At 70.9% G+C, this 55,229-nt stretch carries 52 protein-coding genes, 2 tRNA genes and 1 pseudogene (2 of these 55 running past the window's edge); 20 read left to right on the top strand and 35 right to left on the bottom strand.

The genetic code is table 11. From position 1 onward, the window contains the following. Positions 1-913, bottom strand: the 5' portion of a protein-coding gene (locus KFLA_RS12475) for a saccharopine dehydrogenase family protein (protein ID WP_012920151.1). Its footprint begins 113 nt before the window's first position; 913 of the gene's 1,026 nt are visible here — the first part of the coding sequence; its start codon is at positions 911-913; its stop codon lies off the left edge, out of view. 99 nt (positions 914-1,012) lie between these two features. Here KFLA_RS12475 and KFLA_RS12470 point away from each other — a divergent pair, with 99 nt between their 5' ends. Further along, positions 1,013-1,978 carry a GlxA family transcriptional regulator gene (locus tag KFLA_RS12470; protein WP_041289293.1) on the top strand — a complete coding sequence of 322 codons (966 nt, stop codon included), beginning with the start codon at positions 1,013-1,015 and terminating at the stop codon, positions 1,976-1,978. A gap of 1 nt (position 1,979) precedes the next feature. On the opposite strand, the gene KFLA_RS12465 is transcribed toward KFLA_RS12470, so the two are convergent. The 4 genes from KFLA_RS12465 to KFLA_RS12450 form a co-directional block, all read right to left on the bottom strand. Beyond that, positions 1,980-2,675 (bottom strand): cysteine hydrolase family protein, encoded by a 696-nt coding sequence (locus KFLA_RS12465; protein WP_012920149.1) that lies wholly within the window; start codon positions 2,673-2,675, stop codon positions 1,980-1,982. A 43-nt stretch (positions 2,676-2,718) separates the two neighbouring features. Next, positions 2,719-3,132 (bottom strand): acyl-CoA thioesterase, encoded by a 414-nt coding sequence (locus tag KFLA_RS12460; RefSeq protein ID WP_012920148.1) that lies wholly within the window; start codon positions 3,130-3,132, stop codon positions 2,719-2,721. 72 nt (positions 3,133-3,204) lie between these two features. After that, complete coding sequence (locus tag KFLA_RS12455; protein ID WP_012920147.1) at positions 3,205-4,008, bottom strand: alpha/beta fold hydrolase; 804 nt, start codon at positions 4,006-4,008, stop codon at positions 3,205-3,207. A 27-nt stretch (positions 4,009-4,035) separates the two neighbouring features. Then, positions 4,036-4,773, bottom strand: a complete 738-nt coding sequence (locus KFLA_RS12450; protein WP_012920146.1) for an alpha/beta fold hydrolase — start codon at positions 4,771-4,773, stop codon at positions 4,036-4,038. A gap of 122 nt (positions 4,774-4,895) precedes the next feature. Here KFLA_RS12450 and KFLA_RS12445 point away from each other — a divergent pair, with 122 nt between their 5' ends. From KFLA_RS12445 to KFLA_RS12435, 3 genes are all read left to right on the top strand, one after another. Next, positions 4,896-5,549 (top strand): GntR family transcriptional regulator, encoded by a 654-nt coding sequence (locus KFLA_RS12445; protein ID WP_012920145.1) that lies wholly within the window; start codon positions 4,896-4,898, stop codon positions 5,547-5,549. Positions 5,550-5,551: 2 nt separating this feature from the next. Next, the gene (locus KFLA_RS12440) at positions 5,552-6,589 is read left to right on the top strand and encodes a 1-aminocyclopropane-1-carboxylate deaminase (protein WP_012920144.1); all 1,038 of its coding nucleotides are present in this window, start codon (positions 5,552-5,554) and stop codon (positions 6,587-6,589) included. Positions 6,590-6,818: 229 nt separating this feature from the next. Further along, entirely contained in the window at positions 6,819-7,061 is a 243-nt protein-coding gene (locus KFLA_RS12435; protein WP_041289292.1) for a hypothetical protein, read from the top strand. Between the two features lie 58 nt (positions 7,062-7,119). Here KFLA_RS12435 and KFLA_RS12430 read toward each other — a convergent pair. Beyond that, positions 7,120-7,196: transfer RNA gene (locus KFLA_RS12430), tRNA-Ile, on the bottom strand. Between the two features lie 214 nt (positions 7,197-7,410). Here KFLA_RS12430 and KFLA_RS12425 point away from each other — a divergent pair. From KFLA_RS12425 to KFLA_RS12415, 3 genes are all read left to right on the top strand, one after another. Further along, positions 7,411-8,316, top strand: coding sequence for a sigma-70 family RNA polymerase sigma factor (locus tag KFLA_RS12425; RefSeq protein WP_012920142.1), 906 nt, complete (start codon positions 7,411-7,413; stop codon positions 8,314-8,316). A 577-nt stretch (positions 8,317-8,893) separates the two neighbouring features. Further along, on the top strand, positions 8,894-9,322 hold the full coding sequence (locus KFLA_RS12420) for a hypothetical protein (protein WP_237706785.1): 429 nt from the start codon (positions 8,894-8,896) through the stop codon (positions 9,320-9,322). Positions 9,323-9,437: 115 nt separating this feature from the next. Further along, positions 9,438-9,510, top strand: a tRNA-Asn gene (locus KFLA_RS12415). A gap of 592 nt (positions 9,511-10,102) precedes the next feature. Here the strand turns inward: KFLA_RS12415 and KFLA_RS38795 are convergent. The 4 genes and pseudogenes from KFLA_RS38795 to KFLA_RS12405 form a co-directional block, all read right to left on the bottom strand. Then, a pseudogene (locus tag KFLA_RS38795) lies at positions 10,103-10,312 on the bottom strand (VOC family protein); the annotation flags it as partial. A gap of 334 nt (positions 10,313-10,646) precedes the next feature. Further along, positions 10,647-10,790 (bottom strand): hypothetical protein, encoded by a 144-nt coding sequence (locus KFLA_RS37420; RefSeq protein WP_012920139.1) that lies wholly within the window; start codon positions 10,788-10,790, stop codon positions 10,647-10,649. A 224-nt stretch (positions 10,791-11,014) separates the two neighbouring features. Continuing rightward, entirely contained in the window at positions 11,015-12,919 is a 1,905-nt protein-coding gene (dnaG, locus tag KFLA_RS12410) for a DNA primase (RefSeq protein WP_012920138.1), read from the bottom strand. Positions 12,920-12,965: 46 nt separating this feature from the next. Next, complete coding sequence (locus KFLA_RS12405) at positions 12,966-14,213, bottom strand: NAD(P)/FAD-dependent oxidoreductase (protein WP_012920137.1); 1,248 nt, start codon at positions 14,211-14,213, stop codon at positions 12,966-12,968. A gap of 16 nt (positions 14,214-14,229) precedes the next feature. On the opposite strand from KFLA_RS12405, the gene KFLA_RS12400 reads away from it, so the two are divergent. Beyond that, positions 14,230-14,898: a FadR/GntR family transcriptional regulator gene (locus tag KFLA_RS12400; RefSeq protein ID WP_012920136.1), complete on the top strand. Its 669-nt coding sequence runs from the start codon at positions 14,230-14,232 to the stop codon at positions 14,896-14,898. Positions 14,899-15,014: 116 nt separating this feature from the next. Here KFLA_RS12400 and KFLA_RS12395 read toward each other — a convergent pair whose 3' ends face one another. The 5 genes from KFLA_RS12395 to KFLA_RS12375 form a co-directional block, all read right to left on the bottom strand. Beyond that, a complete protein-coding gene (locus KFLA_RS12395; RefSeq protein WP_012920135.1) occupies positions 15,015-16,244 on the bottom strand; it encodes a deoxyguanosinetriphosphate triphosphohydrolase in 1,230 nt (409 codons plus the stop codon). Between the two features lie 43 nt (positions 16,245-16,287). After that, on the bottom strand, positions 16,288-17,628 hold the full coding sequence (locus KFLA_RS12390) for an FAD-binding oxidoreductase (protein WP_012920134.1): 1,341 nt from the start codon (positions 17,626-17,628) through the stop codon (positions 16,288-16,290). Positions 17,629-17,773: 145 nt separating this feature from the next. Beyond that, the gene (locus KFLA_RS12385; RefSeq protein ID WP_012920133.1) at positions 17,774-18,199 is read right to left on the bottom strand and encodes a Cif family virulence factor; all 426 of its coding nucleotides are present in this window, start codon (positions 18,197-18,199) and stop codon (positions 17,774-17,776) included. 84 nt (positions 18,200-18,283) lie between these two features. Beyond that, complete coding sequence (locus KFLA_RS12380) at positions 18,284-18,898, bottom strand: dihydrofolate reductase family protein (protein ID WP_012920132.1); 615 nt, start codon at positions 18,896-18,898, stop codon at positions 18,284-18,286. Positions 18,899-18,941: 43 nt separating this feature from the next. Continuing rightward, on the bottom strand, positions 18,942-19,577 hold the full coding sequence (locus KFLA_RS12375; RefSeq protein WP_012920131.1) for a TetR/AcrR family transcriptional regulator: 636 nt from the start codon (positions 19,575-19,577) through the stop codon (positions 18,942-18,944). 115 nt (positions 19,578-19,692) lie between these two features. Here KFLA_RS12375 and KFLA_RS12370 point away from each other — a divergent pair, with 115 nt between their 5' ends. Together KFLA_RS12370 and KFLA_RS12365 are read left to right on the top strand one after the other, a co-directional pair. After that, on the top strand, positions 19,693-20,268 hold the full coding sequence (locus tag KFLA_RS12370; protein ID WP_063822828.1) for a TIGR03086 family metal-binding protein: 576 nt from the start codon (positions 19,693-19,695) through the stop codon (positions 20,266-20,268). After that, complete coding sequence (locus KFLA_RS12365) at positions 20,268-21,113, top strand: alpha/beta hydrolase (RefSeq protein WP_012920129.1); 846 nt, start codon at positions 20,268-20,270, stop codon at positions 21,111-21,113. Before KFLA_RS12370 ends, KFLA_RS12365 begins: the two co-directional genes overlap by 1 nt. On the opposite strand, the gene KFLA_RS12360 is transcribed toward KFLA_RS12365, so the two are convergent. Next, positions 21,078-22,604 (bottom strand): helix-turn-helix domain-containing protein, encoded by a 1,527-nt coding sequence (locus KFLA_RS12360; RefSeq protein WP_012920128.1) that lies wholly within the window; start codon positions 22,602-22,604, stop codon positions 21,078-21,080. The two genes, KFLA_RS12365 and KFLA_RS12360, sit on opposite strands and share 36 nt — an antisense overlap. Before the next feature lie 155 nt (positions 22,605-22,759). On the opposite strand from KFLA_RS12360, the gene KFLA_RS12355 reads away from it, so the two are divergent. After that, on the top strand, positions 22,760-23,977 hold the full coding sequence (locus KFLA_RS12355) for a hypothetical protein (protein ID WP_012920127.1): 1,218 nt from the start codon (positions 22,760-22,762) through the stop codon (positions 23,975-23,977). 6 nt (positions 23,978-23,983) lie between these two features. Here the strand turns inward: KFLA_RS12355 and KFLA_RS12350 are convergent, their stop codons facing one another. Next, the gene (locus tag KFLA_RS12350) at positions 23,984-24,256 is read right to left on the bottom strand and encodes a YciI family protein (RefSeq protein ID WP_012920126.1); all 273 of its coding nucleotides are present in this window, start codon (positions 24,254-24,256) and stop codon (positions 23,984-23,986) included. Positions 24,257-24,675: 419 nt separating this feature from the next. Between KFLA_RS12350 and KFLA_RS12345 the strand changes: the two genes are divergently transcribed. Beyond that, complete coding sequence (locus tag KFLA_RS12345) at positions 24,676-25,731, top strand: NAD-dependent epimerase/dehydratase family protein (RefSeq protein ID WP_012920125.1); 1,056 nt, start codon at positions 24,676-24,678, stop codon at positions 25,729-25,731. Positions 25,732-25,794: 63 nt separating this feature from the next. On the opposite strand, the gene ppdK is transcribed toward KFLA_RS12345, so the two are convergent. The 6 genes from ppdK to KFLA_RS12315 form a co-directional block, all read right to left on the bottom strand. Next, complete coding sequence (gene ppdK / locus KFLA_RS12340) at positions 25,795-28,461, bottom strand: pyruvate, phosphate dikinase (protein ID WP_012920124.1); 2,667 nt, start codon at positions 28,459-28,461, stop codon at positions 25,795-25,797. A gap of 275 nt (positions 28,462-28,736) precedes the next feature. Then, positions 28,737-30,698, bottom strand: coding sequence for a vWA domain-containing protein (locus KFLA_RS12335; RefSeq protein WP_012920123.1), 1,962 nt, complete (start codon positions 30,696-30,698; stop codon positions 28,737-28,739). Between the two features lie 43 nt (positions 30,699-30,741). After that, positions 30,742-32,139 carry an ATP-binding protein gene (locus tag KFLA_RS12330; protein WP_012920122.1) on the bottom strand — a complete coding sequence of 466 codons (1,398 nt, stop codon included), beginning with the start codon at positions 32,137-32,139 and terminating at the stop codon, positions 30,742-30,744. Positions 32,140-32,263: 124 nt separating this feature from the next. Then, positions 32,264-32,974, bottom strand: coding sequence for a MerR family transcriptional regulator (locus KFLA_RS12325; RefSeq protein ID WP_012920121.1), 711 nt, complete (start codon positions 32,972-32,974; stop codon positions 32,264-32,266). After that, entirely contained in the window at positions 32,971-34,284 is a 1,314-nt protein-coding gene (locus KFLA_RS12320; RefSeq protein WP_012920120.1) for a serine hydrolase domain-containing protein, read from the bottom strand. Before KFLA_RS12320 ends, KFLA_RS12325 begins: the two co-directional genes overlap by 4 nt. 9 nt (positions 34,285-34,293) lie before the next feature. Beyond that, positions 34,294-35,007, bottom strand: a complete 714-nt coding sequence (locus tag KFLA_RS12315) for a Clp protease N-terminal domain-containing protein (protein ID WP_012920119.1) — start codon at positions 35,005-35,007, stop codon at positions 34,294-34,296. 83 nt (positions 35,008-35,090) lie between these two features. Between KFLA_RS12315 and mug the strand changes: the two genes are divergently transcribed. After that, entirely contained in the window at positions 35,091-35,636 is a 546-nt protein-coding gene (gene mug / locus KFLA_RS12310; protein WP_012920118.1) for a G/U mismatch-specific DNA glycosylase, read from the top strand. Here the strand turns inward: mug and KFLA_RS12305 are convergent. Further along, the gene (locus KFLA_RS12305) at positions 35,633-36,349 is read right to left on the bottom strand and encodes an alpha/beta hydrolase (protein WP_012920117.1); all 717 of its coding nucleotides are present in this window, start codon (positions 36,347-36,349) and stop codon (positions 35,633-35,635) included. The two genes, mug and KFLA_RS12305, sit on opposite strands and share 4 nt — an antisense overlap. Before the next feature lie 29 nt (positions 36,350-36,378). Beyond that, the gene (locus tag KFLA_RS12300; RefSeq protein ID WP_012920116.1) at positions 36,379-37,308 is read right to left on the bottom strand and encodes an alpha/beta hydrolase; all 930 of its coding nucleotides are present in this window, start codon (positions 37,306-37,308) and stop codon (positions 36,379-36,381) included. 128 nt (positions 37,309-37,436) lie between these two features. Here KFLA_RS12300 and KFLA_RS12295 point away from each other — a divergent pair, with 128 nt between their 5' ends. From KFLA_RS12295 to KFLA_RS12285, 3 genes are all read left to right on the top strand, one after another. Next, complete coding sequence (locus KFLA_RS12295) at positions 37,437-38,006, top strand: TetR/AcrR family transcriptional regulator (RefSeq protein ID WP_012920115.1); 570 nt, start codon at positions 37,437-37,439, stop codon at positions 38,004-38,006. 142 nt (positions 38,007-38,148) lie between these two features. Further along, complete coding sequence (locus KFLA_RS12290; RefSeq protein ID WP_012920114.1) at positions 38,149-39,144, top strand: small ribosomal subunit Rsm22 family protein; 996 nt, start codon at positions 38,149-38,151, stop codon at positions 39,142-39,144. Positions 39,145-39,225: 81 nt separating this feature from the next. Continuing rightward, positions 39,226-42,564 (top strand): hypothetical protein, encoded by a 3,339-nt coding sequence (locus tag KFLA_RS12285; protein WP_012920113.1) that lies wholly within the window; start codon positions 39,226-39,228, stop codon positions 42,562-42,564. Positions 42,565-42,701: 137 nt separating this feature from the next. Here the strand turns inward: KFLA_RS12285 and ligD are convergent, their stop codons facing one another. After that, positions 42,702-43,673, bottom strand: coding sequence for a non-homologous end-joining DNA ligase (ligD, locus tag KFLA_RS12280; RefSeq protein ID WP_012920112.1), 972 nt, complete (start codon positions 43,671-43,673; stop codon positions 42,702-42,704). Positions 43,674-43,901: 228 nt separating this feature from the next. Between ligD and KFLA_RS12275 the strand changes: the two genes are divergently transcribed. Continuing rightward, the gene (locus tag KFLA_RS12275) at positions 43,902-44,744 is read left to right on the top strand and encodes a DUF1028 domain-containing protein (RefSeq protein WP_012920111.1); all 843 of its coding nucleotides are present in this window, start codon (positions 43,902-43,904) and stop codon (positions 44,742-44,744) included. A 355-nt stretch (positions 44,745-45,099) separates the two neighbouring features. Here KFLA_RS12275 and dusB read toward each other — a convergent pair whose 3' ends face one another. From dusB to KFLA_RS12245, 6 genes are all read right to left on the bottom strand, one after another. Continuing rightward, on the bottom strand, positions 45,100-46,245 hold the full coding sequence (dusB, locus tag KFLA_RS12270; RefSeq protein ID WP_012920110.1) for a tRNA dihydrouridine synthase DusB: 1,146 nt from the start codon (positions 46,243-46,245) through the stop codon (positions 45,100-45,102). Positions 46,246-46,247: 2 nt separating this feature from the next. Next, entirely contained in the window at positions 46,248-46,925 is a 678-nt protein-coding gene (locus KFLA_RS12265; RefSeq protein ID WP_012920109.1) for a hypothetical protein, read from the bottom strand. Positions 46,926-46,927: 2 nt separating this feature from the next. Then, positions 46,928-48,313 carry a glycine--tRNA ligase gene (locus KFLA_RS12260; protein WP_012920108.1) on the bottom strand — a complete coding sequence of 462 codons (1,386 nt, stop codon included), beginning with the start codon at positions 48,311-48,313 and terminating at the stop codon, positions 46,928-46,930. Between the two features lie 90 nt (positions 48,314-48,403). Beyond that, positions 48,404-48,697 carry an antibiotic biosynthesis monooxygenase family protein gene (locus KFLA_RS12255; RefSeq protein WP_041289290.1) on the bottom strand — a complete coding sequence of 98 codons (294 nt, stop codon included), beginning with the start codon at positions 48,695-48,697 and terminating at the stop codon, positions 48,404-48,406. 52 nt (positions 48,698-48,749) lie between these two features. Next, entirely contained in the window at positions 48,750-49,430 is a 681-nt protein-coding gene (locus KFLA_RS12250; RefSeq protein ID WP_012920106.1) for a hypothetical protein, read from the bottom strand. Beyond that, the gene (locus KFLA_RS12245; protein ID WP_012920105.1) at positions 49,417-49,920 is read right to left on the bottom strand and encodes a hypothetical protein; all 504 of its coding nucleotides are present in this window, start codon (positions 49,918-49,920) and stop codon (positions 49,417-49,419) included. Before KFLA_RS12245 ends, KFLA_RS12250 begins: the two co-directional genes overlap by 14 nt. Positions 49,921-49,987: 67 nt before the next feature. Here KFLA_RS12245 and KFLA_RS12240 point away from each other — a divergent pair, with 67 nt between their 5' ends. Continuing rightward, positions 49,988-50,296: a DUF6703 family protein gene (locus tag KFLA_RS12240; protein WP_012920104.1), complete on the top strand. Its 309-nt coding sequence runs from the start codon at positions 49,988-49,990 to the stop codon at positions 50,294-50,296. Here KFLA_RS12240 and KFLA_RS12235 read toward each other — a convergent pair. After that, positions 50,293-50,865 (bottom strand): TetR/AcrR family transcriptional regulator, encoded by a 573-nt coding sequence (locus KFLA_RS12235; protein ID WP_012920103.1) that lies wholly within the window; start codon positions 50,863-50,865, stop codon positions 50,293-50,295. The two genes, KFLA_RS12240 and KFLA_RS12235, sit on opposite strands and share 4 nt — an antisense overlap. 97 nt (positions 50,866-50,962) lie before the next feature. Here KFLA_RS12235 and KFLA_RS12230 point away from each other — a divergent pair, with 97 nt between their 5' ends. After that, complete coding sequence (locus KFLA_RS12230; protein ID WP_012920102.1) at positions 50,963-52,186, top strand: FAD-dependent monooxygenase; 1,224 nt, start codon at positions 50,963-50,965, stop codon at positions 52,184-52,186. 159 nt (positions 52,187-52,345) lie between these two features. After that, positions 52,346-52,972, top strand: a complete 627-nt coding sequence (locus KFLA_RS12225) for a response regulator transcription factor (RefSeq protein ID WP_012920101.1) — start codon at positions 52,346-52,348, stop codon at positions 52,970-52,972. Here the strand turns inward: KFLA_RS12225 and KFLA_RS12220 are convergent. Continuing rightward, positions 52,951-54,666 carry an ABC transporter ATP-binding protein gene (locus KFLA_RS12220; protein WP_012920100.1) on the bottom strand — a complete coding sequence of 572 codons (1,716 nt, stop codon included), beginning with the start codon at positions 54,664-54,666 and terminating at the stop codon, positions 52,951-52,953. The two genes, KFLA_RS12225 and KFLA_RS12220, sit on opposite strands and share 22 nt — an antisense overlap. Beyond that, positions 54,663-55,229 carry the 3' portion of an ABC transporter ATP-binding protein gene (locus KFLA_RS12215; protein WP_012920099.1) on the bottom strand. Its footprint extends 1,086 nt past the window's final position, so the window shows 567 of its 1,653 coding nt (coding positions 1,087-1,653); its start codon lies off the right edge, out of view; the stop codon is at positions 54,663-54,665. The genes KFLA_RS12220 and KFLA_RS12215 overlap by 4 nt, the downstream gene beginning before the upstream one ends.

Raw genomic sequence — 55,229 nt, 5'->3', positions numbered from 1 at the left:
TTCGGCGTACGGCCTCGACGGCCAGGGGTGCCGTGACCGCGTAGATGTCCTGACCGCGGGCAACGGCTCGTCGCTCGTCGCCGTCCCTCCGCACGACGACGTCGACGACGAAGGTCTGGTCCGAACGCCCCGACTCGTCGACCGCCTCCGGCGCCGGAGTGTCCGTGTCGGCCAGGTCCCGCGCAGCCTCGACGGTCATGTACGTGCGGACTTCGGGGATCGGCAGGTGACTGGGAACGGTGACCACATCGGCCATGGTGAACTCCGCGATCACCACCCGGCGGCCCAGCGGCTCGGGAAAGGACCAGTCCTGCTCGGACGCCTTGTCCTCGTGGTACACCAGCCCGCCGCCCGTGAACCGCACCCGTCGACCCGCTCGACGCTCGTGGGACACCTGGCCCGCCAGCCGGGTGCCGGGCGTTGGTCGCCAACTGCTCAACCCGTACGCGACGTGCGCCTCGGCCGCGGCGGTCCAGTCCCCCATCGCGGCCGTGACCAGCAGATCGCCCAGCCCACCGAAGAAGGCCATCGCCGGCACCACCGACGTACCGGCCTCGCGAGCTGCGTCCGCGTAGTCGCCGAAGGTCGAGAGGTTCGCCTCGATCTCCGCAGCCACGTCGACGTACGGGATACCGGCTCGCAAGGCCGCCTCGACGACGGGCCCGGCCGTCACCGCGAACGGCCCGGCGCAGTTGATCACCGCCGCGGCACCACGCAAGGCGCGATCCAGCGAGCTCGGGTCGTCCACGGCAGCCGGCCGTACCTCGTGGTTGCCCTGGGCAAGTTCTTCCAGCCGCGCCGCGTTCCGCCCGGACAGGATCGGAACGAAACCCCGCTCGACCAGTTCCGCGACCACGAACCGCCCGGTGTGCCCCGTCGCCCCGTAGACCACGACTGCGTCCGCCGTACTCATGACTCTTCCCAACTCTCGACGTCCTGACGGTGCAACTCTCGCCGGACCCGAAGCGCGGGCGTGAGCGTCCGGAACGACGTCATGCGTACACTTTCGGACATGCACACCGTCGCGCTCGCGACTGCCGGTCGGCTGCTGCACTTCGAGCTGGCGGTGGCCTACGAGATCTTCAGCAACCCGCCGCTGGGCACCACCAACGGCTGGTACGACGTACTGCTCTGCGGCCCCGAGGCGATCCAGGTCGGCCCGTTCACGGTCGAGCCGGACCACGGCCTCGACCGGTTGGTCAGCGCGGACACCGTCATCGTGCCCGCATGCGTCGACGTGGACGACCCTCCCCCGCCGGAGCTGGTCGACGCCGTACGAGCTGCGCACGAGGCAGGTGCCCGAGTCGCGTCGCTGTGCACTGGCGCCTTCGCACTAGGCGCCGCTGGACTACTCGACGGCCGGCGCGCAACCACCCACTGGGCCCACACCGCCGAGCTGAGCGCCCGCCACCCCCGAGCTCTCGTCGACCCCGACGTCCTCTACACCGACAACGGCTCTGTTCTCACCGCCGCAGGCAAGGCCGCAGCCGTAGACCTGTGTCTGCACCTCATCCACCTTGACCACGGCGCGACTATCGCCAACACCGTCGCCCGCCGCCTGGTCATGCAGCCGCACCGTCCTGGCGGCCAGGCTCAGTTCGTCACCACCCCACTGCAAGCCGGCAGCGACCACCTGCTGGCCGGGCTGCTCGCCTGGACCCAGGAACGCCTGGACCAACCGCTCACCGTCACCGACCTGGCCCGCCAGGCCAACCTCAGCCCCCGCCACCTGACCCGCCAGTTCCGCGCCCTCACCGGCCAAACACCCCTGCAGTGGCTCCTGACCCAACGAGTACGCCGCGCCCAGCAGTTGCTGGAGTCCTCCACCGAGAACATCGACTCCATCGCCCGCTCCACCGGCATGGGCACCCCCACCACCCTCCGCCGCCGGTTCAAGAAGGTCGTCGGCGTCCCACCCGACACCTATCGCCGAAGCTTCCGTCCGGCCGTAGCAACCGTCGACACAGCAGCCGACTGAATCACTGAAGGCTCGTTGCCGAAGACGCCTGCAGCAGGCTGAGGACTTCGGCGGTGGGGCGGACGTCGCCGAAGGTGCGATAGACGGTGTGCAGCGTGGCGTTGAGGTCTTGGTCGCGGCGGGCGGCTGTGGCGTCGGCGACCATGAGGACGCGATAGCCGAGGGTGCTTGCGTCGCGAGCGGACGACTCGCAGCAGACGTTCGCCACGGTGCCGGTGATCAGGACGGTGTCGATCCCCCGGTCCTCCAGCAGGCCGGGCAAGTCGCAGCGTCCGGGGAAGAACGCGCTGGCGGCGGTCTTCTCCACCAGCAGGTCCTCGTCGTGGACCTCGAAGTCGCGCCAGACCCGATCGCGCAGTGGACCCGTGCCGCCGGACTCGCTGAACATCTTCGCGATGTCCGCGCCGAGGAACTCCTCAGTCACCGGCGATGGCTTGGTCCACCCGGGCAGCACCCACGCGACCGTCCCGCCGAGCCCGCGCAGCGTGTCCGCGAGCACGCTGATGTTGGGCAGGATCCCGCGCTCGTGCTCACCGTGCTCGACGAAGAAGGACACCATGTCGACGACCACCAGCGCCGTCCGGCTCGGCACCAAGCGCTGGTAGGCGTGCCGTCTCCCTCGCCGGGATTCCTGCCGCGCGTACTCACGGTCCTCGATCATCCAGTTGTGCAGCCTGGGAACCACCGTCGACGTCATGGCCGAACGGTCCCATCCGCCACCGACAATCGGCGTACTGGGCTCAGAAACCGAAGAGGCTCGGGTCGTCCGCCAGTTCTTTGAGGTGCTGCTGCGGGGCGGCGACCAGCTTCCGCGCCTGCAGATCCAGCAGACCTGCGACCGACTCCAGCTCCGCCGCGACCGTGCCGTCGGTCTTGCGGATCGTCTGCCGTACCCGAAAGGTCTTGCCCTCGGCCCAGTCGAACACACAGGTCACCTCGACCTCGTCGCCCGCGAGCAGCTCCCGCTGGTAGCGGATGGTGGTCTCCAGGACCACCGGCCCCACGCCTCGGCGGATCAGGTCCGCCTGCCGGATGCCCGCCGCCTCGAGCATCGACCACCGGGCATGCTCGGCGTAGTTCAGGTACACGGCCTGGTTGAGATGGCCCTGGGTGTCGGTCTCGTAGCCACGGACCGTCACAGACACAGCAAACACGGCTTCTCCTCGGAGCGCTGGTTTCCGGTCCCAGAGCCGGCGTGGGTGCTCCGGGACCGCGCGGCGGGTGGATCAACGGGTGGCGCGAGCCGCCCTGTGGATGAGCGTAGCGACGTCGTCCGGCTCGGAGACGGCGACCGCGTGCGAAGCGTCGAGCTCGACCGTGCGCGACTTGGCCCGCTCGGCCATGAAGCGCATCGACGCGGCGGGAATGGCGAGGTCCTCGGTCGAGATCAAAGCCCAGGACGGGATGGTTTTCCACGCTGCCCTCGTCGCTTCGTCCTCCAGCGCGGACTGGGCGATCGGGCGCTGGGTGGCGGCCATCAGCTCGGTCGTCCGCCGCGGAACATCCGCCGCGAAGACCCGGCGGAACTCCTCCTGCTTGATGTACAGGTCGGATCCGGTGGAGCCGTCGGCGGCCGGGAAGGGCACCGGGTCGAGCGCCGGCCCGAGCTCGCCGCCGGGGTACTTGGCGGCCAGTTCGCTGGTGCTCTCACCGACGTCGAGCTGGAAGCTGGCGATGTAGACCAGCGCCTTCACGTCACTGTCCCCGTCGGCGGCCTGGCTCATCACCGACCCGCCGTACGAGTGGCCTGCGAGCACGATGGGGCCCTGGACGCTGTCGAGCACGCTGCGCAGGTACTGCGCGTCGCTGTGCAGGCCGCGGAGCGGGTTCGCCGGGGCGATGACCGGGTAACCCTTGCGCTTGAGTTCGGCGATCACGCCGTTCCAGCTGGACGAGTCCGCGAACGCACCGTGGATCAGGACGACCGTGGGCTTCGCGGAGGGGGCGTTCGACGCCGTCGCGGCGACGCCGGTCGACAACAGACCGGCGATCACCACACCGGCGGCGATGGCGGTGCGCTTGAGTTTCATGGGGATGTCCTTCCGGGGTCAGCGCGATCAGTGGGTGGTGGCGCGGGCGGCGGCGTCGATCAGCTCGGCGACGGCGGCCGGGTGGGACACGGCGACAGCGTGCGAGGCGTCGAGCTCGACGGTGGTGGACTCGGCGCGCTTGGCCATGAACCGCATCGACTCGGCGGGGATGGCGAGGTCCTGGGTGGAGATCAGGGCCCAGGACGGAATCGACTTCCAGGCGGCCTTGGTCGCCGTGTCCTCCAGCGCCTTGGCGGTGATCGGCCGCTGCGTGGCCGCCATCAGGCCGGTCGTCTGCTCGTCCACGTCCGCGGCGAAGACGCGGCGGAACTCCTCCTGCTTGATGTACAGGTCGGATCCGGTGGAGCCGTCGGCGGCCGGGAAGGGCACCGGGTCGAGCGCCGGCCCGAGCTCGCCGCCGGGGTACTTGGCGGCCAGTTCGCTGGTGCTCTCACCGACGTCGAGCTGGAAGCTGGCGATGTAGACCAGCGCCTTGACGTCGTGATTCCCGTCAACGGCCTCGCTCAGCACGGACCCGCCGTACGAGTGGCCGGCGACGACGACCGGACCGGTCAGGTGGTCGAGCACGCTGCGCAGGTGGGCGGCGTCCTCGGACAGACCGCGCAGCGGGTTGGCGACGGCAACGACCGGGTAGCCGCGGCCGGTCAGCTCGGCGATCACGCCGTTCCAGCTCGCGGACTCGGCGAAGGCGCCGTGCACCAGGACGACGGTGGGCTTGGCGGAGTCGTGGGAGGTGGTGGTCATCGGGCTTTCCCTTCAGTTGGAGCGGCTGACTGCCGCTGAATGGAATATGCAATATATCGCTGACACTTGTCAACGCCGACTGCCGACTTGAACATTCCCCGAAGGTGTGAGCAATATATTGCATGCCCATCCCTCAGAACGCGCCGTCGATCGATCGGCGTCTGCTCCGCGACGACGTGTATCACCGCCTCCGCGACGCGATCGTCGACGGCACCTTCGCGCCCGGCGAGCAGCTGCGCGACGCCGACCTCGCCACCTGGCTCGGCGTCAGCCGTACGCCGATCCGGGAGGCGCTGCTGCGCCTGTCGGAGGCCGGGCTGGTCGTCGCTCAGCCGGGCCGGTCCACGACGGTGAGTTCGCTGGACCTGCGCGAGATCCGCGAGGCCCGGGACGTCGTCGCGGCGATGCACGAGCTCGCCGTCCGCGACGCGGTCGAGAGCCTCACCCAGGACGACCTCGAGGCGATGCGCGCAGCCAACGACCGGTTCCGGGTGGCGATCGAGCAGAACGACATCGAGGCGGCGTTGCGCGCCGACGACGAACTGCACGGCATCCCGGTGACCGTGGCCGCGAACCGAGCACTGGCCGCGGTGCTGGACCAGTTCACCCCCGTCGTACGCCGGGCCGAGCGGCTGCGCTTCTCCTCACTCGGCGGCCGCGCGTCGCTCGCCCGGCACGACGACCTGATCCGGCTGTGCGCCGCCGGCGACGTGGACCGGGCGGCGGCCGTCGCGTTCGACACCTGGCGCACCCTGCCGACGCTGGAAGAGGAGTGACCATGGCGTTGTCCGACTTCCCCCGCCATCGACTCACCTTCGGCCCCAGCCCGGTTCACCCGCTCCCTCGCCTGAGCACCCATCTCGGCGGGGCATCGATCTGGGCCAAGCGCGAGGACTGCAACTCCGGGCTCGCGTACGGCGGCAACAAGACCCGCAAGCTCGAGTACATCGTTCCGGACGCGCTCGCCCAGGGTGCCGACACGCTGGTCTCGATCGGCGGGTACCAGTCCAACCACACCCGCCAGGTCGCCGCGGTCGCCGCATCCCTCGGTCTGAACGCCGTGCTGGTGCAGGAGAACTGGGTCGACTGGCCGGACTGCGTCAACGACCGGGTCGGCAACATCCTGCTGAGCCGGATCATGGGCGCCGAGGTCCGGCTCGACCCAGCCGGTTTCGGCATCGGCTTCAAGGACTCGTGGGCCCGGGCGATCGAGGACGTGAAAGAGCGCGGCGGTACGCCGTACGCGATCCCGGCCGGCGCCTCCGACCACCGGCTCGGCGGACTCGGCTTCGCCAACTGGGCCTACGAGGTGGAGCAGCAGGAACGCGAGCTGGGCGTCTTCTTCGACACCATCGTGGTCTGCGCGGTCACCGGCTCCACGCAGGCCGGCATGATCGCCGGCTTCGCCGCGCTCGAGCACGCCGGCGGCCGCCCGCGCCGGGTGATCGGCATCGACGCCAGCGCCAAGCTCGACGAGACCCGTGACCAGGTCGCCCGGATCGCGCGCGCCACCGCCGAGCTCATCGGCGTACCCCGTCCCCTGCGCGACGACGAGATCACCGTCCTGCCCGGCTGGGCCGGCGACCTGTACGGCGTACCGGTGCAGTCGACGCTCGACGCGATCCGGCTCACCGGCCAACTCGAAGGCGTCATCATCGACCCCGTCTACGAGGGCAAGTCGATGGCCGCCCTGATCGACCTCGTCACCACCGGCGACATCCCGCGCGACGCCACCGTTCTCTACGCGCACCTAGGCGGTCAGCCGGCGCTCAACGCGTACAGCAGCCTCTTCACCCACACCCACCGTCTCCCCTGACGCCCGGCCGGTCGCAACTTTCGCCGAACCGCACTCATCGAGAGTGGTAGTCGGCGCTGCCGGCAACAACCGTCAGGAGCCTGACATGTACGCATCACCAACACGCACCAGACAACGCGCTGTGATCGGCGGCCTCCTGGCCTCGCTGACAGCTGCAGCCCTTCTGGTAGCGGGCAGCCCACCCGCATCCGCACACTCCGTCGAACCAGCCGTCCTCAGCAAGGTACTCGTGTCCTGCCTGGACGGCGGCCCCGGAATCGTCGCCAAGCTGCGCAACCCCAACAAAACAGCCATGGACTACATGGTCGCCTTCTCAGGCGGCGACTACGCCGAGTCGTACGTCGTCTCCCCTGCCGCCCACTCCTCCGTACCCGTCCAGTTCGGCGGCATGTCCAACGGCACCTACACCCTGATCGTCTGGAACGCCGCAGGCGACGTCATCGCCGAAACCCCGGTCGACGTGAACTGCTGAACCAGGCTTCCGCATAGTCGTTCGCGATCCACTCGATGAGGGCGATCGTGGCATCTGATGGTGGGGCGGGTGGGGCTCGAACCCACGACCCAAGGATTATGAGTCCTCTGCTCTGACCGGCTGAGCTACCGCCCCCGGCGCCTGCGGCGGCGCTCGGGAGATCGTATCTGGTCCGGGCGGTGGTTGTCGGCGACGGAGGATAGCGCGGCGGGGCGGGCCGGCCGCCGTGGTTATCCACAGACGGAGAGTTACTTTTCAGTCACTTGGTGTAGTTGTCCACTGATTGCGAATCCTCCCGTTCTGACGGTCTGAAACGCGGCACCATCCCTTTGAGAGAGAGGGGAGACGCATGGCCGAGATGGACTGCGATGCCGCCGACGTGACCGGGCTGGTCGCCTACCTGCGCGACCTCGGGCGGCACGATCTGCTGAGTCCGGACGAGGTGTACGAGTTGTCGTCGTGGATCGAGGCCGGGGTGCTGGCGGGCGAGCGACTGGCGCGGGCGGCACCGTCGGAGGCGGTCGCGCCGGAGGAGCAGGTCGAGCGGGCCGACCTCGCGGCGCTGGCCGAGTTGGGTGAGGCTGCGCGGCGGCGAATGATCGAGGGCAACTTGCGGCTCGTGGTTTCGCTCGCGAAGCGGTACACGGGCAAGGGGTTGTCGCTGCTGGATCTGATCCAGGAGGGCAACATCGGGTTGATGCGCGCTGTCGAGCGGTTCGACTACAAGCTCGGGCACCGGTTCTCGACGTACGCGATCTGGTGGATCCGTCAGGCGCTCGGGCGGGCGATCTCGGACCGGTCCCGGCTGGTGCGGATGCCGGCTCAGGCGTACGTCGATGCCGGGCGGGTCGCGGTGGTGCAACGGGAGCTCATCCAGCGGTTGGAGCGGGAGCCAACCATCGAGGAGCTCGCCCGAGCCACCTCCCTCACCGTCGCGCGGGTCGAGCGCGCGCTGGCGTGGAAGCTCCGCCCGGAACCACTCGACGGACACGACAGCGATCAGGTGATCGACGACGAGACGCTGCTGCAGCGGGCTGCCTTGCGCCGCGATCTGCACTGCCAGCTGGAGTTCCTGGACGACCTGAAGCAGGACGTACTGCGGTTGCGCTACGGCCTTCACAACACGCCGCAGTCCAGCTTGGAGGAGACGGCCGAGTACTTGAGCTTGCCGCCGGCCCGGGTGCGGTCGCTTGAGCTGGAGGCGCTCCGGCATCTGCGCAAAGCACCAGGCTTGCGGGAGTACGCGTCGCCATAGTCGGAGGCATGGTGAATGCCGCCTGGTCGACGTGGATCCAGTTACTCCCTTCTGCGTGTCCGATGGTCTGCTTGCCCCGGTGGCAGTGGCGGGTGCGCTCGGTCGTGACCTCGTTGTGGTAGTTGGTGCGCCGGCCAGGCGCCGGGGGTCACCTGCAGGGTGCTTGCCTGCAGGTGACCCCGCGCCGTCGCCGGAGGCGAACCTGGGGAGGATTGCGCGGCGGCGAATCTGCTGAAGGCTGAGACGAGGAGCACCTCGCGGCGTACCCGGATGTCGTCCCGCTTTCGGCACCCCCGGCACCCCGAACCCACTTCGCCACCACCGCCTCACCGGAACCGCACCGGGACACCCCTGATCCCGTGCGTCGCCCCAGCTCCACCGCGCCGATCCTCGAGGCCTCACAGCACCACCGCGCCAAGCCCGTCGCGTCATCCCAGGGGTGAGGCGGTGGGGGTTGGGGGTGGCTGGGACGATAGGAGGTGTGGTGAGACTTCGGCGTGGTGGGTGGCCCTCTGAGTTGGTCGAGGGGGTTCGGGTTGCTGCGGGTGGGCGGGACGACATCCTGGCGGCGGTTGAGTTGAGTGACGGGACGTGGGTCGCGGGGACGCGGGCGGCGGTCTATCTGCCGGACGGGGACAAGTTGCGGCGGGTGGGGTGGGAGGCGATCGAGCGGGCTGCTTGGGACTCGGAGGCTTCCGTGCTGCACGTGTTCGAGACGACTGCGTTCGGGACTCCGCTGCGGGCGACGGATCTGGCGGTGGACGACCCGGGGCGGTTCGGGCAGTTGCTGCGGGAGCGGATCGACGCGAGTGTACTGGTGCAGCGTCATGTGCCGCTGGTCGGGAAGAAGGGTGTCCGGATCGTCGGGCGGCGGAATCCAGCCGAGGCGGACGCTCCGGTCGCCTGGAACTTCGTTCTGGACAAGGGATTGGAGCCGGACCGGCCGGGGCTGATCGAGCAGGCGGAGGCGGCGCTGCGCAGCGTTCGGGAGGAGTTCGGCATCTGACCTGGAAGCGATCTCCGGCGGCCGGTTCGGGGCGGCGAATCCCGTTTTTGTAGTTCGGCCGGGGACTGCTAACCTAATCCGGTCCTCGGGGATCGGGGACAGGAAACACCACTGATCCCGCGTAGCTCAATTGGCAGAGCAGCCGGCTGTTAACCGGCAGGTTACTGGTTCGAGTCCAGTCGCGGGAGCAACAACCGACAAGCCGGTTCCGACCTCGGAGCCGGTTTTTCTGTGCCTACGACGTCGGTCAGGTCACTGCACGTCGCGGCGTGGAGCTTCGGCGTGATCGACCAGCTGGAAGTTGCCGAGAAACGCCCGTCGCTCTCCCGGTCGCCGGCGAGCGCGGCAACGCTCAGGACGTCTTGATACCGGGCGACAGCGTGCGCTGGCTGCGGGCCGAGGCCGGTCTGGCCGTCGATGAGTACTCGGGCGGAGTGAACACGAAGGCAAGGCGCACTGTTGCTGTGCCCACCGGCCCTGGACTTGCGGCCGCATGCGTACAGCCGGCATGCACTGGAGAGGTGTCACCCGCATCAGGGGTGATCGGACAGTTGAGTTGGTCGACGCGAGGACGTCGTGCTGCCGAACGACGACACCGACCCGCACGTGCCGGCCGGCACCCTCGACGTCTCACCCACCGCCCGGTCTGGGCCGCTCGTGCGAGCCCACTAATGCTGAGGCCGTGCTCCTTGACGCGGATGAGCGCCGAGCCTCGTCCGAGCAGCGCGCAAACGAAGCTGACAGGGCTGAGCTGCTCCTCTTGGGCCGTCCGGGGACTGGTCAGGAGATGCAGAATTCGTTGCCTTCGGGGTCTTGCAGGACGATGGCGCCCGACTGGCCGTCGTAGTGCTCGTCGCGGAGGTGGGTTGCGCCGGCGGCGAGGAGTTTGAGGGCGGTTGCGCGGATGAGGTGAGCGCGGGCGGCCAGGTTCCACGGGGGTTCGCCGGCTACGCGGATGTCGATGTGCGGCGGTTCTGGCGGTTTTGGGTTCGGGGACGCGGAGGAAGCCGATGGCGGGGCCCTTGCCGCTGGGGTCGACGATCGAGGCGCCGTCGGGGTCGTCGTAGCCGGGCTCGGGAACGTAGTCGAGGGCTAGGGCCCAGAAGGCGGCCAACCGGTGGGGTCGGCGGCGTCGCAACCCAAGGTCCAGTGTTTGGCCATGGGGAGCACGGTAGTGGGAACGCGGACGGGCCGCGTCCGGGACGCATAGCGAGTGTTGTCCGCGGACGCGGTCCAGGGACCGCTGGCCGGGAGTGCAGTTGCGCCACCCCGGTCAGGGGTGTCAGTCGGTGAGGAACCGCCGGTGCAGGCGGCGTACGGGGGGCTAGCTCTTGTTGTTCTTGCGGCGCTCGATCGCGCGCTGGATGCGGTGCTGTGGTTGCCCGGTCAGCTTGGCGATCAGGGGGACGCGGAACTTGTACGCCGCGACGGCGCCCACGAGCAGCACCAAGAGGATGAACCAGCCCATCGAACTTCTCCTTCGGTCGGACCTGGATACCATCATCCCTCGCCGGCGGGTGGAATCACTGGGTCATGGCCCTGACTGAGCCCTGGTTTCCGGCAAGCAGGCGGAGCCGGTGCCCCCGGAGGACCCGGTGCCCGGGGGAACCCGGCGACCGGCGACCCGGCACCCGGCACCCGGCACCCGGCACCCGGACCCCAACGACCCGGCGACCCGGCGACCCGCAAGAACTACAGCGCGCCGGAGATCGCCTGCTCGCGCAGTTCGGTCCGGTACTGCTCGAGCGCGATCAACTCGCCGAACATGCGGTTGTAGTCGTCGGCCTTGTCGATCGGGTTCGTGCGCTGCAGCTTCGACTTCAGGTCGGCGATCCGGCGCAGGCAGGTCAGTTCCTGCAGCCGGGCCAGGTGGGCCCGGGCGAACCGCTCGTCGGGCTCACGGCCGATGCGCAGGGGTTCGACGGCCAGCGCGCTGACCACCGCGGCGGCCGGATCGTTGCCCATGGCATCGCGCACCGCGACCACCCAGGCCTCCCCCGGCGCGGCCTGCGCCGGGCCGCCGACCTTGGCCATCGCGGACCGGACGGCGGCCAGCCAGGGATGGGTGAAGTCGTGGTCGTCGAGCTCGTCGAAGGCGACGCCGACCAGGGCCGGGTACTGCATCGCGAGCTTCAGCACGTCCCACTCCATCAGGAACCGGGGATCGCGCGGGGACGGCAGGTTCACCTTCGGCGGCGGCGGAGCCTCGGTCTGTACGACGACCGGCCCGCGATCGGCCGGAGCCGACTTGGTCGGTGCCGGGCGGGACGCGGCGCGGTGCACCTCGTTGCGGACCTGGTCGACCTCCATGCCCAGCAGGCCGGCCAGTTCGCGGGTGAACGCGTCCACCTTCGACCGGTCGCGGATGCTCACCACCAGGGTCGCGGCGTCACGGAGCGCGTCGATGCGGGTGTCAGCCCGGTCGAGGTCGTACTTCGCTAGCCGGTTGGTCAGCACGAACCGGTACAGCGGCACTCGCCGGCCGATCAGCTCGCGCACCGCCGCGTCGCCCTTCTGCAGCCGCAGGTCGCACGGGTCCAGCCCGTCCGGCTCGACCGCGACGTACGTCTGCGACGCGAACGCCTGGTCGCCCTCGAACGCCTTGACCGCCGCCCGCTGGCCGGCCTCGTCGCCGTCGAAGGTGAAGATCACCTCGCCGCGGAACTGGTCGTGGTCCAGCAGCAGCTGCCGCAGCACCCGCGCGTGGTCCTCACCGAACGACGTGCCGCAGGTCGCGACCGCGGTCTGTACGCCGGCCAGGTGGCAGGCCATCACGTCGGTGTAGCCCTCGACCACGACGGCCTGCTTGCCCTTGGCGATCTCCCGGCGGGCCAGGTCCACGCCGTACAGGACCTTGGACTTCTTGTAGATCACCGTCTCGGGGGTGTTGAGGTACTTCGCCTCGATCTTGTCGTCGTCGAACAGCCGCCGGGCGCCGAAGCCGATCACGTCCGAGGCGGCGTCCCGAATCGGCCACATCAGCCGGCCGCGGAACCGGTCGTACAGGCCGCGCTGGTTGTCGCCGACCAGTCCGGAGGCGACCATCTCGGCGTTGCTGAAGCCGCGGCCGCGCAGGTGCGTGACCAACTGGTCGCCACCGCGCGGCGAGAACCCGACGCCGAAGTGCGCGGCGGCGTCGCGGTCGAAGCCCCGCTTGTCCAGGAACTGCCGGCCCAGCGTCGCCTCGGGGGCGCCGAAGAGCAGTTCGGAGTAGAACTCGGCGGCGACCCGGTGCGCCTCGACGAGCCGCGGCCGCTGGTTGCTCTGCGACTTCGGCATCGGCGCGCCGGACTCGTCGTACCGCAGCTGGATGCCGGTCTTCGCGGCCAGCGTCTCGACCGCCTCGTGAAAGCTGATCTGGTCGATCTTCTGGATGAAGTCGATGACGTCGCCGCCCTCTTGGCAGCCGAAGCAGTAGAAGAACCCCCGGGCCGGGGTCACGTTGAACGACGGCGACTTCTCGTCGTGGAACGGGCACAGGCCCTTCAGCGACCCGCCGCCGGCGTTCTTCAAGGTCACGTACGAGCCGACGACCTCGTCGATCCGCGCGCGCTCGCGCACGAGCGCGATGTCCTCTTCCTTGATCCTGCCTGCCACCCCGCGAGTCTACGGTCATCCCGAAGTGGCGCGCTGCCCCGGTCAGCTACCCCTGGACGTCGGCGAGCCCCACCGTGGGATCGGTCAGCCGGGCCGGGTCGACCGGCCGTCCGGAACGGATCAGCTCCTGGATGCCGTCGATCGCGCCCCAGGTGTTCACGTGCATCCCGGCGAGCACGTGCCGCGCCTCGTCCAGCCAGAACGCGAGGTACGCCCCGGACGCCGGATCGCCGCGCAGCACCACCTGGTACGCCGTACCGCGCGGCACGTCGCCGGCGTACTCCATGCCCACGTCGTACTGGTCGGTGAAGAAGAACGGCAACGCGTCGTGCGCCACGTCTTGGCCGAGCATCGCCTTCGCGGCGACGGCGCCACTCTGCTTCGCGTTCGACCAGTGCTCGACGCGGACCGGACGGCCCAGCAGCGGGTGCTGCCACCGGGCCACGTCACCCGCGGCGTACACCCCGGCCACGTTCGTCCGAAGGTCCGGACCGGTGACGATGCCGGCACCGTTCTCCCGCGTCGCGACCTCGATCCCGGCCGCCTCGGCGAGCTCGGTGTTCGGCTGGACGCCGACGCCGACGACCACCAGGTCGGCCGGTACGACCTCGCCCGCCGACGTCCGTACGCCGGTGACCCGGTCGCTGCCCTCGAAACCCTCGACGCCGGTCCCGAACCTCAGCCGTACGCCGTGCTGCCGGTGGAGCTCGGCGAACAACGCACCGACCTGCTCCCCCAGCACCGACGCGAGCGCCGTCGGCTGCGGCTCGATCACCGTCACCTCGCAGCCGCGCTCCTTCGCGGCGGCCGCAGACTCCAGGCCGATCCAGCCGGCGCCGACGACCACCACCCGCGGCTTCGCGGCGTACGCGGCGGTGAGTGCCTGGGAATCGCCGGCGGTTCGCAGGTAGTGCACGCCGGCGAGGTCCCCACCCGGTACGTCGAGTCGGCGGACGCGGGATCCGGTGGCGATCAGCAGTTCGTCGTACCCGGTGGTCCGGCCGTCGTCGGTGGTCACGGTCTTGGCCGCGGTGTCGAGGGCGATGACAGTCGTCCCGAGGCGCAGCTCGATCGAGCGGTCGTCGTACCACTGCTGGTCGTGCAGCTGGGCCGACTCCGGCTGGTCCTTGCCGAGCAGAACGCCCTTGGACAGCGGCGGCCGCTCGTACGGCAGTTCGCTCTCGGCGCCGATCAGCACCACCTGGCCGGGGTAGCCCTCCGACCTGAGGGTCTCGGCAGCCGAGGCCCCGGCCAGACTCGCTCCGACGATTACGATCCGCTGTGCATCGGTCATGGAATGAGGTTAAGCCTTGAATCACCGAGGTCGAGGGGCGCGGGCGCTGGAGCAGCGGGTCGTGGACGTCATCCATGCCCGCGGGCTGCGGCCGGGCATGGCGCTGCCGACCGAGCCGCAACTGGTGGAGCTGCTCGGCGCCAGCCGGAACAGCGTGCGCGAGGCCGTCCGGGCGTTGCAGGCGCTGGGCATCGTGGAGATCCGGCACGGGTACGGGACGTTCGTCGGGGACGCGTCGTTGAGCGGGTTGTCCACGTCGCTCGCGTTCCGGGTCCGGGCAGGGGTCGGAGCGATCCAGGATCTGGTGGAGGTCCGTGAACTGCTCGAGACCGGGCTGATCGGCACGGTCGCGACCGACGGGTTGAGCACGGCTCGGCTGGCGGAGCTGGACGAGCTGGTGGCGATGATGGCAGTGGACAGCGAGGCGGACCGGGCTTTCCACGCGCTGCTGTACGCCGACTGCGGCAACGAGCTGGTCCTGCGGCTGATCGAGCTGTTCTGGGACACCTACCACGAGGTCGAGCACGTTCTCGGCGAGCCGGCGGAGCGGACCGAAGCCACCGTCGGCAACCATCGCCGGATCCTCGACGCCGTCCGGGCCAAGGACCCGGCCGCGGCGCGCGCGGCGATGCAGAAGCACTTCGCCGAGGTCCGCACCCGGATCGCCCAGGCGACGGAGACGTAGGCCGGCCGCCCGACGACTTCCACCGCGCCGTTCGCTCCGGACGACGCGCGGCCGCCGCCCGAAAGGAACCCACCGCGAGATGGGTCCCTGCGTGGGGGACGCGCAGAAAGCAGGGGTCAGCCGGTGAGGTGCCGGTGCCAGGCCTGGGCCGAGGGATCGGTGAGTGAGGCGACCTGGTCGATGACGACGCGCAGCCGGGTCGCGTCGTCCGGGGCCGCGCGGAAGTCGGCGGCGAACGGGGCGTCCAGATTGTCCGGAGCGGTCTTGCACAGCGCCTCGACGAGCTCGGTGAGCAGCTCGCGCTGGATCGCGCGGCGGTGCTGAAGCTCGGGCGAGTTGAGCACGTGGAACATGCCGACACCCTTGAGCAGCGCGATCTCGGCCCGGACCGCGTCGGGAATCACCAGGTCGGCGTCGTACCGGACCAGGTGGGCACCGCGGCCGAAGCGGGCCCGGGTGGCCTGCTCGGCCGCGGTGCAGAACCGGCCGATCAGCTGGCTGGTCAGGTCCTTCAGGCCACCGAGCGCGCGCCGGCTGTCGTCGAACGGCGCGCGCGGCCAGTACGGCAACGCGGTCAGCCGGTCCCAGCCCTCGTCGAGCTCCGCGTCCGTGGCGTCGGGCAGGTACGCGTCGCGCACGGTCTGCCAGTACCGCGCCCGCTCGGCGCCGACCCGGTCCAGGTCGATGCTGTGGGCAACGATTCCGTCCTCGACGTCGTGCACCGAGTAGGCGACGTCGTCGGCGAAGTCCATCACCTGGGCCTCCAGGCAGCGCTCGTCGCCGAGACCCTGCCGGAGCCACTCGAACACCTCGAGGTCGTCGTCGTACACGCCGAACTTGCGAACGCCGGCGCGACGCGGCCACGGGTACTTCGTGGCCGCGTCCAGGGTCGCGCGACTCAGGTTCAGGCCGGCGCTGCGGCCGTCGGGGGTGAAGGTCTTCGACTCCAGCCGGGTGAGCAGCCGCAGGGTCTGCGCGTTGCCCTCGAAGCCGCCGATGTCCGCGGCGAGCTGGTCGAGCGCGCGCTCACCGTTGTGGCCGAACGGCGGGTGGCCGAGGTCGTGGGCCAGGCAGGCGGCGTCGACGATGTCGGGATCGCAGCCGAGCGCACCGGCCAGCTCGCGGCCGATCTGGGCGACCTCGAGGCTGTGGGTCAGCCGGTTGCGCACGAAGTCGTCGCTGCCCGCCGTCGCGACCTGCGTCTTGGCGGCCAGCCGCCGCAGCCCCGCGCTGTGCAGCACCCGCGCGCGGTCGCGCGCGAACGCCGTCCGCCCCGGCCGCTTGACCGGCTCCGCCACCCAGCGCTCGGCGTCGTGCTCGTCGTAGCCCTCCGACTGCTTCCTCATCACCCCCTACGCTACTGGCCGGCACCGACACTTCCCGCCGGCGCTACTGCGGCCGGACGTTGTGGTTGGCGGCGAACAGGTTGGCCGGGTCGTACTGCCGCTTCACCGTCGCGAGCCGCCGGTAGGTCTGCGCCGGGTAGATCGCGGCGACGTCGTCCTCGGTGGCGGTGGCGTGGAAGTTCGCGTAGATGCCGCTGACGTACGGCGCGAGCCGGCCCCAGATCGCGTCCAGCCCCGGGCGTGCGGCCTCGACGACCGGCTGCGGGCCGGCCGTGATCGTCACGAACATCAGCTCCGCCTGCCGGTGCGGGAAGGCGGTCGCGTCGTCGGCGACCCGGGACACCGCTCCCCCGACGCTGCGCACGGAGATGAACGGCGACCGCTCCGACCGCGCGGTCTCGGCGAGGGCGTCCAGCGCTCCGGGCACCGACGACGGGTCGACGAACGCGCTCCGGGTGCTGACCTGGAAGCCGGGCGGCGGCGTCATGCCCTCCTCGAGCGTGTCCGCGTACGGCCGCAGCACGACGTCGTCGTCGATCACCGTGCCGAGCCGGCGGATCGGGTCGATCGCCCGGGCCGCGGCCTCGGGGTCGTCGCCGTCGAACGCGAGGTGGATCTCGACCGGCGCCTCGGGCCCGCCGGCGAAGGGGTTGGCGAGCAGGGCGATCGAGGTGAGTTCCTCGGGCGCTGTGCGCAGGTGGTCCGCCCAGCCGCGCAGTACGCCGGGCAGTTCCGCCGCCGGGAAGGTGATCTTGCCGAAGAAGACGTCGGTGGTCGGGTGGGCCCGGAACTCGAAGGTGGTGACGACGCCGAAGTTGCCGCCGCCACCGCGAATCGCCCAGAACAGCTCCGGGTTGTGCTCGGCGCTGGCCTGCACGACCTCGCCCGCGGCGGTGACCACCTCGACGGAGACCAGGTTGTCCAGCGCCAGCCCGTACTTCCTGACCTTCCAGCCGATGCCGCCGGTGAGCGTGAGCCCGCCGACGCCGACGCTCCTGGTGTCGCCGGACGAGATCGCCAGGCCGTGCGGGGCCAGCGCGGCCGCCACCTGACCCCAGGTGGCGCCGCCGCCGATCCGGACCAGGTGACGTTCCTTGTCGGTGACCTCGACCTCGGCGAGCTCGCCGAGGTCGATCACGACCCCGCCGTCGTTGGTGCCGAAGCCGGGAAAGCCGTGGCCGCCGCCGCGCACGGACAGCGCCAGCCCCGCCGCCGCGGCGAAGCGAACGCCGGCCCGCACGTCATCGGCACTCTTCGGCCGCAGCACGACGGCCGGGCTGCCCGCGACGAGCACCGAGCGGCTGACCGCTGCGTACTGCGTTGCGCCCGGCTCGATGATGTCGCCGCCGAAGTCGCGGCGAAGGGTGTCCAGCGCTGAACTCATGGTGTTCCTTCCGAGGAGGTTCTGTTCCGCGCCGGCCGGCCCCGTCGTACGGCGGGGCCGGCCGGACGAACACTTGACTCCTGCGGCCGACCCGATGTGACAAGCCACCGAAGTGACCTGCACCACACGAGTCGGCCGGACACCCCTAGGCCCACCCTCCTTGAACCATGGTCTGGAACTTCCACTCGCCGTCGATCCGGATCAGCAGATCGCCGTAGCGGATCGGCGTGACGTGACCCTCGTACGTCATCGTGCCGTCGCTGATCACGAAGACCAGGCTGTCGGACAGGAAGTGCGGAGTGCGCGTCGTGCTCAGCTGAACGTCACCCGCGCCACCCATCACCTGCGCCATCTGGGCGACGTACGACTCCCGCCCGAGCTGCTCGGCCTTGCCGTTGCCCTTCCCGTCGTCGGTCACCTCGTTGAGCGGGAAGACCGCGACGTCGGCCATGCCCTCGTAGTCCTGCGCCGCGGCCAGCGCGTCGAACCGCTCGAACCACTGCAGCACGCTCGCCACGTCCGCCTCGCTCGGCACGAATCCGGCCGTCGGCACCTGCTGTGTCTCGGTCAAGACATCTCCTCCCGGGTAAACTCCGTACAGTGTACCCAGTTCAACGGCGCACGTCGCCGGTTTGTTCCCGGAGCGGGAAAGAGGTCAGCCGGAGACGCAGTAGCGCAGCCAGACGACGCCGCGCTCGAAGACCTCGACATTGGCCGGCGCCAGGTCGAGCCGGCCGGTGAAATCGCCGTGCCAGCGGGGGCCGGAGCCGACGACGACCGGATGGATCAGCAGGCTGAGCTCGTCGACGAGACCGAGCTCGAGCAGTACGCCGAGCAGCGTGCCGCCGGTGTCGACGCGCACCACTCGAGCGTCCCGCCTCTTGCCCAGCCACTGCAGGGTCTCGGCGAGGTCGACGCGGTCGTACCCGGTGACCAGCTCAGGCGTTGTGCTGTCCGGCGGCCGGGCCGGGGTTTGATCGGCGTACAGGGCGAGGACGTCGGACCAGTGGCCGAGGTTGCGCAGGCCCTCCCACTCGCGCACCCGTGCCCGGCTGTCGACGACCGCGAGCAACGGACCAGCTTCCCGCGGACCCGGCTGCGGCGCCGAGCGGACCGCGGCCTCCTGGGCGAGGATCGTGTCCGCGCCGACCAGCGTCACGTCCTCCTGCCACAACGTCGCCATCGCGTAGAACCGGGCCAGGTCCACGTCGAAGCCGGCGGTCGCTCCGTCCACCGAGACCGCCAGATGACCCACCACATGTGGCCGCATACCTCGCACAGTAGGGGCCGCCACCGACAGATTTCGGCGGAAGTCACCAGGGCAGCGGGGTGCCGGCCGGGGCGGCCGACTGCAGGCGGGCACGGATCGCCGTTCGGGCCTGGCCGTAGATCGTGTCGTGGTCGTCGCGCAGCAGCGAGGCGAGGTTGGCCGAGTCGTAGAAGGCGTTCAGCTCGAACGCGAGGTGCGCCGGATCGGCGTCCAACTCCCCCAGCTCGACCGCCTCGGCGACAACCTGCTCGACCAGAGCCATCCACTCGCCGTTGACCTCGGCCAGGTAGTCGCGCACGCCGCCGGGCCGCGCGCCGAACTCGTGGGAGGTCTTGGCGAAGAAGCAGCCGCCAGGGAAGACCCGCCGGCGCGAGTAGTCGAGCCAGCTCTCGCTGAGCGCCCAGACCCGACCGACGCCCGGCGGTACGGCGTACGCGGGCTCGACGACGGCTCGGGCGTAGATCGCGCGGGCAGCACGAACGGTGGCCAGCTGCAGCTCCTCCTTGGAGCCGAAGTGCGCGAACAGGCCGCTCTTGCTGATCTGGAGCTCCTTGGCGAGGCGGCCGATCGACAACCCTTCGAGGCCGTCGACCGAGGCGATGTCCACCGCGGCGCGCAGCACGGCGCGACGCGTCTGGTCACCGCGGACCAGCCGGCCGTCCACCCGGGTCGTCCCCATCGCCACCTCCTCGGACCGAAATCCTAAGGCCGTTGACGGCTGCCCCCGGCCGAACTAATAATACGATCGTTCGTATAGTTTCGTCGAGTGAAGGAGACCGGTGAACGATCCTCGGGTGTTGGACGAAGCGGCCGCGGCCGTGTGCCTGGCTGTGGTGGGGCAGGTCCGGCCGGACCAGCTCGACCTGCCGACGCCGTGCACGCAGTGGTCCCTGGGCGAACTGCTGGCCCATCAAGTCGCGGAGAACCGCGGCTTCGCGGCCAACGTGATCAATCCGCCCGGCGCGGTCAACCCTGAGATCTGGCAGCCGGGCCGGCCGGAGACCGCGCTGGAGGATTTCGCGGAGTCGGTGAACCTGGTGACCGGGGCGTTCCGGATCGCCGACCTGGAAGCACCGGTCGAGGTCCGCGAGTTCGGGGTGTTCCCGGCCCGGGTCGCGATTGCGATGCACTTCGTCGACTACCTGGCGCACAGCTGGGACATCGCGCGGGCGATCGGCCTGGCGGACCCGATGCCGCCACGGCTGGCCGAGGCAGCCATCCAGTACGCCGCGCTGATCCCGGCCGACCGCCCGGACGGAAGCGCGTTCGCGCCCGTCGTGGCGATCGCCGAGGACACCTCGGCCAACGACAAGTTCCTCGGCCTGACCGGCCGGGACCCAGGATGGACAAGCGGAGAGGTGAACAGCTGATGGTTCGCGTGGTGGGGGCTGGACTGCAGGCGCTGGCGGCGGTGTCGCCGGAGGCCGCGGGGCGGGCGGCGTTCGAGTTGTGGCGGCGCCCGTTACGGCGGGGCAAGGTGCGTCCGAGCGAGCTGGCGGTGCACGAGGCCGCACGGGTCGAGGTGGTCGACGGCGTGGTGACCTACGCGTGGGGTGACGGCGAGCGGCCGGTGCTGCTGGTGCACGGCTGGCGGTCGCGCGCCTCGCGGTTCGTGGTCTTCATCGAGCGGCTCCTGGAGCTGGGCTACAGCCCGGTCTCGTACGACGCCCCCGGCCACGGCGACAGCCCCGGACCGGCCGGCACGATCCTCGACCACGAGCGCGTGATCCGGTCGCTGGCGACCCGGTACGGCGGGTTCGACGGCGTCGTCGCGCACTCGCTCGGCGTTCCGTTCGTGCTGTACGCGCTGCGCGGTGGCGTCGCGGCCGAACGGGTGGTGACGATCAGCGGGTTCGCCGACTTCGACTACCTGGCCGACGCGTTCTGCCGCGCGCTGGGCCTCGGCCCCCGGGCGAACCAGGCGCTGCGACGCTCGATCGAGCGCAGGCTGTTCGCCGGGGACCGCGACATCTGGACCAGGTTCTCGGTCGGCCCGGGCTCGGTCGACCTGCTCTCGATCCACAACGACGAGGACGACGTGGTGACCCCGGACCAGGCGCCGCGGCTGCTGACGGCGTACGGGCCGCGGGCGACGTTCCGGCAGACGACCGGCCTCGGCCACCGCCGGATCATGACCGATCCGGACGTGGTCGCCGAGGCCGTTGCCTTCCTGCGGGGTTCAGATGTCGCGGAACGTCTCGATCTGGGCGCCTAGCGAGTTCAGCCGGGTGGCCAGGTCCTCGTAGCCGCGGTTGATCACGTAGACCGAGCGCAGCACCGACGTGCCCTTCGCGGCCATCATCGCGATCAGCGTGACGACCGCCGGGCGCAGCGCCGGCGGGCACATGATCTCGGCACCGGAGAAGTGCGTCGGCCCTTCGACCATCACCCGGTGCGGGTCGAGCAGCTTGACCCGGCCGCCGAGCTTGTTCAGGTCGGTCAGGTAGATCGCGCGGTTCTCGTAGACCCAGTCGTGGATCAGCGTCTGCCCGGTCGCGGTCGCCGCGATCACCGCGAAGAACGGCAGGTTGTCGATGTTCAGGCCCGGGAACGGCATCGGGTGGATCTTGTCGATCGGCGCGTGCAGCGTCGACGGCCGGGTGGTCAGGTCGACCAGCCGGGTCCGGCCGTTCTCGGCCAGGTACTCCTGCGAGCGGCTGTAGTCCAGCCCCATCTCCTCCAGCAGCGCCAGCTCGATCTCCAGGAACTCCACCGGCGCGCGCCGGATGGTGATCTCCGAGCCGGTCACGATCGCGGCGGTGAGCAGGCTCATCGCCTCGATCGGATCCTCCGACGGCGCGTAGTCGACGTCCACGTCGATCTCCGCCTTGCCGTGCACGGTCAGCGTGGTGCTGCCGACGCCGTCGATCCGTACGCCGAGCAGGTCCAGGTAGAAGCACAGGTCCTGGACCATGTAGTTCGAGCTGGCGTTGCGGATCACGGTGACGCCGTCGTGCCTCGCGGCGGCCATGATCGCGTTCTCGGTCACCGTGTCGCCGCGCTCGGTCAGCACGATCGGCTTGCCCGGCGTGACCGCCCGGTTCACCATCGCGTGGTACTCGCCACCGGTCGCCTTGATGTCCAGGCCGAACGGCCGCAGCGCCGACATGTGCGGCTCGACGGTCCGGGTGCCCAGGTCGCAGCCCCCGGCGTACGGGAGCTGAAAGGTGTCCTCGCGGTGCAGCAGCGGGCCGAGGAACATGATGATGCTGCGGGTACGCCGAGCCGCCTCGGCGTCCATCGCGGACAGGTCCAGGTGCTCCGGCGGCACGATCTCCAGGTCGCCGGCGTCGTTCAGCCAGGTGGTCTTCACGCCGATCGAGTTCAGCACCTCGAGCAGCCGGTTGACCTCCTCGATCCGGGCCACCTTGCGCAGCGTGGTGCGGCCCTTGTTCAGCAGGCTGGCGCACAGCAGCGCGACGCCGGCGTTCTTGCTGGACTTGACGTCGATCGACCCGGACAACTGCCGGCCGCCGGCCACCCGAAGGTGGACCGGACCGCCACCGAGAGAGACAATTTCGGAGTCGAGGGCCTCGCCGATGCGGGCGAGCATCTCGAGAGTGAGGTTCTGATGACCCTTTTCGATCCGGTTGACGGCACTCTGGCTGGTGCCGAGCACGTCGGCGAGCTGGGTCTGCGTCCAGCCGCGGTGCTTGCGGGCGTCACGGATCAGGTTTCCGATCCGGCTCAGGTAGTCATCGGTCATGGGCCGGACCATATCTCACATGTGAGATATCGCTGCGCCGACCCGCCGCTGCGAGCGTAGCCGAGGTCACCTCGCACCGACCGGCCACCGCTGCCGCACCCCGCGCCCCCTACAGTAGGCGCCACCCCGCCGCCGCCCTCGGAGAGGACCACCAGATGCCCGACGACGTCAGCACCGCCGGTGTGACCGAGTTCGAGGCCGAGTCCTGGCCGCTGGAGGCGGCCGCCGAGAGCCTGGCCCAGGTGATCGACGGCTTCCAGAACGGCGACACCCGGCCGCTGGTGATCGGCGACGGCGACCAGCCGGTGCTGGTCGTGCTGGCGATCGCGGACCTGGCCGACTTCCGGGCCCGGATCGCGGAGCTGCTCGGCAACCCGGTCGACGCCGGCTGGCTGCGCTACTACCTGCGCTCGAACTTCGACATGAGCTCGGAGACGCTGATCGAGCTGCTCGGCGTCGACGCCGACCACGGGCTCAGCTCGCTCGCCAGCCAGGTGAACGTCGAGCAGGCGGCGGTGCTGCTGCCGGACCACCTGCGACGGACCGAGGCCGGCGGCAACCCGCTGATGCTGATCGGCGACGGCATGCTCGCGACTGCCGCGCTGATCGCGTTCCCGGCGTTCTCGGTGCTGCTGGCGATGGAGAGCGAGGGCAAGGTCGAGGACGACTCCTGCGTGCACGACGACGAGGAGAAGCCGACCACCCCGCTGGAGGTGCTGGCCGAGCGGATCGGCCCGATCGCGACCCAGATCGTCGCCCAGATCAACGCCGGCCGCGAGCCCGGGCTGCCGCGCTACGACCTGCACTTCGAGGACGACCTGGTCGAGCACCTCAAGGACCTGGAGCAGCGCGCCGAGAAGGCGCCGAACGGTGGCGCACACGGCGAGCTGAGCGATCTGCTGCACTCGTTCGACCAGATGCGCAGCGGGCTGCTGGCCGAGCAGGAGGAGGAGCCCGCCGAGGCGCCGTACATCGAGGTGGACGACCTGGCGGCCGCGCTGCCGGAGGTGCGGGACAGCTTCCGCTCGGGCGCCGACGACCCGTACCTGATCGGCGTCGACGGGCACCCGCTGGCGGGACTGATCTCCTACGACCTGTACGAGATGCTGCAGCAGGTGTCGGTCGACCTGGACGGGACCGAGGACGCGCCGGTGCTGCCGCTGCCCAAGCCGCACTGGGAGAACGGCCCGGAGCTGGTCGCCTTCGAGGCCGCGATCGAGGTCTGCGGCGCCGTGCTGGACGACATCAAGGCCGGCCAGGGGTCACTGCTGTTCATCGAGGACGACGGCGGCGAGCCGGAGCTGGTGCTCGGGCCACTCAGCTGGTTCTGGGCGTACGTCGACCACCTCGATCTCGAGGCCGCCGAGGCCTGAGCCGGCTCAGCCCAGCGGGAACAGCGGCTGCCACTCCTTGAGACTGGCGATCTCGTAGACGTCAGCCGGCGTGTACGGGTCGGCGGCGAGGATCTCGCGCAGTTCGGCCTCGTCGGCGACGTCGTAGATCAGCAGCGCGCCGGTCTGGTCACCGAACGGGCCGGCGGTGACGAGCTTGCCCGACTCCTTCAGCGAGGTCAGGTACTCCCGGTGCGCCGGGCGCACCTGCAGGCGGCGGTCGGTGTCGGTGAAGGTCAGCTGCACAGCGAACAAGGCCATGCCGGAACCCTATAAGAAAAAGGGATTTGGTGCGGGAAGGGAGTCACGAGCCGCCACAGCGGCTGGTTCGAGTCAGACCCGAAAGTCGACGTGTGATGCCCTTCCCGCCCGGCCATCTTGGACTGCCGGACGAGGCCGGCGCAAGGCTTCGGCCCGGCCAATTGCTGCAGTCAGTAGAGCAAGGTAACGCTTCGTGACCGCGCCGCCGTTCGCCTCGATCTGGCCGCCGACGCAGCTGTACGGACGGTCACACGCCCGCGGTGTCAAGGCCCGCGGGGACGGAGTACGACGACAGCAGGTCGGCCGTCCCCGGTCGTACAGCTCGCCGAAGGTCAACTCCTGCCGGCTCATGGCTGCAGGCCGACGGCCGCGCCGGGCGCTCGCCGCATTTCGGCGCGCCGATCGGGGTACCGCAGAGCATGCGGATCGTGATCACGGGTGCCAGCGGAAACCTCGGAACGGCTTTGCTGCGTCGGCTGGCTCCCGACGGGCACGAGCTCGTCGGTCTGAGCCGCCGTCCGCCGGAGGATCCCGGCGACGTCCAGTGGCAGGCGGTGGATCTCACCGACGACAGCGCCACGGTCGTGCTGCGCCAGGTCTTCGAGGGCGCCGACGCGGTGGTGCACCTGGCGTGGGCGTTCCAGCCGTCGCACGACCTGGACTACCTGGAGAGCGTCGGGGTCGGGGGCACCGAGAAGGTGCTGCGCGCGGCGGCGGTGGCCGGCGTACCGCACGTGCTGCATCTGTCGTCGATCGGCGCCTACTCCGCCAAGCGCGGCGACGAGCCGGTGGACGAGAGCTGGCCGACCGACGGCGTGCCCAGTTCGCCGTACAGCCGGCACAAGGCGGCGACCGAGCGGCTGCTCGACGAGTTCGAGCACGGTGGCGACGGCCCGACCGTCACGCGGTTGCGGCCGGGCATCGTCGGTCAGCGAACAGCCGGCAGCGCGCTGCTCCGGTACGCCGTGCCCGCGCTCGTCCCGGCGAAGGCGATCGGGCTGGTGCCGCTCGTCCTGCTCGACCGGGCGCTCGCCGTTCCGGTCGTTCACGCCGACGACGTCGCCGACGCGATCGCGCGTTGCCTCGAACGCCGGGCCGGCGGCGCGTTCAACGTGTGCGCGCCGACCCCGGTCACCACCACGTTGATCGCGCGGGCGCTGTCCGCGCGAGCGGTGCACGTGCCGGCGGCCGCGGTCCGCGCCACAGTGGCCGCCAGTTGGCACGCCCGGATCCAGCAGCTGGACCCGGGCTGGATCGACCTCGCGTACGCCGTACCGCTGATGGACTGCTCACGGGCCGAACGCGAGCTGGACTGGCAGCCGCGCTCCGACGGCCCGGAGGTGCTGCGCGAACTGATCGACGGCCTCAAGGATGCCGCCGCCGGCCGGACCCCGGTGCTGCGTCCCCGCACGGTCGTCAACCGCCTCCAGGATCTGCTGCACCGCGGCCCGGTCGGCGAACGCCGCGAGACCTGAAACCGGCGCTCAGGCCGGACTTGAGCCCCAGCCGATCGACCTGGGGCTCGGGCGCCGGTCTGCTCAGTCGAGGGACGCTCGGCCGGCTTCCAGCCGGGCCACCGGGATCCGGAACGGCGAGCAGGAGACGTAGTCCAGGCCGACCTCGTGGAAGAAGTGAATGCTGTCGGGGTCGCCACCGTGCTCGCCGCAGATGCCGAGCTTGAGGTCGGGCCGCGTCGACCGGCCACGCTCGGCGCCGGTGCGGACCAGGGCGCCGACGCCCTCGCGGTCGATCGACTCGAACGGCGAGACCGCGAACACGCCCTTCTCCAGGTACCGGGAGAAGAACGAGCCCTCGACGTCGTCGCGGCTGAAGCCCCAGGTGGTCTGGGTCAGGTCGTTGGTGCCGAAGGAGAAGAAGTCGGCGGCCTCGGCGATCTGGTCCGCGATCACCGCGGCCCGCGGCAGCTCGATCATCGTGCCGATCGGGATCGCCCGGTCGACGCCTTCGGCCGCCGCGACCTCGGCCAGCACACCCTCGACCTCGTCGCGGGCCAGCTGCAGCTCCTGGATCGCGCCGACCAGCGGAATCATGATCTCCGGCCGCGGGTCCTTGCCCTGCTTGCGCAGTTCGGCCGCGGCCGACGCGATCGCCCGGACCTGCATCGCGAACAGGCCGGGAATCATCAGCCCGAGCCGTACCCCGCGCAGGCCGAGCATCGGGTTCTGCTCGTGCAGCCGTTCGACCGCGGCCAGCAGCTTGACCTCACGCCCCGGCTCCTCGCCGCGTTCCTTGGCCAGCGCGACCTTGACCGCGAGCTCCTCCATCGACGGCAGGAACTCGTGCAGCGGTGGGTCGATCAGCCGGATCGTCACCGGCAGGCCGTCCATCGCGGCCAGCAGCTCCAGGAAGTCTTCGCGCTGCAGCGGCTCGAGCTCGGCCAGCGCGGCGTCGCGCTCCGCGTCGTCCTCGGCCAGGATCAGCCGCTCCACCGATTCGCGCCGTTCGCCGAGGAACATGTGCTCGGTCCGGCACAGACCGATGCCCTCGGCACCGAACCGGCGGGCCCGCGCGGCGTCCTCGGCGGTGTCGGCGTTCGTCCGTACGCCGAGCCGCCGGATCTCGTCCGCGTGGCCGATCAGCCGGTGCACCGCGGCCACCAGCTCGTCGCCCTCGTCCGGCGCCAGCGAGCCCTCGAAGTAGCGCACGACCGGTGACGGTACGACCGGGACCTCGCCGCGGAACACCTCGCCGGTGGTGCCGTCGATCGAGATCACCTCACCGGCGCCGATCGTCGTACCGTGCACGGTGATCGTCTCGGCGGCGACGTCGACGTCGAGCTCCTCGGCGCCGCACACGCAGGTCTTGCCCATGCCGCGGGCGACCACGGCCGCGTGCGAGGTCTTGCCGCCGCGGCTGGTCAGGATGCCCTGGGCGGCGATCATGCCGTGCAGGTCGTCGGGATTGGTCTCCCGCCGGACCAGGATCACCTTCTCGCCGCGCTCGGCGGCCGCGACCGCAGCGGCCGAGGTGAACACGACCTGGCCGGACGCCGCGCCCGGCGACGCGCCGATCGCCTTGCTGATCAGCTGCTTGTCCGCGTCGCTGTCGAACCGCGGGAACATCAGCTGGGCCAGCTGCGCGCCCTTCACCCGCCGCAGCGCCTCGTCGAGATCGATCACGCCCTCGTCGACCAGGCTGGTGGCGATCCGGAACGCCGCGGCCGCGGTCCGCTTGCCGACCCGGGTCTGCAGCATCCACAGCTTGCCGCGCTCGACGGTGAACTCGATGTCGCACAGGTCGCGGTAGTGGCCTTCCAGGGTGGCCATGATCCGCATCAGCTCGTCGTACGACGTCTTGTCGATCTGCTCCAGGTCGGCCAGTGGCACGGTGTTGCGGATGCCCGCGACCACGTCCTCGCCCTGGGCGTTCTGCAGGTAGTCGCCGTAGACGCCGGGCTGACCGGTGGAGGGGTCGCGGGTGAAGGCGACGCCGGTGCCGGAGTCCATCCCGAGGTTGCCGAAGACCATCGAGCAGATGGTGACCGCGGTGCCCAGATCGGTGGCGATCCGTTCCTGGCGGCGGTAGAGAATGGCGCGGTCGGAGTTCCAGGAGCCGAACACGGCTTCGATCGCGAGGTCCAGCTGCTCGCGCGGGTCCTGCGGGAACTCGCGTCCGGTGTGCTGCTCGACCGCGGCCTTGAAGGTGCCGACCAGGGTCTGCAGGTCCTCGGCGTCCAGGTCGAGGTCGCTGCTCGCACCCTTGGCTCGCTTGGCGGCCTCGATCGCGTCCTCGAAGACGTCACCGTCCATGCCGAGCACGGTCTTGCCGAACATCTGGATCAGCCGCCGGTAGGCGTCCCAGGCGAAGCGCGGGTTGCCCGACTGGTGGGCCAGACCGTTCACGGAGTCGTCGTTCAGGCCGACGTTCAGCACCGTCTCCATCATGCCGGGCATCGACACCGCGGCACCGGACCGGACCGAGACCAGCAGCGGGTCGTCGGCCTGGCCGAGCTTCTTGCCCATCTTCTGCTGCAGCACGTCGATGTGGTGGTCGATGTCCTCCGTCAGCTGCGGCGGCACCGAGCCGGTGGCCAGGAACACCTTGCAGGCCTCGGCGGAGATGGTGAATCCGGGCGGCACGGGCAGACCGAGGTTGGTCATCTCGGCGAGGTTCGCCCCCTTGCCACCCAGCAGAACCAACATGTCCTTGTTGCCTTCGGCGAAGTCGTAGACGAGTTTCGGCACGGTGACTCCCTCGTGGTCGGGGCGGCGCTGGGTCGCGGCACGGTGGCCGCCGGCCCGTCGACTCCGGTGGCGCTGGGCGTCTTGTCAGCGTAAGGCCGAAAACCAGTCCAGTTGAACACTGGTCTCACGGAAATCGCGTGACGCTGGCCACAGCAACCCGACCGGAAACCCCTTACCGCGTTGACAACGCAGGACAGTCGCGCCCGCTGCCATCGAAACGCGGAAACAGGGTGTCACCCACCTTCAGATGGGTAACACCCTGCGTTTCGGGGTTGTCAGTGCCTGCGTCGCGTCCGCAGGTAGTCGCCGACCACCGCGGCGCCGAGGCGGTCGGCGTCGGGGGCCAGCACCCGGCCGCCGCTGCGCCGGGCCAGCAGGTCGACGAACGCCTCCAGCCGCGGGTCGTCGCCGAGCCGGAAGACGGTCAGCGAGGCCCCGAGCTTGGCCAGCCGGTCCACCTCGAAGATCGTCTTGCGCAGCGTGGCCGGCTCCGGCGGGTAGGAGAACTCGGCGGTGCCGTCCGGCTCCAGGTGGGCCGTCGGTTCGCCGTCGGTCACCATCAGCACGACCGGCTGGGCGTCGGGGTGCCGGCGCAGGTGCCGCCCTGCGAGCAGCAGCGCGTGGTGCGCGTTGGTGCCCTGCTCCCACGTGCCTTCCAGGCCGATCAGCTGCGGCAGCTCGACCACCCCGGCGTACCGGCCGAAGGTGATCAGCTGGAGCGCGTCGTTGCGGTAGCGGGTCGAGATGAGCTGGTGCAGCGCGAGCGCCGTCCGCTTCATCGGCAGCCAGCGGTTCTCCTGGACCATCGACCAGGAGGTGTCCACCAGCAGCGCGACCGCGGCCCGCGCCCGGTGCTCGGTCTCCGCGATCTCCACGTCGGTCACGTCGAGCCGGACCCGTCCCCCGACGTTCGCGGTCCGCAGTACGGCGTTGCGCACTGTGCGCGGCACATCCCACGCCTGGGTGTCGCCGAACTGCCACGGCCGGGTCGAACCGCTCAGCTCACCGGCCGCGCCGGCCGAGGCCGAGTCCCGCTCCCCCGACTGCCCCCGCGCTGCGCGCAGTACGTCGGACAGCGCGGTCTGGCCGAGCTGCCGCAAGGCCTTCGGGGACAGCCGCAACGATCCGTCCGGCGCGCGCTCCAGCAGTCCCTGGTTGCGCAACTCCCGCTCCAGCTCGCTCAGCCGGCGCGCATCGACGGTCGCCTCGTCGCCGAGCTGGCGGGTCAGCGCGTCCAGGTCGATGTCCTCCAGCCGCGCGCCCGGGTACGCCTGGGAGAGCTGCTCGGCCAAGGCGTCCAGCTCGGCCAGGTCGGACATCGCCCGAGCCCCCTCGGCCAGGCCGAGCGGGTCGTCGCCGCTCATCCGCTCACCGGAGGACCAGTCCTCCCCCGGCCGCAGCGCCTGCAGTTGCGCGTCCAGCTGGGACAACTGCTGCGCGAGCTGCGGACTGCCGAACGCCTGCTGGGACAGCTGAGCGAGCTCTGCCCGCTGCTCCGGGGTCATCGAGTTCAGCATGCGTTGCGCTGCCGCCGCGCGCCGGGCCAGCGCGTCGATCAGCTCGTCCACGGTCCGCGGGCTCTCCGGGAAGAACTCGCCGTGCTTGGCCATGAACTGCTCGAACAGCTGGTCGGTGTCCGGCCGACCCTGCGCATGGGCGGCGAGCAGGGCGTTCAGGTCGGCGAGCATTTCGTTGACCCGCTCGACGTCCTCGGGCGTCGTGTTCTGCAGCGCTTCCTTCATGCCCTCGAAGCGCGACCCGAGCAGCTCCTTGCCCAGCAGCTCGCGGATCTCGTCGTACTTGCGGCGAGCCTCCGCCGACTGCCAGTCGTACTCCGCCAGCTCACGCACCGCGGCCGCCGTGCCCGAGGGCAGCGCGTCGAGCTGCGCCTCGCGGAACCGGGCGTCGTCGGACGGGTTCGGGAACAGGTCGCGCCGCTCGGCCTCCAGCGCCTCGTCGAGTAGCCGCTGGACGTCGCGCAACGTGCCTTCGAGGTTGTGCCGGCGCTGGATCTCGCGACGCCGCTGCCACAACCGGCGGGTCAGGTCGTCGAGCCCCTGGGTGTTCCGGGTGCCGCGCCGGAGCAGCTCCTCCAGCGCGGACCGTGGCGACGAGCCGGCCATCACGTCCTGGCCGATCTCGTCCAGCGCGTCGCGCAGGTCCACCGGCGGGGCCAGCGGGTCCGGCCCTTCGTGCCAGGGACCGTACGACCAGCCTTCCGGGATCGCGGCCGTCATCGCACTCCTCCTTGCCCGTCTGCCTTCCGGCTCCGCGGCGCCATCAGGCTCCGTAGACGGTCGTGTCGTCGTCGGCGTCCTTGGCCAGTCGTTTCGACAGGTAGAGCGCCTCCAGCGCGAGCTCGACCGCGGCCGCGATCCGGCCCGGCGAGTCGTCCGCCTCGACGCCCGCCCGCGCGGCCACGTCGTGCAGCACCGGCAGCTCGGGCAGCGCCGACAGCACGTCCCGGCCGGGGATCCGCTCGCCGGTGGTGACGAGATGCCCGTCGGCCACCGCGTTCGCCAGCGGGGTCAGGTCCAGGCCGGCGAACCGCTCGCGGGCGGTGTCGGCGACCGACCGGCGCAGCAGGTACTCCAGCAGCTCGGTCTCGCGGCCCTCCTCGCCGGGCTCGAACTCCAGCTTGCCGCGCAGCACGGCCGGCACCGCTTCCAGGTCGACCGGACGGGCGACCGCGGGCTGCTCGCCGGTGATCGCACTGCGCCGCAGGGCCGCCGCCGCGACCGTCTCCGCCGCCGCGACCGCGAACCGGGCGGAGACGCCCGAGCGCTGGTCGATCGCGGTGGACTCGCGCAGGTGCCGGACGAACCGGGCCAGCACCTCGAGCAGCGGCTCGCCGACCTCGGCGGTCAGCTCGGCCTCCTGCCGGACCACGTCCACCTCGGCGTCCACGTCGAGCGGGTAGTGGGTCCGCACCTCGGCGCCGAACCGGTCCTTGAGCGGCGTGATGATCCGGCCGCGGTTGGTGTAGTCCTCGGGGTTGGCCGTTGCCACCAGCAACACGTCGAGCGGCAGCCGGAGCGTGTAGCCGCGGACCTGGATGTCGCGCTCCTCCATCACGTTCAGCAGCGCCACCTGGATCCGCTCGGCCAGGTCGGGCAGCTCGTTGATCGCGACGATGCCGCGGTGCGCGCGCGGGACCAGACCGAAGTGGATCGTCTCCGGGTCGCCGAGGCTGCGGCCCTCGGCCACCTTGACCGGGTCCACGTCGCCGATCAGGTCACCGACCGAGGTGTCCGGCGTGGCCAGCTTCTCGGCGTACCGGAGGCTGCGGTGCAGCCAGGCGACCGGCAGGTCGTCGCCGAGCTCGGCGGCGCGCCGCTGCGAGGCCGGCGTGATCGGGTCGAGCGGGTGCTCGGGCAGCTCGGCGCCCTCGATCACCGGGGTCCACTCGTCGAGCAGCCCGAGCAGAGTGCGCAGCAGGCGGGTCTTGCCCTGGCCACGCTCGCCGAGCAGCACGACGTCGTGCCCGGCGAGCAGGGCACGCTCCAGCTGGGGGATCACGGTGCGGGAGAACCCGACGATGCCGGGCCAGGGGTCGTCGCCGGCCCGGAGCTTGGTCAGCAGGTTCTCGCGGATCTCGGCCTTGATGGTGCGGGGAAGGTAACCGGCGGCGCGAAGCTCGCCGGCCTTCCGGGGAAGGTCAGCAGGTGCACTAGTCACTTTGACGACGTTAGCTCGCCGCACCCAAACCACCCCGGTGACGTCTCAGTCGTGAGCGGGGACCGTGGACAGGAAGCCGGGACCGAGCCCAGCTGATGTCTTGTTCAAGATCCCGTCTGGGTGTTCAGGATCCGTCCGAAGGATGGATGAGGTAGTTGTGCAGGAGGGCGGCGCCGTGCAGCATCGCGCGGGTACGGCGGTCGTGCGCGGCGCGGCGTTCGGCGACGGCGGCACGCAGAGCCTCGGTGCTGCCGGTCCGGCGAAGGCCCTCCAGGACCGGGCGGATCTGGTCGAAGCTGTAGCGGCCTTGGCGGAGCATGAAGATGATCCGGGCGTCGCGGATCTGCGCGGGCTGGTAGCGCCGGTAGTTCGTCCCTCGCTCGCGGGTGGGAGTGAGCAGGCCGGCCGACTCCCAGACCCGCAACGCCGACGTCCTGATCCCGAGCTGCCGAGCGAGCTCACCGACCCGCAACGGCGGCCCTGCCACGGGCTGACCGTCCAGGAACTGCTCGGCTGCGGCACCCAGCGCTTCGCTCGCGGTGTCGGTCGCCCGGCGCTGCTCGTGCAACGCCGCGTGGGTCTCGTCGACGACGCGCAGCGCGAACGCCTCGTCGCCGTCGTGCACCGCGCGCATGATCGCCTGCGCGCTCTCCGCGCCGAAGCCCGGAGCCAGCGCCCGGTACGTCAGCAACGCATCCAGGTGCCGTTGCCCGTACTGGCGGTACCCGCTGTCCGACCGTGGCGCCGGCGGCAGGACGCCGGCCGCCTCGTAGTTGCGGATCAGCTGGGTCGACACTCCGGCCCGCCGGGCCAGATCGACCGGCCGCAGGCTCATCGAGAACGGACCCGCGGCGTGACCCGGCCCGAGTTGAACACGTAGCCCGGCCGGAAGGTGACCGGCGCCCACGGCTGATCCTCGGCCTCGCGAAGGACGAAGTGGTCACCGTCGAGCGGCGCCGCCGGGTGCAGCTCGAACTCCTGCACCGGCTCCTCGGCGAACGCCAGCCGGTCGCCCGTCGCCTGGAACGTCAGCACCAGCTTCCCGTCGCGGCGCAGCACCTCCATCGCCACGCTCTCCCGCTCGTACCGGCCGAGGTGCCGCTCGCCCCACAGTTCGCCGTCGATCCGCTCGCCCGGATCGTCGTCGGGCTGCGGACCGGCCGGGACGCCCACTCCGGTCAGCGCGGTGAAGACCTCGGTGGCGAGTGCCTCGAACAGTGCCGGCGCGTTGCCGGAGTTCGTGAGCAGGCAGAACGCGACGTTCGCCTCCGGGTCGATGCGCAGGAAGGCCAGCTGCGAGATGGTCATCCCGTCGTGCCCGAACAGCGTGCGCCCGGACCAGTCGTACAGCCGCCAGGTCAGCCCGATCTCGGTCAGCCCGCCGACACCGCCGCCGGGGTAGGACACCTGCGGCTCGCGCATCCCAGCGTACCGGTCGTCGTCCAGGTGCAGGCGGGCGAAGGCGAGCAGGTCGCCCGCGCTCTGCGTGATCAACCCGGCCGGGCCGATGCTGCGCGGCAGCTGCCAGGTCGTCACCGGCGTTCCGTCGCCGGCGAGGTGACCGACCGCGGCCCGGTGCAGGATCGCCTCCTCGGGCAGCGTCACGGTCGACTTCAGTCCGAGCGGCTCGACCAGCCGCGCCCGCAGCGACTCGTCCCAGGTCCGGCCGTCGAGCACCTCGACGATCCGCCCGAGCAGGACGAACCCGGCGTTGCAGTACGAGTACGCCGTACCGGGCTCGAACAGCTGGTCCACGTCGGCCAGCAGCCCGACGTACCGCTCGACGCAGTCGTCACCGCGGCCGGTGTCGGTGAACACGTCGCCGTCGATCCCGCTGCCGTGGGTGAGCAGCTGCCGGACGGTGATCCGTGGATCGATGGATGCCTCCGGCAACAACGAGAGCACCGGGTCGTCCAGTGACAGCCGCTGCTCGGCCGCCAGCTGGACGATCATCGTCGCGGTCCACGGCTTGCTGACCGACCCGATCTGGAACACCGAGTCGGCGGTCACTTCCACACCGGTCGCCCGGTTGAGCACGCCGTACGGCGCGACGGTCTGCTGCCCGTCGGCCCAGATCCCGAGCACCGCGCCGGGCACGTCGTACTGGGCGGCCAGGTGCTTCAGTCTCTCTGTCCAGTCGGGCACGGGGCCAAACTACTGGGTGCCGGTGAGCTTCTCGAGTGCGGCCCGGACTCCGTCCCGGGCCGCTTGTTCGGTCAGGCCGAGCTGGATCAGGACCTTGGCCGCGACCCCGTCCGGGTACTGGTAGAAGGCGAGCAGCAGGTGCTCGGTGCCGATGTAGTTGTGGCCGAGCAGCAACGCCTGCTCGGCCGCCTGCCCGATCACGTGCGACGCCCGCGGGGTCATCGGCAGCTCCTTGGTGGCGCCGGGCTCACCGCCGGCGGACGGCGGAACCTCGGCGTCGATCGCGGCCAGCACGTCGTGCTCGGTGAGGCCCGCCTCGGTCATCAGCAGGGTGGCGACCGACTGTGGCTCGGTGAAAAGACCGAGCAGCAGGTGCTCGGTGCCGACGAAGCTCTGGCCACGCTCCCGGGCGATGCCGGAGGCGGCCTGGATGACCACCTTGGTGCGCAGCGTGAACCGCTCGAGGTCGAGCTTGCCCGGCCAGGCGTCGGCGAACCGCTTGTGCGCGGCCTGCTTGCTGACGCCGAGCACGGCGCTGATCTCGACCCAGGACTTGCCGGCGCCACGTGCGCGGTCGACGAAGTAGCCGAGCGCCGCGTCGGACGTCGCGTTGAGGTCGGTGATGGTGCTCGAGGCGGTCGCGAGCTGGGCGAGCACGTCGTCGCTGCCGGCGTCCGCGCGGATGAGGTCGATCAGTTGCTGCAGGTTCGGTGCGGGAGTCATGTCGTCAACCCTAGGTTGACGATCTGTGAGCGTCAACCCCGGGTTGACGATACGTCGTGGCGTCGGCGGCCTAGGGTTTCGGCATGCAGGAACTTCCCGATCTGATCCGGCCCGGACTGCGTGTGCTGTTCAGCGGGATCAATCCGAGCTTGGTGTCGGCGCAGACCGGGCACCACTTCGCCCGGCCGGGCAACCGGTTCTGGCCGGCGCTGCACCTGGCCGGCTTCACGCCGCGCCGGCTACTGCCCGCCGAGCAGGCCGAATTGCTGGACCTCGGGCTCGGCATCACGAACGTGGTCGACCGGCCGACCGCCCGGGCCGACGAGCTCAGCCGGGCGGAGTACCAGGCCGGTGGCGAGAATCTCGTCCGCAAGGTGCTGGAGTACGCGCCGGAGTGGCTCGCGGTCGTCGGCGTCACGGCGTACCGGACCGCGTTCGGCGAGCCGAAGGCGGCGATGGGCCCGCAGGACCGCACGATCGGTGCGACCCGGATCTGGATCCTGCCGAACCCGAGCGGCCTGAACGCGCACTACACCTTGCCGCGACTGGGCGAGGTGTACGCCGACCTCCGCGTCGCCGCGTCGGTGCCGGACCGCACCAGCGGCCCGGCACCGGGGGGAAGCTGCTAGCTGAGCGCCTTGAGCACGAGGTCGGCGACCGCCTTCGGCTGGGAGACCGCGACCGAGTGGGAGCCCGCGACCTCGATCGTCGTTCCGCCCGCGCGCTCGGCCATGAAGCGCTGAGCGTCGGGGTGGATCGCGTTGTCCTCGGTGGCGACCAGCGTCCACGTCGGCAACGCCTTCCAGGCCGGCTCGCCGCTGAACTTCTCCTCCAGCCCCTGTACTGCGATCGGCCGCTGGGCCACCGCGAGCACCCGGCTCACCTCGATCGGCAGGTCTCCCGCGAACACGTCCGGGTAGGCCGCCGGGTCGAGGTGCACCTCCGGCGCCTCGGTGCCGTCCGGCTGCGGGAACATCGTCGGCCGGACCGCCGCGCCGAACGGGGTGTTGGGGAAGCCGGCCGAGATGCTCGCCAGGCTCTCCCCCGTGTCGGGGACGAAGGCCGCGACGTGCACCAGGCCGACCACGTTGCCGAGTCCCCGGGCGGCAGCGTTGATCACCGCACCGCCGTACGAGTGGCCGACCAGCAGCACCGGGCCGTCGATCTGGCGGACCACGGCGGCCACGTACGCCGCGTCGGGGGTCAGGCCGCGCAGCGGGTTCGCGACCGCGGTGACGGTGACACCGGCCTGCTGCAGCTGGTCGATCACGCCGGTCCAGCTGGCGGCGTCGGCGAAGGCGCCGTGGACGAGGACGACAGTGGTGTTCTTCTTCTCGGTCATGCGAGGGTCCTTTCGGAGTCAGGGAGGGATCAGGCGAGCGCGGTGCGGAGGGTCCGGACGGCCAGGTCGATGGCGGCCGTCGCGGCGTGGGTGTCGCGGAGGGCGTCGAGCATCACGAAGTCGTGGATGATGCCGCCGAAGCGCACGGCGGTCACGGCGACGCCGGCCTCGCGCAGCTTCGCGGCGTACGCCTCGCCCTCGTCCCGGAGGACGTCGGCCTCGGCGGTGATGACCAGCGCGGTCGGCAGGCCCGACAGCTGCTCGGTGGTGGCGCGCAGCGGGGACGCGGTGATCTGGTTCCGCTCGGCCTCGTCGGTCGTGTACTGGTCCCAGAACCACTGCATGCCTTCGCGCATCAGGAAGTAGCCCTCGGCGAACTCCTGGTACGACGTGGTGTCGAACGACGCGTCGGTGACCGGGTAGAAGAGCACCTGCTGCCGGAAGGTCAGGTCGCCGCGCTCCTTGGCCAGCAGCGTCACCGCAGCCGCCATGTTGCCGCCGACCGAGTCACCGGCGATCGCCAGCCGGGTCGCGTCCAGGCCCTTGCTCTTGCCCTCGGCCACGATCCAGCGGGCGACCGAGTAGCTCTGCTCGATCGCGTGCGGGTAGCGCGCCTCCGGCGACCGGTCGTACTCGGGGAAGACCACCGCGGCGCCGGCACCGACGGCCAGCTCGCGGACCAGCCGGTCGTGCGTGTTCGCGTCACCGAAGACCCAGCCGGCGCCGTGGATGTAGAGGATCACCGGCAGCTCGCCGGTCACGCCGGCGGGCTTGACGATGCGCGCCCTGGTGCCGTCCGCGGCCGTCACCCACTCGTCGTCGACCGGCAGCTTCGGGTAGTCGGTGGTCTGCACCTGGTCGACCGCGGCGCGGCCCTCGGCCGGCGGCAGCTCGAACAGGAACGGCGGCTTGGCGGTCGCGTCGGCGAACGCCTGTGCAGCGGGCTCCAGAACGGTCATCGGACTTCTCCTCAGAAAGATCAACTCGATGAGAACGGTCGTTCTCCGTCGATGTCCGCTACTCTAGAGAACGTTGGTTCTCCGCGCAAGGCGGGTGACCCGGATCACAGTGCAGCGGGAGGATGACGATGGCGATCGACACGGCGACGGCCCAGCAGCAGGTGCTGGCGGCGGCGGACTCGCTGTTCTACGAACGCGGTGTGCAGGCCGTCGGCATGGACGCGATCCGAACCGCGTCCGGGGTCTCGCTGAAGCGGCTCTACCAGCTGTTTCCCTCGAAGGACGCGCTGATCGAGGCGTACCTGCACCAGCGCGACCAGCAGTGGAAGGACATGCTGGCCGAGCACCTGGACGCCGCAACCGATCCGCAGGAGCGGATCCTGGCCGTCTTCGGCTTCCTGCACGACTGGTTCACCCAGCACGACTTCCGCGGCTGCGCGTTCATCAACTCCTTCGGGGAGCTCGGTGCGATCTCGCCGAAGGTGGCCGAGCTGACCAAGCAGCACAAGGCCGGTTTCCAGCGCGTGCTGACCGAGCTGGCGGCGGCGGCCGGAGCGGCAGATCCGGAGCAGCTCGCCGACCACCTGATTCTGCTCAGCGAGGGCGCCATCACCCGGTCGGCGATCTCCGGATCGGCGGAACCGGCCCAGCGCGCCCGGGAGGCCGCCGTCCTGCTGATGCGGGCGTCTCTGCCCTAGGGTCCGTTTCTGCCGGCGAGCGTTTCTCAGGGGCCGTCGCTGCCGGCGAGCGTTTCCTAGGGGGCCGGCCGCCGGTACGCAGGACTTCCGGCTCGGGCGACTAGGATTCGCGGCGACCACCGGGGCCGACAGAGGACGGATGATGGCCGACCTGCCGCAGGATCTGCGGACCGCGCTCGACGCGGTGCTGAGCAACGCGCCGAGCAAGGAGCTGAGCGCCTCCTTCCAGCGGCTGAGCACCCGCTACCGCGAGGAGCAGGCCGCGACCGCGCCGATCATGGCGACTCCGACGGACGTGGTCACCTATTCGGCGTACCGGATGCCGGCGACGTTCGCGGCAGTCCGCTCGGCGCTGGAGCAGGTGGCCGCGGTGCTGCCGGAGTTCGGGCCGGCGAACCAGCTGGACCTCGGTGGCGGTACCGGCGCGGCGATCTGGGCCGCGGCCGACACCTGGCCGTCGCTGTCCGCGGTGACCGTGCTGGAGCAGGTCACGGAAGCGATTGCCCTCGGCAAAAAGCTTGCTCGCGGCGCCGCCTCCCCCGCCGTACGCGGCGCGAGCTGGATCCCCGGCCGGCTGGACCAGTCCGCGGCCTTCGAGCCCGCCGACCTGGTCACCGTTTCGTACGTGCTCAGCGAGCTGTCGGCCACCCAGCAGCAGGATCTGGTCGCCCGCCTCTGCGCGCAGCAGGGACTGGTCGTCCTGGTCGAGCCCGGTACGCCGGGTGGCTACGAGCGGATCGTCGCCGCCCGGGACCAGCTCATCGCCGCCGGGCACAGCGTGATCGCGCCGTGCCCGCACGACCTGGCCTGCCCCATCCCGCGCGGCCGCGACTGGTGCCACTTCACCAGCCGGGTCAACCGCAGCGCGGTCCATCGCCGGACCAAGGGCGCCGAGCTCGGCTTCGAGGACGAGAAGTTCTCGTACGTCGTCACCAGTGCCGTCGCGCGCGGCCAAGCCGGGAACCGGGTTCTCCGGCATCCGCAGCAACGCAAAGGGCTGGTCTCACTCCGGCTCTGCACGGATGCCGGTCAGCTGCAGGAGGCGATCGTCTCCAAGCGGCAGGGTCCGCTGTACCGGGCGGCGCGTGACACGGAGTTCGGCGATCCCTGGCCACCACTGGGCGACGCCGGCAGCTGATCCGTCGTACCGCGCTCGGACTGGCACTGATCCGTCGAACCGGGCTGCGGACTGACACCCGGGGTCGGCAGGATGTGCGCTATGCGAGCTCAGGACCTGCTGCGGTCGATCGACCAGCTTCCGTATGGCGAACGCGTGCGGGTGATCGTCCAGGAGGCCCGGCGGCTGCGCGACAGCGCCGAGCTGGACCAGTTGCTCACCGAACTCGGCGACGGTCCTGCTGACCAGAAGGCGATCGGGCTGCGCATCGCCGAGGTCACCAAGCGGGCCGACTACGTGACCCGGCTGCTGCGGGACCGCGATCCCTCGGTCCAGGCGCGGGCGCTGGTCGCGGTCGGCCGCGGCGTGCCGGTCTCGGACGACGAGCTGCGCATCCTGCACGACGACGCACCGGCCGCGCTGCGTCCGAAGCTGCTGCAGGTCATCCGGCGGACCGGGCGCCGGCGGCTCGCCGCGAGGTTGATCGACGAGCAGCGCGACCGCTGGGGTGACCGGTACGCGGCGGCACTGCTGGACAGCACCGACGACATGACGGTGGAGCGGCTGCTGCCCGATCTGGCGTACTGCCTGTCGCCCGGCCAGTGGGAGCGGCTGGCCGGCAAGCACCCCGAGGCCGTGCTCGCTCACGCCGGCCGGACACTGCCGACCGGGCCTGACCGCGACGAGTGGTGGGCGGGCGTCGGCTACGGAGTCACCGCAGCCCTCGATCATGACGCCACCCGCGTTCTCGGGCTGATCAAGGCAGCCCTGCCGCCGCATGAGCTGCCGTGGGCGGTGACCGGAGTTCTCGGCCGGCTGACCGATCTCGATCCCAGCGGCGTGCTTGCCGTGCTGCTCGTCCCGGATCGCGCTGGGTCTGTCCAGAGAGCGCTCACTCCGGCGTTCCGGCGGCGGCTGCACCGGTTCTCGGACGCGGAGCTGGCTGCGCTCGGCCGGGTGCTCTGGCCCGACCTGGCCGGTCTGCTCGGTGACCTGCCGCCGTCTCGGCGGGCGACTGTGTTCGCCGCGGTGACGAGTCGGGTGGAGCTCGCCCAGAGAGCGCTCCCTGGCTCTCTGCTCGATGTTCTGCCCGTGACGGCCCGGGGCGAGAACGCACGTCGCATGCTCGGCCTGACCGCGGTCGCCGAAGACCTGCACCGGCGCTGGGACATCACCTCGTACCTGCCGTACGAGGAGGCTTTCGCCCTCCTGGAGCCGGAGGTCCGGCGTTCGGAGGCCGAGGACCGCGCGGTCGTCTACCGCGCCGTCATTGCCGCGGCCGGCCGGTCCCGCCGGCCGGAACACGTCCAGGAAGCGCTCTCTTGGGCGGCCCGGGTGCGCAACGACCGCGATCCTGTCCGGCAAGCGGTGCTGACGGCTGCGGCCGAGCTGCCGCCGTCCGTGCTCGCCGACCAGCACGTGCCTGCGTTGCAGACCCTGCTCACCGACGCACTGGAGGCCGGCGACACCTCCTGGGCGAGCCGGTCGGCTCTCACCGAGCTGGCCCGCCGGGCCGTGCATCAAGGGGCTCTGCGCAACCAATCTTCCCTGCTCGGCTGGGGTTTGGCAGCCCACGCCGCCATCACCCAGGACACCGGAATGCTCGACCTCTACGGCCTGACGGACGGTCTGCCGCACGGCCGGGAGTCCGAGGTGTACGACGCGCTCCGGCCCTACCTGGAGAGCGCTGCCGAGCGGTCCGAGTTCCAGCTGCTGTTCGCTGTCGCGGAGGCGTTCGGCCGGCGCGGCTGGACCAACGAGCACCTCCACCGCCTGCTCGAGCAAGCACTCTGGTCGAACCAGGAGTACACGGTCGGCACCGCCGCGCGCCACTGGCTCCGACCGACCGCCACGCGGGCCGAGCGGGTCGGCCGCATCATCAAGCGGGACGTCGGGATGACGCAGTGGGACGCGGTCTGGGAGGCCGTCACCGAGCACCGCACCGACCTGCTCGACAAGGTGCTCACCCGTCCTCGCCGCAGCCGCCGGTTCGAGCGCAATCACGCGTCCTGGAGCGTCACCGATGCCGCTCTCCGCCGGTGGCTCCCCCGCCAGCACCGCCGGTACGCCGACCTGCTGGCCGACGTGGCGAACGACTCCCGCGTCCCCGACTGGACCCGCTCCGAGGCCGTGCTGATGCTCGGTAGGCTGCCGGGCATCGGGCGCGCGGCGCTCGACCCGTTCCTCAGCAGCCCGGACGTGCGGCTTCAGGAGGCCGCGCTCCGCGCCCTCGCCTGGACCGACCAGCCGCAGCTCGCCCTGCCAGTCCTGCTCGGCCATGCCGGTGACGACCGAGCCCGAGTTGCCCTGTACGCGGCGACCCGCGCGGCCAGGTACGTCCCGCCGAGCACGTTGCCCGGGTTGCTGCACCCGGTGCTCGCCGGCCAAGGCGTGAAGGTCACCTCCCGCAAGGAAGCTGCACGCCTGCTCGGCGAACTGCGTGCGCCGGGAGCGAGCGCCGTACTGGCTGAGGCGTGGGTGGCGGCGCACCGGGACGTGCGGGCGGCGATCACCAGCGCGGCTTCGCAGTACCTGCTGCATGAGCCGGCGACCTGGGCGCTCCTCCAGCAGGCCGTGCACGACAGCGCGGCCACCGCGTCCGTGCTGACGCAGCGGACGCCGTACGGGCTGGCTGCCCAGTACCGCGGGCGGTACGCGGACCTGCTGATCGCGGTGACCAACCGGCCCGAGCCGGAGGTGGTCCGGCTCGCGCTGCTGTCGCTGCATCGCTGGTCGCCGTGGAATCCGGCCGCGGCGCCGGTCATCGCTGCCTTCATCACCGACCTGACCGCCCGCGACCGGACCTGGAACGACGCGACGACCGCGCTGGTGGCGATCGTCGCGGCAGATCCCGAGCGAGGGCTCGACGAGGTCGTCGGTGTGGTGCGGCTGCTCGTTCGGCTCGAGAGCGACCCGCAGGTGCCGAATGCGCTGGCCGATCGTGATCACCCCGCCCGGCAACGGCTGACCACCGTAGTGCAGCGGCTGACCGCGGCCGTCGGCCGGCGATCGGCCGAAACCCGGCAGGCGCTCCGTCCGGTGGCCGACGAACTCACCGAGCCGGACTTCCTCCACCTCCGCCTCAAGCTGCTCACGTCGGCCTTGCGGTGGTCGGCGCTCGCCGAGGATCTCGCTGTACTGCGTGCTGAGGTCACCGGCCGCCCGCTGGCGGCGGCGACGGCGGCTGAGCTGGTCGCCGCCCGGCTGAGCAACGACGAGGCAGGCTGGACACCGGAGGAACTGCTCTCGGCGGCGGCCGACCTAACTGCTGCAGGGAGCGATCCGGCGGGGGGCCTGCTTGCGCTGGCCCTGATCTGCGCTGCCGGCCCTCGATCGGGCTGGAACGGTGACTGGCGCGCGCTGCTCGTTGCCGTGCGCAACCACCCGGCGCCGGACGTCCGGCAGCGAGCGCTCGAGGTGCTCACCGCGACCGAAAGCTGAGGCGCACCCGCCAGCCCCCGAGTTGTCGCCGAGCCGAACTCACGCTGGCTCAGCTCCGGCATCCAGGCGCTGTAGGACATTGCCGGCAAGCCGGCACCGACTGGCTGAGCCGGCGCGTCCGGCCCCGAACTGCGGCGTCACTTCTGCTCTTCGGCAGCCCGCTTCGCGCGCGCCCGGCGCTTGCCTTCGTGCATGGCGACGACCCGGGCGATCGGGATCGCGCGGCCTTCCTCCAGCAGATCCTCGGGCAGCGTCTGCGGCGCCGGCAGCTCCGCGGACCAGCGGTCGGCCGTGGCAAGCAGGCCGGGCACACTGCGCAGGGTGAAGTCCGCCGGGCTGACGTTGTCCAGTTCGTCCCAGCCGACCGGGAACGAGACCGGCGTACCGGGGCGGATCCGCGGGCTGTACGCCGCGACGACCGTCGCGCCACCCGACCGCGTCGAGTCGACGAAGACCTTGCCCTCCCGGTCCTCCTTGATGTACGCCGTGGTCGCCACGGCCGGGTCGATCCGCTCGGCGCGGGCCGCGATCGCCCGGGTCGCGGCCGCGGCGTCCTCGATCGACACCTTGTCGTCGATCGGCACGTACACGTGCACGCCCTTGGCGCCGCTGGTCTTGACCGCGCCCGCGAGCCCGGAGTCGGTCAGCGCCTGGCGGACCAGTTGAGCCGCCTGCACCGCCATCCGGAACGTCTCGCCCTCGGGCGGGTCGAGGTCGAGCACGAGGTGCGTGACCCGGTCCCAGCGTTCGGCGCGCATCAGTGTCGGGTGGTACTCGACCGCGCGCTGGTTCGCGAACCACAGCAGCGTCCGCCGGTCGTCGCACAGCGCGTAGGACACCTCGCGCTTCGACGCCTCGGCCCACACCGTCACCGTTTTCACCCAGTCGGGCGTGTACTTGGGCACGTTCTTCTGCATGAACGGCTGCTGCCCCGGCCGGACCCGGATCACCGACAGCGGCCGCTCCCGCAGCTCGGGCAGCAGGCGCTCGTGCACTGCGTCGAGGTAGTCGACCAGGTCCCGCTTGGTCGCCTCCGCGCCGTCGAACAACGGCTGGTCGAGGTTGGTCAGGTCGACCCCGTCCCGCGTCTCGTCCGGTTTGCTCGCCATGACCTGAGCCTAGTGTCTCGCGGACGGGACACCAGGGCGTTCCTGCCGATTCCGGCCTGCTGCGCGCCGGCGCCAGCCGCTCTACGGCGTGTTGATCGATTCCCTGAGTCGCGAGCAGGTGCCGGGTACCGCGCAGCACGCAGGGAATCGCTCAACACGCCCTAGACTGCTCGACGGTCGAGCCCGCCGGCGTCGGAACCGCGGGCTTCGGAGCAGAAGGAGCGGGCGATGACGTTTTCGATCGTGGCGTACGACCCGGAGTCGGCGTCCTGGGGCGTCGCGGTGGCGTCGAAGTTCCTCGCCGTCGGCGCGGTCGTGCCGTGGGGCCGGGCCGGCGCGGGCGCGGTGGCGACCCAGGCCGCGGCGAACCTGTCGTACGGGCCCGACGGTCTGGACCTGCTGGCCGGCGGCCTGGCGGCGGACGAGGTCGTGGCTCGGCTGACCGGGGCCGACGACGAGCGGGACAGCCGGCAGGTCGGGGTCGTCGATACCGCCGGACGCGGAGCGACGTTCACCGGCCCGGACTGTCTGGACTGGGCGGGCGGCCAGGCCGGCGACGGGTACGCCGTGCAGGGCAACATCCTGGCCGGACCGCAGGTGGTCGAGGCGATGGCGCAGACCTGGCGGGAACGCGCGGACGAGCCGTTCGAGCGCCGGCTGCTGGAATCGCTGGTGGCGGGCGATCGCGCCGGCGGTGATCGGCGGGGCCGGCAGAGCGCCGCCCTCCGGGTCTGGCGCGCGGGCGCGGCGTACGGCGGAGTGCTGGATCTCGCGATCGACCTCCGCGTCGACGACCACCGCACCCCGACCGAGGAGCTGGGCCGGCTGCTCGCCCTGCACGAGCTGTACTTCGGCAAGCCGGACCCGGCCGGCCTGCTGCCGCTGGAAGGCGCTCTCGCCGAGGAAGTCGCCGCTCTGCTCGACCGTCTCGGCTACTCCACCACCGGCTCCACTCTCGCCGACGCCCTCGACACCTGGGCCGGCACCGAGAACTTCGAAGAACGCCTGGTCCCCGGCCGGCTCGACCCGGTCGTTCTCGAGCAGCTCCGCAACCACGCACCGCCCAGCTGACAGGGGCCCTGGGCACCTGTCGGCGCGTACTTCTCCCAGCGGACGCGCGATCTTCGCGACCGGCGCAATCGCCACCCCCGAAGGAATCAAGCTCGGTACGAGCAGGTTCGCCCTCGGTGCGGTCGGATCCGACGGGCCACTGACCAGCAGCTCAGCCGACCCGCACCGACCGCCGTCGCCGGTCCCGCGTGAGTCTCCACCACTCACCAACCCCCGCCGGCCGTGGCCCGCACCAGCTCACCAAGCGTAGGACCGGCAGCGCTGGCCGATGTTGGTGAGTGCTGCGGATTCAGCTGGTGAAGCGCCGAGGTCGCCACCCGGTGAGGCGGGCCCCGGAGCAGGACGGGGCGCGGGCTCAGCCGCCGGAGACGCCGATCTCGGCGTCGGCGAGGTCGCGGTTCAGGCCGTCGGTGTCGTCGAGCCAGCCGTGGGGCAGCACGACGTGGTCGCGCGGTGAGCCCTGACGGCCGCGGGGGGCGCCGAGCTCGGCGACCGGGAACGGGGCGGTCGGGTCGAGCTGGGCGAGCAGTTCGTCGAGGCGGGCGAGGGAGTCGACCATGCCGAGGGCCGCACGCAGCTCCCCGCCGGCCGGGAAACCCTTCAAGTACCACGGGACGTGCTTGCGGAAGTCCCGCAACCCACGCTGCTCCCCCATCAGGTCGGCCAGCAGCTCGCCGTGCCGACGCATCACCGTCGCGACCTCACCGAGCGTCGGCAGGTTCAGCGCCTCGCCACCGGCGAAGGCGACGGCCAGATCGCGGAACAACCACGGCCGTCCCAGGCAGCCGCGGCCGACGATCACCCCGGCGCACCCGGTCTGCTCGACCATGCGCAGCGCGTCCGACGCCTCCCAGATGTCGCCGTTGCCGAGCACCGGGATGTCGACGTGCTCGACCAGTTCGGCGATCTTGGTCCAGTCCGCCTGACCGGAGTACGCCTGGGCGGCCGTCCGCCCGTGCAGCCCGATCGCGGCCGCGCCGGACTCCTCGGCGATCCGCCCGGCGTCCAGGTAGGTCTGGTGCTCACTGTCGATGCCGATCCGGGTCTTCATCGTCACCGGTACGTCGTACGGCGTGGCGGCCTTCACCGCGGACTGCAGGATCGCGCCGAGCAGGTTGCGCTTCCACGGCAGCGCCGCGCCGCCACCCTTGCGGGTCACCTTCGGCACCGGGCACCCGAAGTTGAGGTCGATGTGCGCCACGCCGTACGCGTCGCAGAGCAGCTCGACCGCGCGGCCGATGTAGACCGGGTCGACGCCGTACAGCTGGACCGAGCGGACCGTCTCCCGCTCGTCGAAGGTGAGCATGTCGAGGCTTTTCTGGTCACCTTCGACGATGCCGCGCGACGTGATCATCTCGCAGACGTACAGCCCGGCGCCCTGCTCCGCGCACAGCCGCCGGTACGCCGCGTTGGTGATGCCGGCCATCGGCGCGAGCACCACCGGGGTGTCGATGGTGAGGTTGCCGAGCCGCAGTGCCTGACCGGGTGGGATGCGGGTCACGGTCACGCCTTCGAGACCAGGACCTGGCCGTTGCCGGAGATCCGGGCCCGGTACGGCTGGACGGCGTTCTCGACGGTCGTCACGTCACAGGCGATGCCTTGCGCGGTGTGCTTCACGACGGTCACGTCATCCATTGTGCAGGTCACCTTCGCCGCGCCCGACGCCGCCCGCTGGACCGCGTCGACGACCTTCGGCTTCACGATCGCGACCGACTGCGAGGTGAACTTGTACGTCGCGCTGTACTGCTCGGCGTCGACGGTCAGCTGACCCCGGTAGGTCTTGCCCGCGTAGTTCACCGTGCAGGTCAGCTCGTGCTTGCCGGGCTCGTCGGCGTCCTCGATGCCCGGGCAGGTCACCTTGGTCGTCGCGGCCTTGCCGGCGGCGACCTGCACCTGCTTGGCGATCGCGAACCGGATCCGCGTCGCCAGCGGGGCGTCGTCGTCCGGCGTCCCGGTCACCTTCGGCGTCGGCCACGGCTTCGACGGCGTCGGCAGCGGCGTCAGGGTCGGCGCCGACGGAGTCGGGATCGGGGCGCTGCTCGGTCCGGTCGAGGCCGCCGGAGCCGACGGCGACGGTGTGCTGCCGGCATCGGCCGACGGCGCGTCGTCGGAGCAGCCCGCGAGCAGCAGGACGACGGCAGCACCGGCCGCCAGCACCCGTCCGGCGTACGCGATCGGCATGCTCAGCAGCCCACCAGACGCTGGGCCAGGTACCCGGTGACCTCGGTGAGCGCGACGCGCTCCTGCTTCATCGAGTCGCGCTCGCGGATCGTCACGGCGTGGTCCTCGAGGGTGTCGAAGTCGACGGTGATGCAGTACGGCGTACCGATCTCGTCCTGGCGGCGGTAGCGCCGGCCGATCGCGCCCGCGTCGTCGAAGTCGACGTTCCAGCTCTGCCGCAGCTCGGCGGCCAGGTCCTTGGCCTTCGGGGACAGGTCGGCGTTGCGCGACAACGGCAGCACGGCCGCCTTGACCGGGGCGAGCCGCGGGTCGAAGCGCAGCACGGTCCGCTTGTCCACGCCGCCCTTGGCGTTCGGCGCCTCGTCCTCGGTGTAGGCGTCGAGCAGGAAGGCCAGCACGTTGCGGGTCAGCCCGGCCGCCGGCTCGATCACGTACGGCGTCCAGCGCTCGCCCTTCTCCTGGTCGAAGTACGACAGGTCGGCGCCGGAGTGCTTGCTGTGCGTGGACAGGTCGAAGTCGGTCCGGTTCGCGATGCCCTCGAGCTCGTCGAACTCCTTGCCGCCGAAGTTGAACTTGTACTCGATGTCGACGGTCCGCTTCGAGTAGTGGCTCAGCTTCTCCTGCGGGTGCTCGTAGAAGCGCATGTTGTCCGGGTTGAGCCCGAGGCCGACGTACCAGTCCCAGCGGGCCTTCAGCCAGTACTCGTGCCAGTCCTCGTCGGAGCCCGGTACGACGAAGAACTCCATCTCCATCTGCTCGAACTCGCGGGTCCGGAAGATGAAGTTGCCCGGCGTGATCTCGTTGCGGAAGCTCTTGCCCACCTGGGCGATGCCGAACGGCGGCTTCTTGCGCGCGGTGCCCATCACGTTCGCGAAGTTCACGAAGATGCCCTGGGCGGTCTCCGGGCGCAGGTAGTGCAGGCCTTCCTCGGACTCCACCGGGCCGAGGTAGGTCTTCAGCAGGCCGTTGAACATGCGCGGCTCGGTGAAGGTGGCCTTGTTGCCGCAGTTCGGGCAGGCGATCTCGGCGAGCTGGACCTCGTCGGCGTTCTTGTTCTTGCGCCGGGCGTAGTCCTCGCGCAGGTGGTCGTCGCGGAAGCGCTTGTGGCACGACTGGCACTCGGTCAGCGGGTCGACGAACTCCGACAGGTGGCCGGACGCCTCCCACACCTTGGTCGGCAGGATCACCGAGGAGTCGAGCCCGACCACGTCGTCACGGCTCGTCACCATCGCCCGCCACCACTGGTTGCGCACGTTGTTCTTCAGCTCGACACCGAGCGGTCCGTAGTCCCACGCCGACCGCGTACCGCCGTAGATCTCGCCGCACGGGTAGACGAAGCCCCGGCGCTTGCTGAGGCTGACGACGGCATCGACGGTATCCACGGGCACTTTTCGACTCCAGTGAGAACACAGGTTGGGGAACGGAAGGGTCCAGGCTATCGGGCCGGGGGACCCCACGTCGCATCCATCAGGTAGCTGCTACGGCAGGTGAGCGGCCTCGAACGACTCGTACGCCGTGGGCTCGTCGATCGCCTCCGACAGCAACGGCACCGCCGCCATCTTCACCTCGAACGGCGACAACGCCCGCCGGTAGCTGCCGACGTTCTCCCACTCCATGGTCAGCGCGAGCAGTTCCGGGTCGTCCACGTTCCGCCCGGTCCGCGCCGCCACGAACCCCTTCTGCCGCGACAACACCTCCACAGCAGCCGCCAGCCGCGGCCCGAACTCCCGCTGCACCGCTTCCCCCACCCGAAACCTGATCACGACGAACACTCCGTCACCTTAAGCGCCTGCATCCGCAGCCCACGCGGCGGGCGGCTCCGGCTCATCGGTCCCTCGGGGGCGGCCAGCCCGTTCCGCTCGGCCGGCCGGGCCCGCTCGCAGCACGTCCCGCACCCGCGGTCCGCGCCCGCGACGGTGAGGGGACCGACGGACCGGCACGCTGCCCCGTCCCGGGAGGCGCCAGTGGCCGTGAGGAGGCCAGTGGCATCTGCCCCGCCCACGCGTGCGCGATCGCGCGCTTGGTGTCCAGCTCCGCCTGCCGTTGCGCCTGACTCGCCTTGGCACCTGGAGCGCGGTCGCCGAAGCGGTTCAAGCCAGGCTGGCGGTCGGCCGGGTGCCGGCCGAGGCGGGCGCAGACGTGTTCGTAGACGTTCCCGGTCCCCTGGCGGGGTTTCACCGCCAGCAGTTCCCGCCGCGGAAGCCCGCCTGGTGCCGCAGGGCCGAGCTCCCGGAACACCAGCCGGTGATTAGCCTTCGCCTGCGGGTCGGCCGCGACGTACGCGGTCACGCAGTCCCTGAGATCACCCTTTCCGGCTTCGTAGCCGAGCGCGTGATGCCCGTCGCTCACGCCGTCGCGCAGGTCTTCGATCAGCCGCAGGACCTCGCGGTACAGGTGCAAGTGCCGGGCCGGGTCCGCTTTCGCACGTGCCTGCAGGAGCTTGACGTCCAGGGCGAACTGCGGACTCGCCTCCAGCAGGTACCGCTGCCGCTCAGCGCTTGTCATCCGGTGACTGCCGGTCGGCCCGGATCTCCCGGAGCAGCTCCTGCGTGAACGGATCACCCTCGGCGAACTCGTCCAAGTCGAACGGGCGGCTCGTGGGCAGTGGCTCGGTGGGGTAGGTGCGTTGGGTGGGGTCGTCGGGGACGCCTGCTGGGGGTTCGTCGTCGCCGCGGAGGGTTCGGTAGGCGGAGGTGGAGAGCAGGACGGCTTCGGGCTCGCCGTCTGTGCCCCAGACGACGGGGATCGCGGAGCCGGCCCGGAGGGTGGTGAGCAGGGCGGGGAGCTGGGCGGCGAGGGCGGCGGGCTCGAGGACCTCGTCGCCGACGGCGAACTTGGTCTCGCCGCCGAGGTCCTCGAACTCGTCGTAGGTGAGCAGCACGGCTTCGGGCACGCCGTCGCCGAAGCTGAAGGCGTGCGTGTCGCCGGTGCGGAAGCGGGTCAGGACGGCCGGAAGGTCGGCGCGAACGGCGGCTACGGAGGGCAGTGCGGTCATGACAGGAATGTATCCGCGCCCGGTGCAGCGGCGTGGGAGTTGTCCACAGGGATGGAACAATGGGCGGATGAGTACTTCCAGCAGTCAGCCGGTGAGTCCGCTTCGGCAGCGGGTGACCAAGGCCAGCTACCCGGTCGTGGCGAAGCTGCACGCGATGCCGAAGCTGACCTTGCCGGCCATCACCCTGGCGCTGGCTCTGCTCGGAGTGTTCACTCCGGTGGCGATCGCGGTCCCGGCGCTGATCGTGCTGGCCCTGCTGCTGGCGTGGCTCGGGTTCCTGTCCTGGCCGGTCGTCACCAACGGCCAGCGAGCCGTCCGGGTCTTCACCGTGCTGGTGATCGTCCTGTTCGCGGTCTCGAGAATCGCCGGCGGCTAGGGCGCCATGCCCTGGGCAGACATGCCCTGAACTCCCGGCCGCAAGGCGTCGTACGCCGCGGCTACCGCGGCGGTGCGCAGCTCGTCGACGTCGACGTCCTCGAACGCGACCGTGCAGTCCGACAGGCCGCCGAGCGCGACCATGCCCCGGACCTGGTGCTCCAGGGACGGCGACGGGCCGATCAGCAGCGCGACGATCCGGCGGCGCCAGTCGAAGACGTGGTCGGTGAGGTCCATCTGCTGCAGCACGCTCAGGTCCCGGATCGCGACCTGCAGCAGCACTCGGTGCCGGTAGGTGACGTCGAAGTACGCGCCGAGCAGCTCCCGCGGATCCGCGGGCGAGGCCTCCAGCCCGGCGAGGAACGCCGTCATGTCGTCGATCAGCGGTATCGCGAGACTGCGCACGAGCTCGTCGCGCGACGCGAAGTGGTAGTAGAGCGCAGGCTTCGTCATGCCCAGCTGGTCAGCGATGTCCCGCAGGCTGGTCTGCTGCAGGCCCTTGCTCGCGAAGAGCTCCAGCGCCACCGCCTGAATCCGCGCCTTGGTGTCGCCGCTGCGTGCTCTGGGCATGCCGGAAGACTAGCTGACCGCCCGTTAAGTGAACCATTGACAGATTCACCTCTCGATTGCTTACCTTCCGTTAAGTAAACAACCGAGAGGTGGCGTCATGCAGAAGGTTCTGATCTCCGGCGCGAGCGTCGCCGGGCCGGTGCTGGCCTACTGGCTGCGGCAGTACGGCTTCCGGCCCACCGTGGTCGAGCGCACCTCGGCCGGCCGCCACGGTCTCGGCGGTCACGCGGTCGACCTGTTCGCCGCCGCCGTCGAGATCACCGCCCGGATGGGCCTGGCCGACCGGATCCACGAGGCCCGCACGCGAACCCGGTGGCTCAGCATGGAGCGCTACGGCAAACCACCGGTCGACGTCGACCTCGACAAGCTCAGCGCCGGCCTCTCCGACCAGCACGTCGAGATCCTGCGCGGCGAACTCACCAGCATCCTGTACGACGCGACGCGGGCCGGCGTGGACTACCGGTTCGGGGACTCCATCGCTTCGCTGCACGACGACGGCGACGGTGTGGACGTCACCTTCGAGCAGGCGCCGCCGGAGCGGTTCGACCTGGTGATCGGTGCCGACGGCATGCACTCGACCGTGCGCCGGCTGGTCTTCGGCCCGGAGCAACAGTTCCGCCGGCCGCTCGGCGGCTACCTCGGCGTCTACTCGCTGCCGAACTCGTTCGGCCTCGACAACCGGATGCTGACCCATCTCAGCGTCGACCGGCTCGTCGGCGTGTACGGCGTGCACCAGACCGGCCAGGCCCGTGCGACCTTCCTGTTCCGGACGAAGGAGGAGCTCGGCGACGACCACCGCGACAAGGAACGGCAGAAGCAGTTGCTGCGTGACCAGTTCCGGGGCCACGGCTGGAAGGTGCCGCAACTGCTGGAACACCTCGATGCCGCAGACGACTTCTACTTCGACTCGATCACGCAGATCACTCTCGAGGACTGGCACCGGGGCCGGGTGGCGCTGGTCGGCGACGCGGGCTTCTGCCCGGGACCGGCGGTCGGCGGCGGGACCAGCCTGGCCGTCGTCTCGGCGTACGTGCTGGCGGGTGAGTTGGCCGCGGCGCGCAGTGATCTGCTGTCGGGGCTGCGGAACTACCAGCGGCAGGTGCGGGACGTCGTGCAGCAGAGCCGTCGGATCGGGCCGAAGCTGATGCGCTCGATCATCCCGGCGAGTCCTACCGCCGTTCGGCTGACACCGGCCGCGACAGCCGTGCTGATTCGGCTGCCGGAGCGGGTGCAGCGCTTCGTGTGGGCTCGCAGCGGTTTCGGCAAGGTGCTCAGCTCGGTGCAGCTGCCGGACTACCGGGACCTCGTCCGGACGCCCTGACCGGCCTGGCCCCGCCGGCCCAGCGGCCCGTGCGAGCAGTCGGTCGAGATGGGACGGCCTGGACTGGTGACATCGCGGACGTCTCGTTGGAGACTGTCGGTGACCGATTCCAGAAATTCGGCCGCTTTAGGTCACCGGCGGTTTCCGGAATCAGCGAAGGTGATTCGCCAGGGGGGCGGAGAGGTGATCCGAGTTGCCATCGGTCACCGCGGCACGCTGGTACGTGGGGCGTTGGCCGCGGTGCTCGGCAGGGAATCCGATCTGAAGGTGGTCGCGGAGTGCGCTCGCGCCGACGAAGTGCTGGAGGTGTCCGGAGGGCCGGAGGTGGTGGTGCTCGATCCGCTGCTGCCGGGCGCGATCGGGATGGAGGAGCTCTGCGGCCGGCTCGAGGGCTACGCGCTGCTGATGCTGATCGAGCGGGACGACGGCGGGTCCATCTCGCTGGCGCTGGCGGCGGCCAAGCAGTCGGCGAAGGTCGGGGTGATGACCACCGACGCGTCGCCCGACGACCTGGTCGACGCCGTCCGGGAGGTCGCCGACGGCAGGCCGGTTTTCGACGTCAGCCTGGCGCTCGCGGCGCTGAGAGCCGGTGACAACCCGCTGACCGAGCGGGAGTGCGAGGTTCTGCGGCTGATCGGGACCGGCGCCACCGCGCAGGAGGTGGCGCAGATCCTGTGCCTGAGCCCGGGCACCGTGCGGAACTACCTGTCCCGCATCCTCAGCAAGACCGGCGCCAGAAGCCGGATCGAAGCGATTCGCAAGGCTCAGGACGCCGGCTGGATCTGATCCTCGGCCAACTCGGTCCGCACCACGTCCGGACCGGCCCAGTGACCGACCAGATCGGCGTACAGAGGGCTGGTCGCGAGCAAGCTGGTGTGGTTGCCGATGGCAGCGCGGCTGCCGTCCAGGACAAGGACGCGCCGCGCCCGTACGGCGGAGCTGATCCGGTGCGCAACGACGACGAGACTGCCGCGTCTGTTGGCGAAGGCCTCCTCGGCGATGCGCTCCGCCTCCGGGTCCAGGTGACAGGTGGCTTCGTCCAGCACGGCCAGCGGCGCCGGGGACAAGTAGGCCCGAGCCAGTGCGAGCAACTGGCGCTCCCCGGCCGACAGGTCCGACGGTCTGATGACGGTCGCGGGTCCGCCCAGTCGATCGACCAGGCCGGCGGCACCCACGGCTTCGGTCGCCGCGCGGACCTGGGCCTCGGTGGCGTCCGGCCGCAGGTACACCAGGTTGGCCAGGATCGTGCCCGTGAAGACGTACGCCTCCTGCGGAATGAGGACCCGCGAGCCGGTCAGCTCGGTCGGGAGGAGAGCCGCCGGCGGTACGCCGCCGAGCAGTATCTTGCCGTCCGTCGGCGGCAGCAGCCCGCAGATCAGCCGTGCCAGCGTCGACTTACCGATGCCGCTCGGGCCGACGACTGCGAGGTGGTCGGACTCCCCGACGACCAGGTCCAGGTCGTGCAGCACCGGTGCGGCGTCCGGGCCGTAGGCGAAGGAGACCCGCCGCAGCCGGACCTGATGACCGGTCGGCAGCTGGCCGAGCGACCGCGGCTCCGCGACCTCGCTCATGTCGAGCACCCGGCCCAGTGTGACCACGTAGCGCAGACCGCTGTCGCCGAGCGCGGACATCACCGTGTTGAGCGCCGGCTGAAGTCCCAGCAGCACGTACGTCATGCCACCGAGCAGGGTTCCGGTGCTCACGCCGCGGTCGGTGAGCCAGGGCGCGGCGGCGAGCAGGACGACCAGCGGCAGCCAGCCGCCGACCGCGAAGCAGAGCGTTCGCAGCGCCGCGACCTTCGCCAGCGACCGCTCCGCCGCGGCGTGGGCCGCGATCGGCACGCCGACCAGGCCGGCCGCGAACCCCTCGGCCCCGGTCGCCGCGACGTCCCGCACCCCCGCAAAGGCCATCCCGGCCGAGGTGGTCAGATCTTCGTCGGCCCGCAAGGACGCGCGGACCCGGGTCGCGGCCAGCCCCAGCACACCGAACGACAGCAGGAAGCCCAGCAGGAACGGCGGTACGACGAGGGCCGCCACCAGCGGATCCAGGGACAGCAGCCCGACGACCACCCCGATCACCGTCACCGCGAAGCTCCGGACCACCAGGACAAGCCCGGCGAAGGTGTCGCGGACGATCTCCACCTGTCGGTTCAGCCGAGCGACGGCCCCGTCGGCGCACGCCGTACGCAGCGCGCCGGACACCACCTTGCGGACCAGGTCGTCGCGCACCGGCTCAACCAGTTCACCGAGCCGTCGGTAGACCTGGCGTGCACCGACCGCGCCCAGTACTGCGGCCGCAAGCAGACCGCCGAGCCAGGCCAGACCTGTCTCCACCCGCCCACCGAGAAATGCGTCCGCCGCGTGAGCGACGGCGAGCCCGTAGCAGGCCGTCGGCAAGATCTCCGGCACCGACCAGGCGGCCAGCAGCACCGCCGACCGACGGCGTACGGCGCCTACCGCGTACTGCAGTTCGCGCTTCATCCGAAGACCTCGCGGTACGCCGGGTCCGCCCACAGCTCGTAGTGCGGGCCGACGCCGCGGACCCGGCCGCGGTCCAGCCACACCACCAGGTCAGCCCGAGCAGCGGTGGCCGCGCGATGGGTGACGATCAACCGAGTACGGCGCTGCCGGTCGCCCATCAGCGTCTTGCTGATCTGCAGCTCGGTCGCGGTGTCCAGGCTGGAGGTGGCGTCGTCCAGGATGAGCAGGCGGTCGGCGGTCCAGGCCCTGGCCAGCCCGAGCCGTTGCGCCTCGCCGCCCGACAACGGCGCCTCGGCGAGCGGTGTGCGGTAGCCGGCCGGCATCCGGCTGACGAAGTCGTGCACGTGGGTGGCGCGGGCCGCCGCGAGCAGCGGCACCGAAGGGACGGAGCCGACCGACACCGCCTCCCCCACGGTCGAGCCGACCAGCGCGGGTCGTTCGAACGCGCACTTCACCGCGCGCCGCAGGGCGCGGTGGCTCAGCCCGGCGAGGGGCATCCCGTCGAGCTGAACCTGTCCGGAGTCCGGGTCGCGCAACCGGCCGGCGACAGCGGCCAGAACGGA

The organism is Kribbella flavida DSM 17836, from assembly GCF_000024345.1.
GTDB classification, from domain to species: domain Bacteria; phylum Actinomycetota; class Actinomycetes; order Propionibacteriales; family Kribbellaceae; genus Kribbella; species Kribbella flavida.
The sequence above is the reverse complement of the archived record's forward strand: the minus strand, read 5'-3'. Positions and strand labels throughout refer to the sequence as shown.

Bases quoted from the DNA above. Each gene is read 5' to 3' on its own strand.
- KFLA_RS12470 (WP_041289293.1), top strand. From the start codon at position 1,013: ATGCACACCGTCGCGCTCGCGACTGCCGGTCGGCTGCTGCACTTCGAG.
- KFLA_RS12465 (WP_012920149.1), bottom strand. From the start codon at position 2,675: ATGACGTCGACGGTGGTTCCCAGGCTGCACAACTGGATGATCGAGGAC.
- KFLA_RS12455 (WP_012920147.1), bottom strand. From the start codon at position 4,008: ATGAAACTCAAGCGCACCGCCATCGCCGCCGGTGTGGTGATCGCCGGT.
- KFLA_RS12450 (WP_012920146.1), bottom strand. From the start codon at position 4,773: ATGACCACCACCTCCCACGACTCCGCCAAGCCCACCGTCGTCCTGGTG.
- KFLA_RS12445 (WP_012920145.1), top strand. From the start codon at position 4,896: ATGCCCATCCCTCAGAACGCGCCGTCGATCGATCGGCGTCTGCTCCGC.
- KFLA_RS12440 (WP_012920144.1), top strand. From the start codon at position 5,552: ATGGCGTTGTCCGACTTCCCCCGCCATCGACTCACCTTCGGCCCCAGC.
- KFLA_RS12425 (WP_012920142.1), top strand. From the start codon at position 7,411: ATGGCCGAGATGGACTGCGATGCCGCCGACGTGACCGGGCTGGTCGCC.
- KFLA_RS37420 (WP_012920139.1), bottom strand. From the start codon at position 10,790: ATGGGCTGGTTCATCCTCTTGGTGCTGCTCGTGGGCGCCGTCGCGGCG.
- KFLA_RS12405 (WP_012920137.1), bottom strand. From the start codon at position 14,213: ATGACCGATGCACAGCGGATCGTAATCGTCGGAGCGAGTCTGGCCGGG.
- KFLA_RS12395 (WP_012920135.1), bottom strand. From the start codon at position 16,244: ATGAGGAAGCAGTCGGAGGGCTACGACGAGCACGACGCCGAGCGCTGG.
- KFLA_RS12390 (WP_012920134.1), bottom strand. From the start codon at position 17,628: ATGAGTTCAGCGCTGGACACCCTTCGCCGCGACTTCGGCGGCGACATC.
- KFLA_RS12380 (WP_012920132.1), bottom strand. From the start codon at position 18,898: ATGCGGCCACATGTGGTGGGTCATCTGGCGGTCTCGGTGGACGGAGCG.
- KFLA_RS12375 (WP_012920131.1), bottom strand. From the start codon at position 19,577: ATGGGGACGACCCGGGTGGACGGCCGGCTGGTCCGCGGTGACCAGACG.
- KFLA_RS12365 (WP_012920129.1), top strand. From the start codon at position 20,268: ATGGTTCGCGTGGTGGGGGCTGGACTGCAGGCGCTGGCGGCGGTGTCG.
- KFLA_RS12360 (WP_012920128.1), bottom strand. From the start codon at position 22,604: ATGACCGATGACTACCTGAGCCGGATCGGAAACCTGATCCGTGACGCC.
- KFLA_RS12355 (WP_012920127.1), top strand. From the start codon at position 22,760: ATGCCCGACGACGTCAGCACCGCCGGTGTGACCGAGTTCGAGGCCGAG.
- KFLA_RS12350 (WP_012920126.1), bottom strand. From the start codon at position 24,256: ATGGCCTTGTTCGCTGTGCAGCTGACCTTCACCGACACCGACCGCCGC.
- KFLA_RS12345 (WP_012920125.1), top strand. From the start codon at position 24,676: ATGCGGATCGTGATCACGGGTGCCAGCGGAAACCTCGGAACGGCTTTG.
- KFLA_RS12335 (WP_012920123.1), bottom strand. From the start codon at position 30,698: ATGACGGCCGCGATCCCGGAAGGCTGGTCGTACGGTCCCTGGCACGAA.
- KFLA_RS12325 (WP_012920121.1), bottom strand. From the start codon at position 32,974: ATGAGCCTGCGGCCGGTCGATCTGGCCCGGCGGGCCGGAGTGTCGACC.
- KFLA_RS12315 (WP_012920119.1), bottom strand. From the start codon at position 35,007: ATGACTCCCGCACCGAACCTGCAGCAACTGATCGACCTCATCCGCGCG.
- mug (WP_012920118.1), top strand. From the start codon at position 35,091: ATGCAGGAACTTCCCGATCTGATCCGGCCCGGACTGCGTGTGCTGTTC.
- KFLA_RS12305 (WP_012920117.1), bottom strand. From the start codon at position 36,349: ATGACCGAGAAGAAGAACACCACTGTCGTCCTCGTCCACGGCGCCTTC.
- KFLA_RS12300 (WP_012920116.1), bottom strand. From the start codon at position 37,308: ATGACCGTTCTGGAGCCCGCTGCACAGGCGTTCGCCGACGCGACCGCC.
- KFLA_RS12295 (WP_012920115.1), top strand. From the start codon at position 37,437: ATGGCGATCGACACGGCGACGGCCCAGCAGCAGGTGCTGGCGGCGGCG.
- KFLA_RS12290 (WP_012920114.1), top strand. From the start codon at position 38,149: ATGGCCGACCTGCCGCAGGATCTGCGGACCGCGCTCGACGCGGTGCTG.
- KFLA_RS12285 (WP_012920113.1), top strand. From the start codon at position 39,226: ATGCGAGCTCAGGACCTGCTGCGGTCGATCGACCAGCTTCCGTATGGC.
- ligD (WP_012920112.1), bottom strand. From the start codon at position 43,673: ATGGCGAGCAAACCGGACGAGACGCGGGACGGGGTCGACCTGACCAAC.
- KFLA_RS12275 (WP_012920111.1), top strand. From the start codon at position 43,902: ATGACGTTTTCGATCGTGGCGTACGACCCGGAGTCGGCGTCCTGGGGC.
- KFLA_RS12265 (WP_012920109.1), bottom strand. From the start codon at position 46,925: ATGCCGATCGCGTACGCCGGACGGGTGCTGGCGGCCGGTGCTGCCGTC.
- KFLA_RS12250 (WP_012920106.1), bottom strand. From the start codon at position 49,430: ATGACAAGCGCTGAGCGGCAGCGGTACCTGCTGGAGGCGAGTCCGCAG.
- KFLA_RS12245 (WP_012920105.1), bottom strand. From the start codon at position 49,920: ATGACCGCACTGCCCTCCGTAGCCGCCGTTCGCGCCGACCTTCCGGCC.
- KFLA_RS12240 (WP_012920104.1), top strand. From the start codon at position 49,988: ATGAGTACTTCCAGCAGTCAGCCGGTGAGTCCGCTTCGGCAGCGGGTG.
- KFLA_RS12235 (WP_012920103.1), bottom strand. From the start codon at position 50,865: ATGCCCAGAGCACGCAGCGGCGACACCAAGGCGCGGATTCAGGCGGTG.
- KFLA_RS12230 (WP_012920102.1), top strand. From the start codon at position 50,963: ATGCAGAAGGTTCTGATCTCCGGCGCGAGCGTCGCCGGGCCGGTGCTG.
- KFLA_RS12220 (WP_012920100.1), bottom strand. From the start codon at position 54,666: ATGAAGCGCGAACTGCAGTACGCGGTAGGCGCCGTACGCCGTCGGTCG.